This is a genomic window from Pseudomonas sp. GW821-FHT01C01, assembly GCF_059422645.1.
Genome location: NZ_JBWKXF010000001.1, coordinates 173,015 through 230,685, shown reverse-complemented (window position 1 = coordinate 230,685; position 57,671 = coordinate 173,015). Strand labels below are relative to the sequence as shown.

The window sequence follows — 57,671 nt, the reverse complement described above, 5'->3', positions numbered from 1 at the left end:
GTGCCGGATCTGATCAAACCTTTCGGCCTCGAACGCTTTTCGACCTTCCAGCAAGTCAACGAAATGGGCGCTACGGCGGCCAGTCACTGACGGAGAGCGGACTATGAAAATCATCAATTGCCCGCTCAACGGGCCGCGGAATATCAGCGAATTCACTTACGGCGGCGAGTTCAAGCCAATGCCCGATCCCGTTCGTTGCAGCGATGCCGAATGGGCCGACTACGTGTTCAACACCGACAACCTCGCCGGGGTGGTGCGCGAATGGTGGATGCATACGCCGTCCAGCTACTGGTTTCTCGCGGAGCGTCACACCGTCAGCGATGAAATTCTTCGCACCTTCGACCCCAAAGAACTCTTCACCGCCCGCGTCGACTTCAGCGCCGCCAAGGAGATCGCAGGATGAATCGCCTACCCGCCCCGATGGGCCTGCTGATCGACCGTGATCAGCCGCTGGATTTCAGTTTCGACGGTCATCGCTATCAAGGCTTGCAAGGCGACAGCATCGCCAGCGCCTTGTTGGCCAATGGACGCTTCCTGATCTCGCGCTCGTTCAAATACCACCGCCCGCGCGGCCCGCTGACCATGGCCGGGCAAGACGCCAACAGCCTGGTGCAACTGCCCCGGGAACCGAATGTGCTGGCCGATGCATTCGCGCTGTCGGCCGGTTTGCAGGTGACGGCACAGAACGTCAACGGCTCGCTGGACAACGATCGCGATGCCTACCTGGGCAAGTTCTCAAAATTCATGCCGGTGGGCTTTTACTACCGTTCCTTCTATAAGCCCAAGGGCATGTGGAAAGTCTGGGAACCGATCATTCGCAAGAGGGCCGGCCTCGGCGTACTCGACCTGACCTTCCAGCCCGAGTATTACGACAAGGCTTACCTGTTCACCGACGTTGCCGTGATCGGCGCCGGGCCCGCCGGGCTGCATGCGGCACTGACGGCGGCCAATGCCGGGGCGAAGGTGTTGCTCATCGAACAGCAACCGATTCTCGGTGGTTCGTTGACCTATGCCCGTTTCGATATCGAAGGCAAAAGAGCCGAAGCCCTGCGCCACGAACTGCTGTCTGCGGTGGAGCAACACGCCAATATCCGGATCCTGACCGAGGCGACCTGCAACGCCTGGTTCACCGACAACTACCTGCCGGTCATCCAGGGCAAGCGCATGTACAAGGTGCGTGCCCGCCAATGCCTGGTGTGCAGCGGCGCTTTCGACCAACCGGTGGTGTTTCGCAACAACGATTTGCCGGGCGTGATGCTGACCAGCGCGGCGCAACGCTTGATGAAGTTGTATGCGGTCAAGCCAGGCAAACGCGCGGTGGTGCTGACGGGTAATGACGACGGTTACCTCGCCGCGCTCGATCTGCATGATCAGGGCGTGGAAGTCGCCGCGGTGGTGGATCTGCGCTATGGACCTGGCGATGAGTCCCTGCTGCAGGCACTGGCTCAGCGCAAGATCCCTTGCCAACGCAACAGCACCGTGTATGAAGCGCTGCACGAGAAAGGCATGCGTCATATCACCGGCGTCGATGTGCGCAAGATCACCGCCCAGGGTCAGGTCGCAGAAAGCGGACAACGCCTGGATTGCGACTTGCTGTGCATGTCCGCCGGTTACATGCCGGTCTATCAACTGCTCTGCCAGGCAGGCGGCAAGCTGGCCTACGACGATCAGCGTGCCGAGTTCACGCTCAGTGGCCTGCCGCTGAACCTCGCGGTAGCCGGTTCGGTCAATGGGCGTCACCGCCTCGACAATGTCATCGCCGACGGCGTGAATGCCGGGGCGGATGCCGCGCGGGCCCTGGGCCTGAAGGTCGGCGCACAGCGCGCGCCCTTGGGCAGCGAAAATCGGGTCAACTTCAACTGGCCGATCTTCCCCCACCCCAAGGGCAAAGACTTCGTCGATTTCGACGAGGACCTGCAAGTCGCCGACATCGTCAACGCGACACGGATCGGCTATCGCGACGTGCAACTGGTCAAGCGCTACTCCACCGTGGGCATGGGCCCTTCCCAGGGCCGTCACTCAGCGTTGCCGACCGCCCGGCTGGTCGCCTGGGCCACCCAGCGCAATATCAGTGAAACCGGCGTCACCACGGCACGCCCGCCCTTTGTGGCGGAAAAGCTGGCGCATGTTGCCGGCAGGGCTTTCGACCCTTACCGCCAGACACCGATGCACGCCCGGCATGTACAAGCCGGGGCGAAGATGATGCCCGCCGGAATTTGGCAACGGCCAGCCTACTATGGCAATGCCAGGGATCGCGAAGCCTGCATGCAAGCCGAGGCGCTGCACGTACGCAACAAGGTCGGGATCATCGATGTCTCGACCCTGGGCGGTCTCGATGTACGTGGTCCGGACGCCGCCGAATTGCTCAACCGCATGTACACCTTCGCTTTCCTGAAACAGCCGATCGGCCGTTCTCGCTATGCACTTATGACCAACGAGCATGGAGTGGTGATCGATGACGGTGTGTGCGCTCGCTTCGCCGAGAATCATTTCTACGTCACCGCCACCACCAGCGGCGTCGACCGCATTTATCAGCAAATGCTCAAGTGGAACGCACAATGGCGCCTGGACGTGGACGTCGCCAACGTCACCGCAGCTATCTGCGCAGTCAACGTTGCCGGTCCGGACTCACGCCTGGTGCTGGAGAAAGTTTGCACCGATCTGGATCTGAGCGCCGCAGCGTTCCCTTATCTGGGCGTCCGCCAAGGTACGGTTGCCGGCATCAAGGCCAGGTTATTGCGAGTCGGTTTCGTCGGCGAACTGGGTTATGAAATTCACGTACCCGCTCGTCACGGGCTGAAACTTTGGGACGCGCTGATCGAAGCTGGAAAAGCACACGACATACGTCCCTTCGGCGTCGAAACCCAGCGTCTGCTGCGCCTGGAAAAAGGCCATGTGATCATCAGCCAGGATACCGATGGCATGACCCATCCGGCGGAAATCGACATGGGTTGGGCGGTCAGTCGCAACAAGCCATTCTTCGTCGGCCGGCGCTCGGTGGATATCCTCGAAGCCCAGCCACAAAAACGCAAACTCGTGGGTTTCACTTTGCCCAAGGGCAGCCTGCAACCGCTGGAAGGCCATCTGGTGCTCAATGGCCCGGACATCAGTGGCAACGTCACCTCCTGCGAATATTCCGCAAGCCTGGGCAAGATCATCGGCCTGGCCTACGCCGGCATCGACCAAAGCTCGCCGGGACAACGAATTCCGATCCGCGTCGAAGGTGGAATCGTGGTCCAGGCCGACGTCGTGCCGTTACCCTTCCTTGATCCCACTAACTCGCGTCAGGAGCTTTGACCCATGACCAGCCTGAGAGAACAACCCGGCACCGGCCATCCTGCCCTGGCCCTCTTGTCCAGTTGCACGCTAACCGACCTCACCGACCTGCCACGGGTGGGTTTTCGCGGTGCACACAGTGCAGAATATTTGCTGAGCCGCCACTTTTTGCTGCCGGACGCGCCCAACCACGCGGTCGTACAGAATGACGGAAGCCAAGTGGCGCGCCTGTCCCAGACCGAGTACCTGTTGCTCGGTAGCCCCCAGGATCAAGGTGAGCGTGTTGCAGACGAAGAGGCCCGTTGGGAGCTGGATCACAAGGCCAATTACCTGCTGCCGCGCCAGGACAGCCATGCCTGGTTTCAACTCAGCGGCGATCATCTCACGGAGGTCATGGCCAAACTCTGTGGTGTGGATTTGAGCCCACAGGTTTTTGGCCCGGGCACAGTCGCGCAAACCTCGGCCGCGCGTATCAACGTAATCGTGATCAATGCCACTACCGCGCAGAAATCGAGCCTGTACATCCTCTGTGATCGGGCATCGAAGGCTTATTTTCATGAGGCTTTGCTAGATGCAATGCAGGAGTTTTCAGGCCGGTCAATGGATGAGGCAGCCGTTCTCTGAGTCGGTACTCATGATAGGACGTATAGGCTTATGACGTTCGGCGGCGGACTCAATCGCCGCCGCCCGAACGGCCGTTTTTTTTGTATCGATCCCTCACCGTAAACACACCCAGCCTGTCAGGAATGCCCTCACTTCGCCGTAATCACCGACAACTTGGTAATCCCCGCTCGCTCGATCGAGGCCATCGCCCGGGCCACTTCGCCGTAATTCACCCCATTGTCAGCCTGCAGTTGCACACGGACATCGGTGTTTTTGGTCTTGGCGGCCTTGAGGTTGGTTTCCAGCAAATCAGGCTGGATCTCATCCTTGTTGATGAACACTTTGCCCTTGTCGTCGATGCTCACCACCAGCGGATCTTTCTGCTCCACCGGCGCCACCGCTTCGGTCTTGGGCAGGTTGATCGGGATCGCGTTGGTCAGCAGCGGCGCGGTGACGATGAACACCACCAGCAGCACCAACATGACGTCCACCAGGGGCGTGACGTTGATTTCGCTGAGCACTTCATCGCTGTCTTGTGTGGAGAAGGCCATCTCAGGACGCCTCCTTGACTTTCTGCCCGGCGACGGTTACCCCGGACTTGCTCAGCACCGGGTGTAGCAGCACGCGGAACGAATGCTTCTGCGCCAGGCTGTAGAAGTCGTGAGCGAAGTCGTCAAGGTCGGCGACGGTCAGTTTCAGGCGACGCAGGAAGTAGTTGTAAACCAGCACCGCCGGCACCGCGACGGCGATACCGACACCGGTGGCGACCAGGGCCGCGCCGATCGGCCCGGCCACTGTTTCCAGACTCGCCGAGCCCGCCGCACTGATACCTTTCAACGCCGACATGATCCCCCAGACAGTGCCGAAAAGACCGATAAAGGGCGACGTGCTACCAATGCTGGCGAGGATGGCCAGGCCGCTTTCCAGCGAGCGCCGCTCACGCACGATCTGCTGGCGTAAGGCGCGCTCGAGACGGTCCTGGTGGTTGATCGACTGACTGAGATCGGTGTTCTGGTTGTCGCTCACCTGAATCGCTGCGTACCCGGCCAGTGCCACGCGGGCTGCCGCGCCGGGCTGGTCATGGGCGAGTTCGGCGGCCGAATCCAGGCTGGAAGCGGCCCAGAATTGCTTATGGAATTTTCGGTCTTGTGTCTTCAGGCGGGTGAACTGCAAACCCTTGAGCAAGGCCAGGCCCCAGGTCGCGACGGAAAAGAGGATCAACAGCCAGATGACGGCGTGTTCAATGGATTCGAAAGGGGATGCGATCAGGTTCATGGTCAGGCTCTCCAGCAAGGCATTGGATCGGTTGTAGCGATGCGCCTTGTGTCAGGTAGCCCGCAGTGTATTTCAACAGGGTTGAGTCACTTGATTTTGAAATCGATCGGCACGCTGACCCAGCCGTCCTGGGCGACATCGCCCTGCTTGGCCGGAACGAAACTCCAGCGTTTGACCGCTGCCAGTGCCGCGTCATCGAGTTGATCGCGGCCACTGCTTTTCTGGATCTGGATTTCACCCGGTTTGCCACTGGCCAATACATGCACCCGCAGCAACACCGTGCCTTCCCAGCCACGACGCATCGCCAGCGATGGATACTCCGGTGCCGGATTGCGCAAGTAAGCGGCGCTGGCCGACGCGGGTGTCAGCGGTTTCGGTGCAGACGGCGCCACGGGGGCTGGTGCGGCGACCGGTTGTGCTGGCGCGGGCGGTGCAGGTGGCTGCTCCACAGGTTTGGCCACGGGTTTAGGCACAGGTTTGACCACCGGTTTTGGTTTGGGAACCGGTTTGGGTGGTGGTGGCTTCACGGCCAGTTCATCTTCCACCGGCGGTGGCGGTTCGACCACCGGCTGCGGAATCGGCTCGGGCGGCGGTACTACCACCGGTGGCGCCGGTTGCGAAAACTCGATGGTCATCGACGGAATCTCCGGTGGCACCACGGGCAGTTGCGGCGGCGGTGTCTGGTTGACCCAGACAATCACTGCGCCATGTAGCACCAGCGCAAACACACCCAGCAAGACCACTTCGCGGCGACTCAACACACGCTTGGGCGTGCTGTGCAGCCGCGACAGCCCCAGGGGTTCCCGGAAAACCCGGCCAAGGTCGAACAGTTCGCCGCCGGGTAGCGGGTTTCGGAACACCTCTACGGCACTTGTGGCGCTCTGGACATTGCCCATTGATAGACTCCTGTAAATCTTCAGATAGAACACACATCAGGCACCGGCCTACTGCGCTGGCTCCGATTGCGTCAACGTCAAAGGCGCTGAAGAAAACACTGCAGTGTCCGTAAGTTTTTCCACGTTGACGCGATGGGGAAAGATGTTCTTTTCCACGAACAGATCATCGACTTGCTGCAAGGCCTGAACATCTCGCGGTTCAACTGGCAGGAGAGATTCGTCGCCCCAACTGCGCAGGCGCTGCGAGACGTCCAGCGGAATGTCGTTGAACCTGGCGAAGACCCGAGCGTACTCATCAGGGTTCTGCCGTGCCCACTCGAACGCCTTGGCGAAACGCTGCAGCACGTCACTGAGCGCCTTACGCTTGAGCGGATCGGTCAGGGCTTCCTCGGAAGCGGTAATGAAAGTCAGCCCGGTATTGATGCCTTCGCCGCTGATCAGCACGCGCGCGCCCTGCTGCTCGGCAAACGCCTGATAGATACCGAATGTGGCCCAGGCTTCGATCTTGCCGGCGTTGAACGCCGCCAGGGCGTCGGTCGGCAGGACGAACCCAACATTGACGTCTTTCTCGTCAACCCCGGCATTGGCCAGCGCGCGAATCAACAGGTACTGGGAAATGCTGCCTCGGGCCGAAGACACCACAACGTTTCGGCCTTTCAGATCCGCCACGCCATGAATGGCCGAATCGGCGGGTACCAGGATCGCAATCCCCCTCGATTGGCTGCGCCGAACGGCGACAATGCGCAACGGTGTCCCACCGGTGGCGGCCGCAAGCACCGGCGTATCACCGGCCGGGGCCAGATCGACAGCGCCGGCGCGCAAGGCTTCGAACAAGGGCGCCGCGCCCTGGAAGTTCGCCCACTCGACCTTGTAGTCGATGCCCTCCAGCGCACTCGCTGCCTCGACCACGGTGCGCAAGCCTTTGACCTGATCGCCCAGCACCAGCGTCACACCAGACAAGTCAGACTGGACAGAGGATGCCGTTTTGTTGTCGATCGTTTCGCCGCAGCCGCTGAGCAGCAGAGCGGCTCCCGAAAGCAGCACAGCAGCAGATTTCCATACGCGTAGCGACATGGCGGACCCTCCCTGGATCAAAAGACTGGAAGCGGAATCAGCCATGGGCGAAACGCCGGACCGATGTGTTGGGTGCCCGGTGCTCAGCGACGGCAACGGTTTCCACTTCAACGCCCAACAAACCCAGCAGCCGCGTGCGGATAGCCTGAAAACCTTCCTGGCCAGTGTCTCGGGACCGGGGCAGATCGATGATCAATTGGTCGGCGATTTTGCCATTGGCCAGCACGATAACCCGGTCCGCCAGCAGGATGGCTTCATCCACATCGTGGGTGACCAGCAGCACCGCCGGTGTGTGTTTACGCCACAACTCGATGATCAGCCGATGCATGCGAATCCGGGTCAACGCATCGAGTGCGGCGAACGGTTCATCCAGCAACAACAGTTTTGGCTCGCGAACCAGACCACGGGCCAGTGCCACGCGTTGTGCTTCACCGCCGGAGAGCGTGGCAGGATAGGCATCGAGCCGATGAGCCAGCCCCACTTCAGTCAGTGCTTGCACCGCACGGGCCTTGGCGCCCGGAATATGCAGACCGAGAATCACGTTCTTCCAGGCGCGCTTCCAGGGCATTAGACGAGGCTCTTGAAACACTGCCGCCCTCGCCTTGGGCACCAGCAATTGACCACTGTCGATACTGTCGAGCCCGGCCAGGCTGCGCAGCAAAGTGGTCTTGCCCGAGCCGCTGGCCCCTAGCAACGCGACGAATTCGCCGGGGGCAATGTCCAGATCCAGGCCGTCGATGACCCGCTGTTGGCCGAACTGGCGCACCACATTGCGCAGTTGTACCGGCGCTGGCGAATGTGCAGATTTCGTCGCGTTCAAAAGATCGATGCTCGACATATCAATTCCTCACAAAAGTTGGGCGCCAGGCCAGGGCGAAACGTTCCAGCGTGCGGATCAGCCCGTCGATCAACAGACCGAGGACGCTGTAAATCAGCAGGCAAATGACGATCACATCGGTGCGCATGAAGTCCCGTGCATCACTGGCCAGGAAGCCGATGCCGGCAGTAGTGTTGATTTGCTCGACGAACACCAGCGCTAGCCAGGAAATCCCCAAGGAGTAGCGCAGGCCAACAAAGAATGAGGGCAAGGAACCCGGCAGAATCACATGCCAGATCAACTCGCGACGATTGAGCCCCAGCGTGTTGGCGGCCTCGATCAGTTTGGGATCGATATTGCGAATGCCGGCGAACAGATTCAGGTACACCGGAAAGGTCGTGCCAGTTACGATCAGCGCAACCTTGGTGAATTCGCCGATACCGAACCAGAGAATGAACAGCGGCACCAACGCTAGCGAAGGAATGGTGCGCAGCATTTGCAGCGGCGAATCAAGTATCACTTCGCCCCGCTTCGACAGCCCACTGATCAGGGCCGCGATCACACCAATACTGACACCGATACTCAAGCCCACCAGCGCCCGTTGCAGTGACACCAGCAAATGCTTGCCCAGTTCGCCGGACAGAATCATCGCCCAGAGTGTGCCGCCGATCTGCGAGGGCGCCGCGATGACACGCTGCGGGATCAGCCCCGCTTGCGACGCCAGCTCCCACAACAGCAGCAGCGCAATCGGGCTGAGCAAACGCAGCAACACTTCAGGTGTCCGCCAGTTGCGCAGCCAATTGGGGAGCAGCCTCCACGCGCCCTGCAATTCACCTGTGTGGCGAGCAGCCTTATTGACGGAAAACGAGCTGCTGGCGCTCGATGTATCGAATGTCTTTTCAGTCATCAGGCTTCCTTCCTCATAAAGAACATGGCCAGAGGTGCCATGCGTCAGCTTCTTTTTTCATGCTATTCGCATAAAAAACATCAGTGAAATTCTTTTTGGGAATAACCTAATATGATTAGAAATCAGATATTCGGCCAACCTGATAAATTGTTTGCATAATAAATGAGCCCTTTCCTTGCTCGCTGCGGGCTGCAGGGTAGGTATCGTTAAATATGCACATTTTTCATACAGTGCAATTATCATCATTCAGTATTTTAATAATTAACTTAGAACCAAACGGCATTTCACAGCCACACTCGCTACGCCTATTTTTGGCTCTACAGACCGACCCCAATACCAGGTGGAGGCTTGAATCACGCCTATCCAACGACAAGGAACTCCCATGAGTATTGAATTCATCGGCTACATCGGCGGTCACCATTCTTCGGAAATCCACCCTCGTAGCGGCCCCACTCTGCAGCCCGAATACGTGGAAAAAGTCGCACGTGCCCATGACGAGGCCGGGTTCGATCGGGCCTTGGTGGCCTTCCACTCCAACAGCCCGGACAGCACGCTGATTGCCTCGCACGCCGCCAGTGTGACGAAAAATCTCAAGTTCCTGATTGCCCATCGACCAGGCTTTGCCGCCCCGACCCTGGCCGCACGGCAGTTCAACACCCTCGACGTCTTCAACGGCGGGCGCACCGCCGTACACATCATCACCGGCGGCGATGATCGGGAACTGCGCGCCGATGGCAGCTACATCGACAAGGACGAGCGTTATGCGCGTACTGACGAATACCTCGACGTGCTGCGTCAGGAATGGACCAGCGAAAAACCCTTCGACCATGAGGGCAAGTATTACCAGGTCGAAGGCGCGCACTCCGCTGTGAAGTCACCGCAACAGCCGCACATTCCGTTGTACTTCGGCGGTTCTTCGACGGCGGCCATCGAAGTGGCGGGCAAACATGCGGACGTGTATGCGCTGTGGGGCGAAACCTACGAACAAGTGCGCGACGTGGTGAAGCAAGTGCGCGCCGAGGCTGCCAAACATGGTCGTAGCATTCGCTTCAGTTTGTCATTGCGCCCGATTCTGGCGGACACCGAAAACCAGGCTTGGGAACGCGCCGAACGCATCCTGCAACAGGCCACTGCGCTGGCCGAGCAGAACGGTTTTGTGCGCCGCGAACCACTCAACGAAGGTTCGCGTCGCCTGCTTGCCGCTGCCGCCCAGGGCTCGCGCCTAGACAAGCGACTATGGACCGGCATCGCTGGTCTGCTTGGCGCACAGGGGAACTCGACCTCACTGGTCGGCACTGCGGAACAAGTGGCCGAAGCCTTGCTCGACTACTACGACCTGGGCATCACTACGTTCCTCATTCGTGGCTTCGATCCGCTTGAGGACGCCATCGACTATGGCAAGCGCCTGATCCCGCTGACCCGCAAACTGGTGGCAGAGCGTGAACGGCAAAACGCAGAAAAAGTCGCTTGATCGCGATGAGTAACTAATGTGGGAGCGAGCTTGCTCGCGATGACGGCAGTACATTCAGCAGAGATGTTGACTGACACACCGCTATCGCGAGCAAGCTCGCTCCTACAGTTGTTCCGGGTGTCGACAAGAGTTGTGTTCACCCTGGAACTCTGTGGGAAAGGCTCAGTTCTTGTAGTCGCTATCGCTGCGCTCCAGCTGACGGATCAGCGCATCCCAGTGCCGCGCCACGCCCGGCCCGTCACCGCTCTTGAACACCTCGGCCTGTTTCTCGACCTTGGCCACCACTTCGGCTGGCGGGAAGATCAACTCGACGTTACCAGCAGCCTGCGCCGCGATCTGAATGTTGCAGGCCCGCTCCAGTCCGTGCAGCTGTTGAAACGCATGCTCAACGCTGACGCCCGCAGTGAGCAAACCGTGATTGCGCAGGATCAACACACTTTTATCACCGAGATCCGCCACCAGACGCTCGCGCTCGTCCAGATCCAGCGCGACGCCTTCGTAACCGTGATAAGCCACCCGCCCGGAAAAACCGATCGAATGCTGGGAGATCGGCAACAACCCGTCGCGCTGCGCGGACACCGCAATGCCGTCGCGGGTATGGGTATGCAGGACCGCTTGCAGGTCCGGACGCGCCGCGTGAATCGCACTGTGGATCACATAACCGGCAGGATTGATGCCGAGCCCCGTGGGGTCATCGACGATGGTGCCGTCGATGTCGACTTTGACCAGATTGGAAGCTGTGATTTCGTCGAACAACAACCCGAAGGCATTGATCAGGAAATGTTCGTCCGGACCCGGCACCCGTGCGGAAAAATGCGTGTAGATGTGGTCGGTCCACTTGAACAGGGCCGCCAACCGATAGGCCGCAGCCAGTTTTACACGCACTTCCCACTCTTCGGGACTGACCCGTTGGCGAACATTTTTCGAAACGCTGGATAACGGACTGACGCTACTCATGGCAAAACTTCCTGGATGGCCTTAAGGATCTCCAGCAAGCCTATGGGAAGGCAAAAAATAATAAAAAGCACATTTTAATCTAAGCTAATTATTATTTTTTTTTATTATATTCCGGGCCGATCATCACGCTGCACGCTTGATCTTCTGCAGCGATCCGGCGACCAGTTTGCCAAAGGCATCGACTGGCGCTTGCAGATTGCCAAGGAAATGCGGATAGATCAGCCACAGGTCCATCACTGGCTTGAAATCCTTGAGTGGCATCACTGCCAACTGCTCGAAATGAGCGCTGCGCTCCAGCAACGGACGCGGCACCAACCCCAGCCCCATGCCGTCGGCGACCAGGCCCAGTTGCAGTTCGGTGCCGAAGGTTTCCAGATTGACCCGCAAGGCCAGGCCTTGGTCAGAGAGGGTTCGCTGCAGCCCGGCGCGGAAACCGCAGCCATCGGGATTGAGAATCCAGCCACTCTGGTAAACGTCGGCGAGCTTGCACTGACGCTTGGGCAACTGGGACTTGGCACACACCACCACCAGTTCCATCTTGCCAATCGATTCGCCGACAATGTTGTCCGGGAAAATCTTGCCGGCCGGGAACAGTGCCGCCGCTGCGTCCAGCTCACCGCGCTCGATTTTTGCGACCAACTGACTGCCCCAACCCGTGGCCACCTGAGCGCGCAGCTCGGGGTACTCGATTCGCAAATGTTTGAGCGCATCGAGCAGCACCACATCGCCAATGGTTTGCGGAACGCCCAGGCGTAACAACCCGGTGGGTGGTGCGTCGGTGGCCACCAGTTCACGCAGCGCATCCATTTCCCGCAAGATCAAACGGCACTGTTCATACACCCGCGTACCGATCAGCGTGGGCTTTAAGGGCTTGGTATTGCGGTCGAACAACTCCACGCCCAACGCCTGCTCAAAGTTCTGCACGCGCCGCGTGATGGCCGGCTGAGTCAATTGCAGCGACTCGGCGGCATGGCTGATGGACTGGCAACGAATCACTTCGACAAAGGCGTCGATATCATCAATTTTCATTTGGCCCGCACATAGAGAACAGTCAATAAGATGTCTGAAAAGCATAGTTCCATTGTTGAGAGAAGGATAGCCCGCCCCACGCAGGGTGATCGATCAATAACGTCTGGCGCTATGCGATAGGGTTATAAATTACTTTCAGCTATAACCTAATCATTAAACAATCGCATATTGATATAAAACATTATGCTTAAATCAAAGGGTCAACTTTCACAACGAACGATGGAATCGCCATGACCCAGGCCCGACACCCGGAGAGACTCAGAGCATTCATAGGCGCCCTGGCGGAATTGATCGACGGTAACCCTCGCGAGGGCGATCTGTTGCATCGCGGCGGCAAACTACTCGGCCAATTGGTCAGCCATGACGATTGGCTGCCTGAAGATTTTGCCCAACCAGACCCCGAGCGCTATCAGCAATACCTGCTGCATGCCGATTCACGGCAGCGGTTCAGTATCGTCAGTTTTGTCTGGGGGCCGGGGCAAAGCACACCGATCCATGACCATCGGGTCTGGGGGCTGATTGGCATGTTGCGCGGCGCGGAGTATTCGCAAGGTTTCCAGCGCAACAGCGACGGTGCCTTGATCACCGACGGTAGCCGTGTGCAACTGCGGCCGGGCCAGGTTGAAGCGGTGTCGCCAAAAATCGGGGACATTCACCAGGTCAGCAACGCCTTTGATGATCAGGTCTCGATCAGCATCCATGTCTACGGTGCCAACATCGGGGCCGTGCGCCGCGCGGTGTACCAGGCCGACGGCAGCGAGAAGCTGTTCATCTCCGGTTACTCCAACGCCTTTCTCCCCAATATCTGGGATCTGTCCAAAGAGAGCCAAGCCCTATGAGCACTGCACTCACCCGCTCCTACGCCGAAATACGCCAGGCGCTGCTGAACCGTGAAGAACTGGCACTGGTGGATGTGCGCGAAGAAGCGCCCTTCGCCGAATCACACCCGCTGTTCGCGGCCAACATTCCATTGTCAAAGCTTGAGCTTGAGGTGTACTCACGGATTCCAAGGCGCGATACCCGGGTGACCGTCTACGACAATGGTGAAGGCCTGGCGAGTATCGCCGCGCAGCGCTTGCAAGACTTGGGCTACACCCATGTCAGCCTGCTCGAAGGTGGACTGGACGGTTGGCGCCGCGCCGGTGGCGAATTGTTCATCGACGTCAATGTGCCGAGCAAAGCCTTCGGCGAACTGGTGGAGAACCAACGCCACACGCCCTCCCTGGCGGCGGAAGAAGTCCAGGCACTGCTCGACAGTGAGGCCGACGTGGTGGTGCTCGATGCCCGGCGCTTCGATGAATACCAGACCATGAGCATTCCCACCGGCATCAGCGTACCGGGGGCCGAGCTGGTGCTGCGTGCCCGGGAACTGGCACCGGACCCGGCCACGCGCATCATCGTCAACTGCGCCGGTCGTACCCGCAGCATTATCGGCACTCAATCATTGATCAACTCTGGCATCGCCAACCCGGTTTCGGCCTTGCGCAACGGCACCATCGGCTGGACGCTGGCAGGACAGAAACTGCAGCACGGGCAGTCGCGCCAATTCGCGCCGACCAGCGAAGAGCATCGGCAAATTGCCGCCCGCGATGCCCATCGCGTCGCTGACAAAGCCCGGGTAGGCCGCGCCACCCTGGCGGACCTGCAACGCTGGCAACAGGAGCCGACCCGCAGCACCTACCTGTTCGACGTGCGCACTGCGGAAGAATTCGAAGCCGGCCACCTGCCCGCCGCCCGCTCGACACCCGGTGGCCAATTGGTGCAGGAAACCGACCATTTCGCCAGTGTGCGCGGTGCGCGCCTGGTGCTGGTCGATGACGATGGTGTGCGGGCCAACATGTCGGCTTCCTGGCTCGCGCAACTGGGCTGGGAAGTGCATGTGCTCGATGACCTGCAACCTGCGCACTTCAGCGAAAAAGGTACGTGGCAGGCGCCCGTCCCCGCGCAACGGCAGGCGGAGGAAATCAGCGCCGAGACCCTGGCCGAATGGCTTTCACATGGCGACATTGTCTTACTGGATTTCACCAGCAGCGCCAACTACGTCAAACGCCATATCCCCGGCGCATGGTGGGCCTTGCGCGCGCAACTGAGCGAGGCCTTGGCCAAGGTGCCGTCAGCCGAGCGCTATGTTCTGACTTGCGGCAGTAGCCAGTTGGCGCGACTCGCGGTGTCCGAGGTCGAGGCGTTGACCGGCAAAGCGGTGTTTTTGCTCAAGGGCGGCACGGCCGGCTGGATTGCCGCGCAGCTACCCTTGGAAGAAGGTGAAACTCACCTGGCCTCACCGCGCATCGACCGCTATCGCCGCCCTTATGAAGGGACCGATAATGCGCGTGAAGCGATGCAAGCCTATCTGGACTGGGAGTTCGGATTGGTGGACCAACTGGCCCGCGACGGCACCCATGGCTTTTTCGTCATCTGACGCGCCCCTCGCTTCCTGTGCCCTGTGCAAGGCACAGGAAGCCCTCCTGCTCCACACCTCCCCTTCTTTATTCAAGGCTCACCTGAAGGGTCGCGGCCTCATAAAATATACTTTGCGCATATTAAAAATAGAAATGATTACTTTAATTAATAATTAATATATAACCAAAAAGAATTTCACAGACGATTTTTATAGGAATAACGTTAAAGCCAGACCGACCCCTTCTCCAGGCGGAGGTGACCCCACTCAGCAAGATCCGCCTGGAGAACGCCGTCATGAGTTTTACCCTGCCCCTCAAACGATTGTTGATCGCCGGCGCCCTCACCTTCTGTGCAACCACCCACGCCGCAGACCTTCAGCCGCTGCTGGTGGCCAATCAGAAATCTACGATCAAAGTGCTGCTGGAGGTCTCGGGCGAGCTGAAGAACGTGCCCTACGACATCCAGTTCTCCGAGTTTCCGGCCGCCGCCCCCCTCGGTGAAGCATTGAACGCTGGGGCCGTGGACATCGGTGCTTTGGGCGATGCGCCCTACGTGTTCGCTCTCGGTGCCGGTGCGCCGATCAAGGTCGTCAGCATCGTGCATGCCGAAGGTCGTTACACCACGGCCATTCTCGCGCCCAAGGATTCGCCGCTCAACAATGCCAACGACCTCAAGGGCAAAAAAATCGTCACCACCCGCGGTTCCATCGGCCACTTCCTGGCGATCAAAGCCCTGCGCAGTGCCGGCCTGAGCACCCACGACGTGCAGTTCATCTATCTGCTGCCGAGTGAGTCGCGAATCCTGCTGGATAACGGCAGCGCGGATGCCTGGTCGACGTGGGATCCCTACACCACCATTTCCACCACCCAAAGCCAGGCCAAAGTGCTGGTCAGCGGCGAAACCTTGCTGACCAATCATTTGTACTTCGCCGCCACCAGCCAGGCCATCGCCGGCAAACGTCAGCAATTGGACGATTTCGTCGCCAGGGTCGATCGCGCCTACCGCTGGACCAACGCCCATCCCGAGGAATATGCCGCCGCCCAGGCGCGCGTTACCGGCTTGCCGCTGGACGTGCACATCGCTGTGGCCAAGGGCACGCACATGCAACCGGTGCAGATCGACGACCAAGTCATCGGCGGCCTGCAAACCACCGCCGACATCTATCAGGAAGAAAGAATTCTCGGCAAACACATCGATGTTTCCCAAGGCTTCGACAAGAGCTTCAACGCCAAGCGTGCCCAACTCAACCAGGCATCTCGATAACGATGCGACGGATTCAGGAGTAGAACCATGAGCAAACAACGCCAACTGAAACTCGGTGCAATGGTCCATGGCGTCGGTCACGGATGGGGCGAATGGCGTCACCCGCAAGCCCAGCCCGATGCCAGTGTGAATTTCGGTTTCTACAAGCAACAGACTCAACTGGCCGAGGCAGCCAAATTCGATTTCGTATTCATCGCCGACAGCCTGCACATCCACGAGAAGTCCAGCCCGCATTACCTCAACCGCTTCGAGCCGTTGACCATTCTCTCGGCGCTGGCGGCCACCACGCAGCACATCGGACTGGTGGCAACCGTCACGGTCAGCTACACCGAACCGTTCCAGGTTGCCCGCCAGTTCGCCTCACTGGATCACATCAGCGGTGGTCGCGCCGGGTGGAACGTGGTGACGTCCTGGCTCAGCGGCACCGCCGACAACTTCGGCAAGACCGAACACCCGCCCCACGCCGTGCGCTATCGCATCGCCAAAGAACACGTGAATGTGGTCAAGGGCCTGTGGGACTCCTGGGATGACGATGCCTTCGCCTATGACAAACAAAGCGGCGAGTTCTTCACCCCTGGGAAACTGCATGCTCTGGAGCACAAGGGGGAATTTTTCTCGGTCAAGGGCCCGCTCAACATCGCCCGGTCCCGGCAGGGCCAGCCGGTGATTTTCCAGGCTGGCACTTCCGAGGCCGGGCGCAATTTCGCCGCGGAAAATGCCGATGCGATATTCGTCAGCCCCGAGGGTTTCGAGGATGCACTCGCCTACGCTCAGGATCTGAAAAAACGCGCCAGTGGCTTCGGTCGCGATCCGCAGAAACTGTCGATCCTGCCAGGCATCCGCCCGATCGTTGGTCGCGATGAAGCCGAAGTGGAAAGCCGCTATCAACAAGCCGTGGACCTGGTGACGATCGAAGACGCAATCGTCGCCCTCGGCCGGCCCTTCAATGACCATGACTTCAGCCAATACCCACTGGATGCACCGTTCCCTGAGTTGGGCGATCTGGGGTCCAACAGCCAGAAAGGCGGATCCGACCGGATCAAGCAGCTTGCTCGGGATGAAGGCCTGACCTTGCGTGAAGTCGCCCTGCGCTTCTCAAGGCCTCGTCGCGATTTTGTGGGTACGCCTGAGCAGGTCGCCGACGCGATCCAGAAATGGTTCGAACAAGGGGCGGCGGATGGCTTCATCATCAACTCGTTGCTACCGGATGGTCTGCAATATTTCACCGAACTGGTGGTGCCGGCTCTGCAACAGCGCGGTCTGTTTCGTGACGAGTACAGCGGCAGCACCCTGCGCGACAACTTCGGCCTGAAAATTCCGGTCAACCGTCACGCGCAAACCGCTCTCGAGTCTCGGGAAGAACGCGAGGCACTGGCATGAGCGAACTCCTCAACCCGTTGCCGGGGCAAGCCCTCGTACAACTCGCCATCTGAAAAGAGACTGACCATGACGAAAAAAACCACACAAGGACAGTTCAATCGTCGCGGCTTCCTTACGGCCAGTTCGATCGCCCTCGGCGCGTTGGGGTTGTCCTCACTGGGACTGGCCTCCCGTGCGTTCGCCAAAACGAACAGCCTCGCGGACCTGACCCTGGGCGTCGCCACCTATCGCGGCCAGGACTCGTACTTCACCGAAGACGCCGGCACCGCCAATACCCCTTACAAAGTTGAATACGCGGAATTCGCCGGCGGCAACCTGATCGTCGAAGCGTTGGCCTCGGGCAGTCTGGACGTTGGCGGGATGAGTGAAATCCCGCCGATCTTCTCGATCCAGAGTCACCGTCAGCCAAGGCTGATCGCGGTGCTGCAAAGCGACGTGAACAACCAGGTGTTCCTGATTCCCAAGGACTCGAGCATCGAATCGGTCGGGCAGTTGCGCGGCAAGCGGGTCGGCTACGTACGCTCCACTACCTCGCACTACTTCCTGATCAAGGCATTGAAGGAACAGGGCCTGACCATGAAGGACATCACCGCGGTGGCGCTCACGCCTCAGGATGGTTTCAGCGCATTCCAGAGCGGACAACTTGATGCCTGGGTGATTTACGGCGTGTTCATCCAGTTGGCGAAGTTCCGCAGTGGCGCCCGCGTACTGAAAACCGCGCTGGGGTATTTGTCCGGTAACTATCTGATCGCGGCACGTCCCGCCGCGCTGGAAGACCCGCTACGCAAACAGGCCATTCAGGACTACCTGCAGCGACAAGCGCGCACGCTGGAGTGGATCAACAACAACCCCGAGCCTTGGGCCACCAAATCGGCGCAACTGTTGGGTGTCGATAAAACCGTGTTCCTCGACATGTACAACAACCGCAGCCAGGCCTCGAGAATCATCGAAGTGAACGATCAGGCCATCGCCTCGCAACAGGAAGTGGCAGACCTGTTTTTCGACGCGGGTGTGTTGAGCGAACGGCTCGATGTCCGTCCACTTTGGGACCGTCAGTTCAAGCTGCTTGCGTTATGAGCTGGCCCTCACCCTTTTTGATCGAGTGAAATCACCATGAGTCTTTCTTCCCAACACCCGCCCGTGCTGCGCTCGGTCGAAGTAGCCAATTTCGATGCCTTGCTTGAAGGCATCAGCGAACAGCTGAGCGGCACTGCCCATGTTTATGACGAGAGCGGCGCCTTCCCCCATGACAACTTCAAGCTGTTGCATGAGCACGACCTGGTTGCGTTGACCGTGCCCAAAGCCCTGGGCGGTGGCGGCGCGCACTTGGCACAGGCACGCAAAGCCATCAGTGCAATCGCCAAAGGCGAGCCTTCGACGGCATTGATCCTGGTGATGCAGTACCTGCAGCACTCGCGCCTGCAAGACAATCGAAACTGGCCCGAAGCGTTGCGCTTGCGGGTGGCCCGGGACGCCATCGAGCGTGGAGCGCTGATCAACGCCTTACGGGTCGAACCCGACCTTGGCACTCCTGCGCGCGGCGGTCTGCCGGCGACCGTCGCAAGACGCACTTCGGCTGGCTGGCGGATCAGCGGGCGAAAAATCTACTCCACCGGCAGCCATGGCCTGACCTGGTTCAGCGTCTGGGCGCGCAGCAGCGATGAGGATCCGCTGGTCGGTGCCTGGCTGGTGCACAAGAACACCCCGGGCATCAGCATCGTCGAGGACTGGGATCATCTGGGCATGCGCGCCACTTGCAGCCATGAGGTGGTGTTCGACAACGTGCTGGTGCCGCTGGATCATGCGGTCAGCGTCAGCCGCTGGAGCGCGCCGCAACCCGAACTCGATGGCGATGGTTTTCTGTGGATGTCGGTGTTGCTGTCGTCGGTCTACGACGGCGTTGCCCAGGCCGCCCGCGACTGGTTGGTGCAATGGCTGGAAACCCGAGCGCCGTCCAACCTCGGCGCAGCGTTGTCGACCCTGCCGCGCTTTCAGGAAACCGTCGGCCACATCGACACTTTGCTGTTCGCCAACCGCAGTTTGCTCGATGCCGCCGCCGAGGGCCACACGCCGGCCAGCAACGCGGCACAGCTGAAATACCTAGTGACCGGCAATGCAATTCGTGCCGTCGAGCTGGCCATCGAGGCGTCCGGCAATCCGGGCCTGTCACGTAATCATCCTCTGCAACGGCATTACCGCGACGTGCTGTGCAGCCGCGTCCACACCCCGCAAAACGACGCCATCCTGCAAGGCGTCGGTAAAGCCGCATTCGCCCAACGCCAGTCCCCATCCAAGTCCAAGGAGCGCCCATGAGCCAGCTTGTCATCGCCAGCCAACTGGATGACGACTTCAATGAAGTGATCCGCCAGCGCCTCAGACCAACCCATCCCGAGGCCCGCGTCATCGGCGTGCCAGCCGGGGTGCCCAGCGACTTGCCGGCCGAGGTCGGCATTCTGCTGGCGCGGCCAATCAACGTGCGTGGCTATGAGGCCCCAGACACACCGCCACCGGGCTGGCCCTATGGACTGCAATGGATTCAAGTGGTGTCGTCGGGCATCGACTTCTACCCGCAATGGCTGTTCAACGGCCCGCCGGTGAGCACCTCACGGGGCAGCGCCGCCGAAAACATCGCCGAATTCGCCCTGGCTACGATCTTCGCCGCAGCCAAGCACCTGCCGGACATTTGGGTGCATGACTCGCAATGGAATTTCACGGCACTGACGCCGCTCAAGGGCAGCACTCTGGGGATTCTCGGCTTTGGCGCCATTGGCCGCAGCCTGGCGATCAAGGCCCGCGCCCTAGGCATCAATGTGCTTGCGCTGCGGCAGAATCAGGCGCCGTTCGAGGTTGAAGGCGTCGAAGCGGCGCGGGATATTCACGAGCTGTTTGCGCGATCCGATCATCTGGTGCTGGCCGCGCCGTTGACCGACGCAACTCGACACATCGTAGATAGTGCGGTGCTCGCCAGCGCCAAACCTGGCTTGCACTTGATCAACATCGCCCGGGGAGGCCTGCTCGACCATCAAGCGTTGCTGGAAGTGCTGGACACCGGACGCATCGGTCTGGCATCGCTGGACGTCACCGAACCCGAACCGCTACCGGACGGACACCGACTCTATACCCATCCACGCGTGCGCCTCTCGCCCCACACCTCGGCGATTTCCAGCAACAGTCACCATGAAATCGCCGACAGTTTCCTGGCAAACCTCGAACGTTTCCTCAGTGGTCTGCCACTGGAGAACCAAGCCAACGTTCAACGCGGGTATTAATAGCAGCGCCTTTCAGTTAAACCCAATCATTGTGGGAGCGGGCTTGAACTGGCCTAATGATTTTGGACACTTCAATCGGGCGCTATGATGGCGCCCAAATCTGAGGTGTTTGGCTATGCGTAAGTCTTATTCCAGTGAGTTCAAACTCAAGGCCGCCAGCATGGTGCTGGACGAGGGCCAGTCAGTTCCCGATGTTTGTGCCAGTTTGGATATTGGCCCTACGGCCTTGCGCCGTTGGGTCGACCAGGTTCGCAAAGAACGCTTGGGTTCGACCCCGGTGGGGGCCAAGGCAATCACCGCCGATCAGCGGGAGATTCAGCAGCTCAAAGCGTTGCTCAGGCAAAAAGACCTGGACATTGAAATCCTAAAAAAGGCCAGTGCTCTCCTGCTTTTGGACTCCAAAGATCATTCTCGCTGATCAATGAGCTGGACGAGCAGTACGGCGTTAACAATTGCTGTCGGGCGTTTGGAGTCACCCGCAGCAGCTTTTACGCCTGGCGTCAGCGCCAGGGCAAGGTGAATCCTGAACGGGAGAAACTTAAGGCCGTGCTGGTCAAGCATCATAAGGAATCCAGAGCGTCCGCAGGGTCTCGCACCCTGTCCAAGGAACTGCAAGCCAAGGGGCATCGTGTCGGGCGACATATGGCTCGCAGCTTGATGCGCGAAGCCGGTGTTGCCAGTCATCAACGGCGGCGGCACAAGTACAAATCTTCCGGCGTTGAGGCGCTGGTGGCGCCGCATGTGCTCAAGCGCAAGTTTGATGTCACTGCGGTTAACCAAGTGTGGTGCGGCGATGTGACCTACATCAAAGTCGGCACGCGCTGGATGTATTTCGCGGCGGTGCTGGACCTGTTTGCCCGCAGGATCGTGGGCTGGTCGTTTTCGATGATTTCCGATGCCACGCTGACCTGCGAAGCGTTGCGGATGGCGGTCGACCTGCGAGGCCGGCCAAAAGAGGTGCTGTTTCACTCTGACCAGGGCTGCCAATACACCAGTCATAAACTCAGGAAAGAAATGCGCAAACATGGCCTCCTGCAAAGCATGAGTCGCAAAGGTGAGTGCTGGGACAACGCTCCGATGGAGCGTTTCTTTGGCAGCCTCAAGTCAGAGTGGGTACCAGAAGATGGCTACCGCTCGGAACATGAGGCGCGGGTGGATGTGCAGCGTTATGTGATGCGTTACAACAACGTCAGGCTCCATAGCTACAACGACTACCGGTCGCCGGTAGCTATGGAGAAACTGGCGGCATGAAACCGTAACTGGTGTCCAAAATTAGTTGACCAGTTCAGCTTGCTCGCGAAAGCGGTGTGTCAGTCGACATTTATGTTGCCTGGTACACCGCTTTCGCGAGCAAGCCCTCTCCCACATTGGATTGTGAATGGCTACCGGATACAACATCAGAATTACGCATTTACATCAACCATATAATGTTTATTTTTTATAATTAACTTATAACCAATCGGACTTTTACAGTAGTTATTTATATAAATATTGTTACAACCATCACCGACCCCTGACCAGGTGGAGGCCCACGGAACTACCGCTTTTCCGGCCGACACCACTCCACGGTCAACCGCTGCATCCAAACCAGAAACCGGCTCAAGCCACCGCCGCCATGGTCCTCAAACCATGGCCCCGGCAACGCTTTGCCCACAAAAACCGACAACGCCAACGCAGCACTTACACACCCGGGGTTCACCATGCACAACACTTTCCGTTCAAACCGTCTGACGCTGGCCGTGTCGCTGGCGATATTCGGCTTGTCGGCCCACGCCGAAGAAAACACCAAGGATGGTGCCCTGCCTGTTGTGACCGTCACCGCTGAACACCACAGCGAAGACCTGCAAAAAACCCCTCTGGCGATTTCCGCGTTCGACGAAAAAGCCCTCGAAGACAAACAGATCAAAAGCATTCGCGACCTCTCAGGACAGGTGCCAAACCTGACCCTCAGCCGCCAGTCGATCTCCTACAGCGCGCAAACCTACGGGATTCGTGGCATCGGTGAAACCGACCCGATCCAGGAGTCGGCCGTCGCGGTCTACGCCGATGACCTGTACATCCCGCGGGCCATTTCCTCGATGCTCGACTTCAACGACGTCGAACGCGTCGAAGTCCTGCGCGGCCCGCAAGGCACGCTGTATGGGCGCAACAGCAGCGCCGGTGCGATCCGCGTCATTACCCGCGACCCGACCCAGGAAACCCGTGGTTTCTTCGAACTCGGAGCCGGTGACTACAACGCGCAGAACGGCCGCTTGCTGATCAGCGGCCCGCTGGTGGACAACGCGCTGTTTGGCAGCTTCTCGGCGATTCGCCTGACGCGTGACGGCACCGTCTCCAACCCGACACGCGGCACGGATGTGAACAACATCGACATCCAGTCCTACCGCGGCAAGCTGCGCTACAACCCCGACGATTCGCCCTGGGACGTGCTGCTGACTCTGGCCGGCACCTTCGACCGTGGCGATACCACCAGTTACACGCCGTTCGATGTCAACGGTCACTTCGACAAATTCAAGAGTTACAGCAGCCTCAATCCGAAAAACCGTCTCGATCAGGGCAGCTCGGTGCTGCGCGCGATCTACACGATTGATGATCATCTGAACGTCAAATCGGTGACGGCCTATTCCGCATTCAACCAACCTGTGGACTATGACAACTCGGGCCAAGCAGCCCTGATTCAGAACAACCTGATCAACTACAACCAGGACTACGCCACCCAGGAATTGCAGCTCAACGGCGACTACGACGATTTCAGCTTCAGCACCGGCCTGTACCTGTACCGCGAATCTTTTGACGCCGAGCGCGACAACCTGACCTTTTCCATCGCACGCAACCGGGTGATCGGCCAGGGCCAATACAGCACAACCAATACCGAGAGCTACGCCCTCTATGGCCAAGGCAGTTACAACATCACGCCACAGCTAGCGCTGATCGCCGGACTGCGCTTTACCCGCGAGCACAAGAATTTCGATTACACCAATTACGCCATCACCACTACGCGACAGATCACCGGGACCAACTTCACCGCCGACTCCAGCAAGTCGTGGCAGTCCACCAGCCCGAAACTCGGCTTCGAGTACGCCTGGACCCCGCACCTGAACCAGTACGCCTACGTGGCCAAGGGATTCAAGGCCGGCGGCTACGATAACCGCGCGCCGACCAAGGCCGCCGCCGAACAGGCGTTTTCACCGGAAGACGTGATCACCTGGGAAACCGGCTTCAAGGGTGACTTCTTCGACCGTCGCCTGCGCGCCAACCTCGCACTGTTCTATAACGACTACAAAGACCTGCAGACCAATGCCTATGACCCGGCACTCGGTGTCAGCCTGCGGACCAACGTTGGCAAGGCGCACACCTATGGCGTCGAGCTGGAAACGCTGACGGCACTGACCAACGACCTGCAACTGACCGCCAATGTCGGCTACCTGGAAAGCCAGTACGACGACTTCCAAAACGCCGGTGGCGCTGGAGTCGACGCCAATGGCAAGCAGCTGGTGTTTTCACCGCGCTGGAACGCCAGCGTCGGCCTCAACTACACGATCCCGGCTGGATTGCCTGGCACCTGGTTGGCCGGCACTGACGCGCAATTCCAGACCAAGTCCTTCGCCAACGCGCTGAACGACGACATCCAGGAAATCCCCCAGCAGACCTTCTGGAACGCCAACACCCGCTACATCTCCGGTGACGGTCACTGGACCACCACGCTCGCGGTGAAAAACCTGCTCGATCGCGCGTACCCGCAATCGGTCGGTTTCGTACCGTCCAGTGGCGCCCGTTATTACGCGATCAACGATCCGCGAACCCTCTTGTTGTCCGTGCGCTATGACCTTTGACCCCCTTACAGACAAACATGCCAAGGAGCACTTTTATGGCTTTCACTCGCAGGGAACTGATTTCCCGCATTGCCGCCGTCGGTGGCTATTCCGCTGCCGTCAGCGCCCTCGGTGCATTGGGGCTCACGCCTCAGGCCGTAGCTGCGACGTTCACTCCGTTGCAACTGGGCAGTAGTGGCAAGGGCAAACATGTGGTGGTGGTCGGCGCCGGGATCTCCGGGCTGGTCAGCGCCTATGAACTGCGCAAGGCCGGTTTTACCGTGACCATTCTCGAAGCCCGCGAACGGGTGGGCGGTCGCAATTGGACCCTGCGTCGCGGCACCAAAGTTGATTTCGACGACGGCGTCAGCCAGACCGTCGACTTCGATGACGGGCAGTTTTTCAATGCCGGTCCCGCACGCATTCCCAGCCATCACCAGACGATCCTCGGTTACTGCCGTGAGTTGGGTGTGGAGCTCCAGGTGCTGGTCAACAGCAGCCGTAATGCACTGGCCTTGCCGGACCCGAAACAACCCGCCTTCCAGCTGCGCCAGGCCGTCAACGACACCCGTGGCCAACTGTCCGAACTGCTGGCGCGGACCGTCAGCCGCAAAGCTTTGGACCAGGATTTGACCGCCGACGACCGTCAGGCGCTGCTGAATTTCCTCAAGGTCTATGGCGACCTCAACGCCGACTTCCAATACAAAGGCTCGGTGCGCTCGGGGTATACACGAGTGCCCGGTGCCGGCGATCAAACCGGCATTACACGTGCGCCGCTGGAACTGCATACCCTGCTCAACCCCAAGCTCTGGGGCGCATTGGTATTCGATGAAATTCCGGAATTCTCCTCGACCATGTTCCAGCCGGTCGGTGGCATGGACCGAATTCCTTACGCGTTCTACGACAAGCTCAAGGACGCAGTGCGCTTCAATGCCGAAGTCAGCGACATCCAGACTTCCGAGCAAGGTAGCCGCATCACCTACCGCGATCGCAAGACCAGTACCACTCAGACCCTGAACGCCGATTACGCCATCGTCACCGTACCGCTGCCGCTGCTGGCCAAGCTGCCGAGCAACTTCAGCCAGCCGTTCAAGCAAGCGATCCAGAGCGCACAAAGCGATCAGGCGAACAAGGTGGCCTGGCAATCGCCACGGTTCTGGGAGACCGACTTCAACATCTACGGCGGTCTGTCTTACCTCGACCATGAAGTCAAAGGTTTGTGGTACCCGAGCGATCGCCTCAACAGTGCCCAGGGCATTTTAGTGGCTGCCTATAACACCAGCGAATCGGCCCAGGCCTTCAGCAAGAAATCCCTCGCCGAACAGTTCGCCTCGTCCCGGCAAGCCGTGGAACTGCTGCACCCCGGACACAGCGCCAAGCTGCAAAAACCGGTGGCCATCAACTGGGCCAAGGTGCCGTTCAGCAAAGGCCCGTGGATCGTCAACGACGAAGTCGGCGAGAGCGCCTATCAGATCCTCAACGAGCCCCAGGGCCGCACCTATCTGGCCAGCGATGCCCTGGCCCATGGCGGCGTCGGCATCTGGCAGAACAGCGCCGCCGACTCGGCGCGGCGCATCGTTTCGCTGATTGGCCGGCATGCCGAACGCAACCAACCGGGCGTTGCCGCCTGACTCACTTGAGAAAAGGACTGAACGATGAAAGCCATCACTTTGCTAACAGGAATCCTCATGACCGCAACCACCCTTGGCAGCCAGGCCGACGAGATCAAACGCATCGCCCTGCCCAACTCGAACTTTCCGATTTCGCTGGCCGTGTCGGTGCCTGCACAAACCGACCTGTTGTTCGTCAGTGGGTTGCTGGCCGACCTGCACGACCCGAAAGCCGCGAAGGATTCCTTTGCCGCCTACGGCGACACCGCGACCCAAACCACCTCGATTCTCAACAAGCTCAAGGGCGTACTGGAGAGTCAGGGTCTGGGGCTGGGCGATGTGGTGCAACTGCGGGTGTTCCTGGTGGGTGACCCGGCCAAGGGCGGCAAGCTCGATTTCACCGGATTGCAGGAAGGCTACACGCCGTTCTTCGGCAGCGCCGCGCAACCGAACAAGCCGGCACGCACCGCCGTACAGGTGGTGGCCCTGCCGCTGCCCGGCGGCCTGGTCGAAATCGAAGCCGTCGCCGCTCGCAAGAAGTGACACGGAACTCACCCACCATTCAGGAGCTTTACCTTCATGGTCAACTGCCCGGCGCGCCGTACGGCGCCAACCTATCGTCCTTTATTAGTTCCGTTGTCCATCGCTTGCGGCCTCGCCTCGTTTAACCTTGAGGCCGCCGAAAGCAGCTCACCCACTCTCAACACCGTGGTCGTCACTGGCAACCGTGGCACCGAGCAACGCACCGTCACCACCAGCCCGACACCGATCGACGTGGTCACAGGCGATCAACTGCGCGCGGTCGGCAAACCGAGCCTGCTGGAGGCACTGAGTAAATTCATTCCCTCCTTCAACCTGCCAGACCGCGCGGGCTGGGATGCCAGCGGCGTGGTGCGCTCGGCCACCCTGCGCGGCCTGACCGCGTCCCATGTGCTGGTGCTGGTCAACGGCAAGCGCCGGCACACCAGTGCGACGCTGAACATCAACGGCATTAACAGCGGCGCTGCGCCCAGCGATCTCGACCTGATCCCGGTGGCGGCCATCGATCATATCGAAGTGCTGCGTGACGGCGCGGCCGCCCAGTACGGTTCGGATGCCATCTCCGGGGTGATCAACATCATCCTCAAGCAGACCACCGGCGGCAGCTCGGACACGATCCTGGGCCAGAACTACGACGGCAAACGCGGTACCGGCCAGGAGGCGCTCAACTATGGGTTCGAAGTCGGGGACGCCGGCGTGCTCAATGTCTCACTCGATACCCGCTACCAGGAACGTGACAACAAAGCCGGCAGCAACGGTTACAGCTCACATTACTACCCCTTGGCGGACGGTTCACCCGACCCGCGTGAGGCCACGGCCAGCCATCACACTTACAAAGGCTACGGCTTGCCACGCAGCCAGTTGGCGGATGCTGCCTACAACCTCGACCTTCCGCTGAACGATGCGGTCACGTTGTACTCGTTCTCAACCCTGGCCGCGCGGGAAAACAACGACGGCCAGAATTTCCGCCTTCCCAGCGGCCGCAATACCATCACCACCGGTCCCAACGGTTTCCCCGACGGTTACAGCCCTTACTGGCTGATCAACGAAACCGACTTCCAGTCCGCCTTCGGCGCCAGGGGAGACAACATCGGCATCGGCGGTTGGGCCTGGGATTTGAGCAGCACTTATGGACGCAATTATGCCAAGCAACGCACCTACGACAACCAGAACCCCTCTCTGGGGGAAAACACGCCGAACAAATTCACGTCCGGTATCTTTATCGCCGATCAGTGGACCACCAACCTGGACCTGAAAAACAGTTACGAAATCGGCCTGTCCAAGCCACTGGATGTCGCCTTCGGTTTCGAGCATCGACGTGATGGCTACGAGACCCGGGCGGGCTCCGAAGCCTCTTACATTAACGGCGGCTACGTGTTCCCGGCCGGCCATCCGCGCGCCGGACAACGACCGGATCCAGGTGCCCAGGTCACCAACGGCATAACCCCTGACGACGAGCAAAAAGTCAGCCGCAACAACGTCGCCAGCTACATCGACCTGGGCTTCTACCCAGTCGAGCAGTGGTACCTGGGCGTCGCGGCGCGCTACGAGCATTACAACGAAGGCGTGGGCAGTACGCGTAGCGGCAAGATCAGCAGCCGCTACGAGTTCAACCCGGTATTTTCGGTACGCGGCACCATCAGCAACGGTTTTCGTGCGCCGTCGCTGGCCAACGAGGTGTTCACTGCACGCTCGACCGGGTTCGACACCATCAATGGCGTCTACCAGTCTTACAACTACGTGATTCTGCCGGTGGATTCGACAGGAGCCCAGGCGCTCGGGGCCGAGTCGTTGAAGCCCGAGCGCTCGACAAACTTCAGCCTTGGTTTCGCCTTGACGCCCAGCGAAGATCTGAGCCTGACCGTCGACGGCTACGTGATCAACCTGCGTGATCGCCTGGTACTCAGCGAGCGCTTCCAGGGCCCGGGTGTTGCCGCCTTGCTCGACAGTATCGGCGTACCCGCCACCGCCGGCGCGCAGTTCTTCACCAACGGCGCCAGTACTCGCACGTCAGGGGTCGATGTGGTGGGTAATTACCGGCAGAACCTGAACAGCTTCGGCTCGGTGAGATGGACCGCGGCGCTGAACTACAACCACACGCAAATCCTCAGCGTCAACGATACCCCGTCGCAACTCACGGCCCTGAACAGCAGCTATCAACTGCTCGGTCGCCAGGCCCGTGCGCTAATCACCAAAACCTCCCCCAGCAGCAAGGCGATCTTCTCCGCCGACTGGGCGATCCACGACTTCGACGTCAACCTGCGCCTGACCCGTTTCGGCACCTATACCGAGGTCAACAGCTCCGCCGATCCGAGCCTGGATCGCGAGTATTCGGCCAAATGGATCACCGACCTCGATGTCGCGTACGCACTGACCAAACAGCTGACTGTCGCCGTCGGCGCGCAGAACCTGTTCGACAAATACCCCGATCATATCGGTGTACCCAACTCTTCGTTCGGCGACAACTGGGGCAGCTTCTCACCGTTCGGCTTCACGGGTGGGTACTACTACACCCGTTTGCAGTACGCGTTCTGACGGAAGAAAACGCCACTAAGCTAATTCTTATAAAGTATTTATAAAGTATTTTTTATAACCATATGATTCTAAACAGTTGAACCTTTCCTTTCCTGATATCGAGCGTGCCATGTCGAAATCCACCCCATACACTGAAGCAAAACTCCGTCGTCCGGTGCTGGCCGGTCTGGTCGTTGCGCTGGCCGTCACGTTCTCCCTGCCGTCCCATGCGCGGGAAACGCTGCGGATCGGCTACCAGAAGTCATCGACCCTCATCACCTTATTGAAGACTCAAGGCACGCTGGATAAAACTCTCGCGCAACAGAACATCGACGTGAGCTGGCATGAGTTCCCGAGCGGCCTGCCTTTGCTGGAAGCGCTGAATGTCGGCAATGTCGATATCAGCGCCGACGTGGCGGACACTGTGCCGATTTTCGCCCAGGCCGCGCAGGCCAGACTGACCTACTTTGCCCAGGAAGCGCCCTCGCCTTCGGCCCAGGCCATCGTCGTGCACAAGGACTCGTCCCTGCATCAATTGGCAGATTTGAAAGGCAAGAAAGTCGCCGTCACCAAAGCCGCCGGCAGCCACTATTTGCTGATCGCCGCCCTGACAAAAGCCGGCCTGGCGTTTTCGGACATTCAACCGGCCTACCTGTCGCCCGCCGATGGCCGTGCCGCCTTCGAGAACAACAAGGTCGACGCCTGGGTCACCTGGGAACCTTTCCTCACCAGCGCCCAACGGCAACTGCCGACCCGCACGCTGGCTGACGGCGCAGGCCTGGCCAACTACAAACGCTACTATCTGACCAGCACCAGCTACGCGAAGGAGCACCCACAAGTACTCAAGTTGGTCTACGACCAACTGGAGAAAACCGGTAGTTGGGTAAAAACCAATCCCCGTGAAGCGGCTCAGGTGTTGAGCCCGTTGTGGGGCAACCTTGGCCTGGATACGGTCGAGACCGCCAATAGCCATCGCAGCTATCAGGTACAGCCGGTCAAAAGCGATGAATTGGGTGAGCAACAGAAAATCGCCGATGCTTTTTTTGCCGCCGGCTTGTTGCCCAAGGCGGTGGATGCGAAGGATGTCGGGATCTGGCGGCCATGAGGCGTAGATGATAACGATGTCCTGCATTCATGGAGAGCCCGGCCAAATGCCGGGTTTTTTTTGCGATGGATGTCTCTCAAGTGGGCGTAGCGGCCTTGCCAGATCGGACGAAACACTGCTCGATAACCCTTCCCCCCCCCACTGCTGCCCCTCTTGCTCTTGTTCCAGTTTAAAACCAACGTTTTCATACAGTTTACGAGCCACATCAAGACCTTTGAACGTCCACAACCGCGTCGCGCAAAAGTCGTGCTCGTCACAGAACTTTATTGCTTCAGCCAACAATCGTTTGCCTACCCCCTTGCCTCGCGCCAAGTCATCAAGAATGAAAAAGCGGAGAATCACCGCGCCGCCCTCTCTTTCACCGTCTATAGCAATGGAACCGACAATACGCTGGCCATCCAAAGCTACCCAGACCTCATTGCGTCGATTGTGCAAACGCCCCATCAATTGCGCCATGTCTGATGCAACCAGACTTTCGAACATCTGGCCGAAGTTCGAATGCCTTGCATAGTAGTCAGCATGCATTTGTACAATGCGGCCGATTATTCCGGGACGATAGCCCCGAGCAATGACAACTTGCGCCGTAGGTTGCGACGCTGTACCAATCCGATGGGCTTGCAGGGCAATGGCATAATTGGCAATGGCATCACTTACCGCCTGCTGTTGCACATTCGTCAAGTTAGCCAAGGCAGCGCCCACCTGTTCCGTGGCGAACGAATCGATGGCTTGCAAGGTCATCTTGCCCTGCGCCGTGAGTAGCAGTTTCTTGGAGCGCGCGTCGTTCTCGTGAGGAACCTCTTCGATCTCGCCGGCCTCAATGAGCTTGCTCACCATCCGGCTCACGGTGGATTTTTCCAGGCCGAGAAGCTCCACAAGCTCCCCTGCCGTCAGCGAATGCCGGTCCCCAATCTCCACGATCGTATGAACGAATGAGGGCGGATACCCTTCGCGAAAATATCGTCAAAGAACGTGGCGATTTGTGCCCTGCCTCAGAGCGTAGGAACACCGTGAGCCAACAAACAGGCATCTTCGGTGTACAGGTCGATGACCTTGTTGCTATCTCCCGTGGCAACGGCATCAACCAGCAAATTTTCGGCAGCCTGGATCTGGTCTTTCAACGTCATGTGGTTACCCCCGGTTCTGAATTAAGCGGCCATCTTTGAAGTGAATATTCGTCGTTCAGGCGCACACCAACGAACTGCTGAAAGGTGCGCGCGATATCGGCATAGTCGATGCCTTGTGTAATGAAGACGATGCGCGTGCGCCGGTCAGCCGAAGGCCATGTCGGCAGTCGCTGCGGTGAATGAAATACGTGCTGCACACCGTGTACGACCAGCGGTTCTTCAGGACGCTCAGCCAGTTGCACAAGACCTTTCACACGCAGTAGGTTTTCGCCGCGCATGGACGCCATCAGGTCCAGCCAGTGGAAAAAGGCAGCCTCCTCCACCGGTTCATCCAGCACGATGCAATGAGCCCTGATGCGCTCACTATGGCGGTTCACGTCATGATGATGGTGCCCATGATGGTGATGGCCATCACGGCGTTTCTCATTTGACAGCCAAGCGCCGACGTCGGCCGATTTGCACAATGGGTCATACTCTTCGGCCCCCAGCACATCGCCGGGGCTGACATTGCCGTCGACCACATATCGTATAGGGGCGGTGGGATTGAGGGCACGCAAACGCGCACTCAGGGTCTCGATTACATCGACAGCCACCAGGTCGGTCTTGGTCAGCAGAAGACAATCAGCCACCGCAGCCTGTTTCACTGCTTCGGTATGACGATCAAGGGTGCCCGCGCCATTGACGGCATCCACCGTCGTCACAACGCAGTCAAGGCGATAGAGCCGAGTGACGTCAGGGTCGACCATCAGGGTGTGCAGCACTGGCGCTGGATCGGCCAGCCCGGTGGTTTCGATGACAACCCGCGTGAACGCGGCGATTTCCCCCCGCTCACGCCTGGCACTGAGCTCCAGCAGCGTATCTACCAGGTCACCACGTACCGTGCAACACAGGCAACCGCTGTTGAGTACACGAAGATTTTCACTCACCTCTTCGACCAGCAGGTGATCGATCCCGATCTCTCCGAACTCATTGATGATGACCGCCGTGTTCCCCAATTCCGGAAGATGCAGCAGGTGATTCAGCACGGTGGTTTTCCCGCTACCGAGAAAACCGGTCAACAACGTCACAGGTAGGCGTGAATCGACAACGTCCTTCATGGCGTCTGCTCATACACGATACGGCCTTCGAACCAGGTCGCCAGAACGCGAGTCGCGGCCAGCTCGTCGACCGGGATGTTGAACAAATGACGGTCGAGCACGATCAAGTCAGCGGATTTGCCAACCTCGATTGAGCCGGTCTCGTCTGCGATGCCCATCGCTCGCGCCGGGTTGAGCGTGTAAGCGCGCAACACCGTGGCCAGATCAAGCGCCTGTTCGGGCCAAAGCGCCCCAGGAAACTGCCCGCTGGGATCGCGTCGGGTGACCATGCCCTGAATCCCGGTCCAGGGGCTCGGATCCGGTATCACCGGCCAGTCCGATCCACCAGCGATCAGCGCACCCGACTCGTGAAGGTCGCGATTTGGCCAATAGTGCTCTGCCCTCTCCGGCGGCACGGTCGCACGAATCGCTTCAATGATGATGCCCGGAAACCAAAGCATGGGCGACAAATCTGCGGCCACGTTGAGCTCGGCGAAGCGCGGTATATCGTCAGGATGGATAAAACTCGCGTGGGCAATCTGATGCATCACCCCGGGGCCGTTGAAGCTGCGCACGACCTCAATGGCGTCGAGTGCAGCACGTACAGCGCCATCCCCTGTGCAGTGGATTTTCACAGCGATACCCTGCCCCTCGCAGTCGGATAAAGCCCGCGCCAACTGCGGCACACTCAGCAGGGTCGCGCCGCGAAAGCAGCAAGCGTGAAGGGCATCGGGTAGATAGGGTTCCAGCATTGCCGAGGTACGCGTGGTCGGTACACCGTCAAGGAAGATCTTGCCGGCATCGGGGCGGAAATGACGGCTGCGATAGCTATCACGTAGCGCGAACAAGGTTTCGCCCCATTCGCCCGGCGCGAGTGCCGCCTCTACGACGGGCAGCGAACCTACGACCCACGCCGTCAACTGCCCTGAATCGGCAAGCGCCTTGACCGCATCCATCACCGGACGCGACGTGAGTGCTTCCTGCAACCCTGTAATGCCGCAAGCATTGAGTCGACGCAAGGCATGCGCGCCGGCATCAATGTCAAGTTGCGGCGACGATGCGAGCGCCTTGCCCACGGCGGCCTCGACCAGCGATGAGGCCGCCTCCAGCAGCAGGCCCGTCGGCTCGCCAGTGGCAGAATCGCGAACGATCTCACCGTTGAGCGGATTCGGCGTGGTGGCATCGATGCCGGCGAGACGCAAGGCAGCGGAACTGGCCCAGCGATTGTGGTGCGAGTCGTCCCTAAGCATTACCGGCCGGCCGCCAGCAGCCTCATCCAAGGCTTTGCGGGCCTCCAACGTCAACTCGCCGAGCAGGCCGCTGCCCCAGATACCGCCGACTACCCAGCCATCGGGCGGCTGCTTCATAGCTGCCTGACGAACCTGCTCGAGCACCTGTTGAAGCGAGAGGTTGGGAGGAAAACCCGTTTCATATAGCTCTGCGCGTCCGGCAAACAGGAAATGGTTATGCACGTCGATGATACCGGGCATGACCATCCGCCCCTGGAGATCGATGACTCGTGCCCGGGACGACACTGCTGCACGAACAGCGGCCTCGCTTCCCACCGCAATCAGGCGACCGTCACGTATTGCCAGCGCGTCGGCCCATGGGCAATCAGCGTTCATCGTGTAGATGGCGCCATTGAGAAAAATCAGATCCGCATCAGTATTTTGAACAGTCGTCATAGGAGGTTGGCTCGCAGATATCATCATTAGGAAAAAAGGCTCATGGGCCCCAGGACCAGATCGCTTTTTACACGTCAGGCAATCGAAAAGTCCGACGCGCAGAAGCAGCGCATCACAGCCACTTCAAAAGCTTTGAGAAATACGCAAGGCGAAGGCATAACCTTCGGGACGGTTACGCGCATCAAATTCCTTGTAGGCATGCAGCCAGACAGGTGGCAGCCCCGGTTTGAAGTAGCTCAACGCCGGCCCGATGGCCATGACGCGGGCGCGATGGCCGCCCTCCAGACCGGGGGCGTCGTCATCACTGAACTGGCGGTAGTAGTAACCACCGATACCGGCCGTCCAGGGGCCCACATGCTGCCCTACGGCGAACTCGTGCCGATACTCGACACCGTTTTTGTAATCGGTCGCCTGATTGCGAGTATTGATGTCCGCTTGAAAGCTGGACGACACCTCGAAGCCGCTGTCGGTGATGTAAGTTGCATTGACGATTGGCGAAAACGCCCAGTGATTCAGGCCTGGCGAGACCAGGCGATTTTTGTCGTAGTCACCGGTGGGAGCCATGATCTGAAACTGCGCATTGATAAACAGATTCGGCGAAAGGTTCCATTGCAGGATCAAGGGCGACATCAGCAAATCGGCCATGCGAAAGGGATCGGCTTTCAGTTGCAGCGGTCCACCCGGGGTCGGCACCTCAAGCGAAGCATCCATCTTGAAGAACGGCACCACGCCGCCAAAACCATAGTGGGCCCCCAGCACGGTGTTATCCGTCATACGTACGTATGCGAGACCGAGGGTCAACACGTCCAAAGAGAAATTGTTATCCAACAAACGTCCGTGACGATCTTTCTGGGCGTTGGCCGAGTAATAAGCCGTGCGCAGGCCAAGGGTTCCGTTGGGTGTCGCAGGCGGCATCATCCCTGCGCCGAAATCATAAACACCGAACGCAGTGGTCGGTATTCCATTTTCAGTCGCCTCAGCCGTTGCGCAAAGGCCGAGCAGCCCCAGAGCAACCAGCGTATGCCTTCTAACGTTTGATTTATGGTTATGATTCATCGAATGCCCCTCTCACCCAATTGGTGTAGGGGTCATCCTAGGGAGCGAGGACGAGCGAGGGTTATCCGATATCGGCAAAGATTTCAGCGATGAAGCGTCTGCGAAGGCAGCTCCCCGAACATAGCCCGATAATCACCGGAAAACCGACTCAAGTGCCAGAACCCCCAACGTGCAGCGACCTTCTGTACAGAGACCGAAGACGTGCTCTCTCGCAGTTCACGGCGCACCGCATTAAGGCGCAGAGCCCGTAAATAAGCCACCGGGTTGATCCCTAGGGTTTCCTGGAAACAATACTGAAGCTTGCGTCGGCTGGCCCCTATACCGTTGCATAGATCGAGGATCGAGAACGGCTCATCAAGGTGGCTGAGGGCATACTCACGAGCCCGGTCGACCATCCGTTTGCGCGCCGTGGGGTTGAGCGGTGGCGTTTGATCAAGCGCAACAACGTCAAGTAGATGCAACATCACCGCATCGCGGATACCACGGCGAATCGACTCATTTCCCAACAGGACATCCCCACTTTGGCCGCCCTCCTGTAGCTCATCGAATAGTACTTTAAGCTCGCCACCCACTGCTGAGTCGCCGAGCCGGTAACAGGTGGGAAAATCAGTAATCCGAAAACTACTACCCTGACACCCCAGCACATACTCAAGAGCCTGCTCTTCTATAGCCACAATCAGCACATCCATGGTCTGCGGTATACGTATCTCAGGCAGGTTGTCACCGTGTGCCACCAGCACACTTGGCTCACGAATCAGATGCCCGGAACAATAGACATCACCGTGATTGCTCAGAGGCACGCTGAAGGTAATCGTTCCTTCCCTGGCCGCGCCTTTTTTGGTCATGGCCTGATTAGAGCGGTCGCGGACGAGTTGCATCCAGTCAGACCGAAACTCGATCAGCTCTCCCTGGAAGCGACCGGGGCTCAACTGCTCATACCCTATCCGCCAACCACTCAGATTGTGAGCATGTTCATCGATGTCGCTGGTTTGGACTCGATGGAGATAGGATGCCTGTTCCGTCGGGAATCCAGAGATCGTTTGTACCAGGATATTATTATTGTTCATTGGAGAAACCTGTCCGTACTCAAGGCTTACAGGTTGAGGCTTACGCAAGTTCCATTCCGTGTCAGTGACCGCCTGGAAATTGTGCCGAAAATGGATAGCGACCAGCTGCATCGCAGTGTCAGCTTCGGCGCTTGCCGATAGCAATTGAACCTCTGGCCTTAATGGGCAAGCGCTGCTCACGAATGTAAAAATAATGCGATCGAAGCAGCGACTCACTCGACCCTTTCAGGTCGAGCGAGCGGCCAATGAGATCAATGCTGCCCGGACAGATAGCAATCCAGGAGGTGACGATCTTCAGGGGACTTGAGGCCGGCAAACGGCATGTAAGTGCCGTTCACGTAGGCTTGGGGCTTGGTGATGAACTCTTCGAAGGTTTCAGAACTTCCAGGTAATCCCTTTGTTCTTCATCGCCATAGAGTAGTTGAATCCCTCTGCCAAGCGCCACGATGTGTCGGGCGCAGTCTCGGTATTACGGTGGCTGGTTTACAACACGTCTGTGAACCACCGTCAGTCATGAAGGATTAATGTCGGATGCAAATTGACTTGGTTTCAGTGAACGCATCGAGCCAATCGACACCGAAGTCCCGCCCGGTTCCAGACTGTTTGAAACCACCGAAAGGCATGTTCGCGTCAATCAGCGTGTGGCTGTTAACCCATACCGTACCGGCCTCGATACGGGGTGTCAGGTCCATGGCTGCCGACAGACTGCCAGTCCATAAACTGGCCGTGAGCCCGTAGTCGCTATCGTTGGCCCTGGCCAGCGCCTCCTCGGCATCGGCAACCCGCGTCAGGGTTACCACGGGGCCAAATACTTCGTCGCGGGTTAGCGAGAGACTGTCGTCGGGGTTGATCAGCAGCGTCGGTGGAACGTAAAAACCTTCAGAGTCCGGCCCCCTTGCGCCACTGATCAACTCAGCATTGTGAGTGAGCGCCTCTGCCAGGTAGGACTCGATTTTCAGTTGATGCGCTTTAGAGGCAACCGGATTGATTTGCGTGGTCGGGTCCATGCCCGGCCCTACCGAAAGCCCCTTGACCGCGAGCTCGAAATCACCTGCCAGTCGGTCGAACAAAGGAGCCTCTACGTAAATGCGTGAACTCGCAGCACACACCTGACCCTGATTCAGAAAGCTGCCCATCATCAAGCCTTCAACCACCTGCTGAGGGTCGGCGTCCTTGAGGACGATGGCCGGATTCTTGCCGCCCAACTCAAGGGTAATTCGGGTCAGTCGGTCGACGGCGCTGCGGGCAATGCCCTTACCCGTGGCGGTGGAACCGGTAAAACTGATTTTGCTGATCAGCGGGTGGGTGGTCAGGGTTCTGCCGCACTCGCTGCCACTGCCTGTCACCACATTGAACACGCCCGGCGGGACACCGGCTTCGGTGGCCAGTTCGGCCATGCGCATCAACGTCAGCGGAGTGATCTCCGAGGGTTTGAGAACAATCGAGCAACCGGCCGCCAGCGCCGGCATCACCTTCCACATGCCAATCATCAGCGGGAAGTTCCAGGGAACAATCCCGGCGACCACACCGATGGGTTCCTTGCGCGTGTACGCGGTATATCGAGCCCCGGCGGGAACAGGGATCGACAGGTCCAGCGTGCGCCCCGAGATCTTGGTGGCCAGCCCTGCGGAATAGCGCATCCAGTTCAACGTGCAGCCCACTTCAAAGGCCCGCGACACAGCAATCGATTTGCCTTGCTCCAGAGTTTCCAACTGGGCCAGTTCTTCAGCATGTTGTTCGAGCAAATCGGCATAGCGCAGCAAAATGCGCTCGCGCTCTGCGGGTAGACGGCGGGACCATACACCAGAGCGAAAGGCTTTATGGGCCGATATCACTGCACGCTGCACATCGAACTCATTGGCGTCGGCGGTGGAGGCGATCTGAAGGCCGGTTGAAGGGTCGTAGACCGGCAAGGTGCTGGTGGACTGAGCGCTCACCCAACCGCCATCGATATACAAACCGTGGCTTCTCTTCAAGAAAGAGTTGACCCTGTCCAGTGTCACGACCCTGTTTTGATTCATGATCCTTGCCTCGCGCTGATGATTGAAAATAGCTGCACCGCCGCCACTCAACAGTGCTTTGAGTCAGAGCCTAAATCAGCCATTGCGTGTTTGATTTTTCGTCTGTGCCAGACCGGTTTCTATCCCTGCCAATCTGGATTCGGATGGCTGGACCCGCCACCTTTACAACAGCCTTCTCCTTGAACTCAGCCCCGACTATTCTCACCTTTGATGATCACCAGCCGGGAAAGCTGATTTAGGCACAGAGCAAAAAGCTTCTGGCAAGAATCAAAAAGAAGTCACCCACCAGCTGTAGCAAAGTGCATACGTGCCTGTCCTCGGCTCGTCTCAAGGAACTCAGAAATGTTCACGTCCGTAGCGCTGTTAAAAAGAAAACCGCTTGCTCGACTCGCGCTGGCCATCACCTTGGGCACGCTCGGCCTGCCTTGCTGGCTGCCCAATGCAGAAGCCCATGGGGCCGCTGCCGAAATGGTACCTCTGCAATCGACCCTTGAGGAGTTTGGCGCCACGGTCAAATGGGACAACTATGCCAACCTGTTCGTCATCGCCAAGGACGGCGCCTACGTAAAGGTCAAGCCTTACAGCAAGGCGGCAGTGCTCAACGGCAAGCGAATGGAGTTATCCGTACCGGTGGTATTCAAAGGCAAGACTGCGTTCATGTCCAAGGACCTCATCAACCAGGTATTCCAGTCCGGCCTGGACAAGACCTTTGTCGTCGAGACCCGCCCTAACCCGCTCAACCCCCTGAGCGCCGACGAAATCAAGGCGGCGGTGGATATCGTCAAGAATTCCGCCAACTACAAGCCCGGCTTTCGTTTCACCGAAGTTTCTGTCAATGAACCACCCAAGGATCAGGTCTGGAATTTCGTCTACACCGGCCAGAACGTAACCCAGCCTCGCCAGGCCAATATCGTGGTGCTCGATGGCAAGCATGTAATCGAGGGCCTGGTCGATCTCGACAGCAAGACACTCAAGTCCTGGAAACCCGTCGAGGGCGCTCACGGCATGGTCTTGCTGGACGACTTCGCCACTGTGCAGTCGGCCATTGAATCGAGCCCGGAATACGCGCAAGCACTGGCCAAGCGCGGCATCACCGACGTCAAAAAGGTCGTGGCCACCCCGTTGACGGTCGGCTACTTCGACGGCAAAGACGGCCTGGCGCAGGATAAAAGACTGCTGAAAATCGTCAGTTACCTCAATACCGATGACGGCAACTACTGGGCGCACCCGATCGAGGGCCTGGTCGCGATTGTCGACCTGGAGCAAAAGAAACTGATCAAGATCGAAGACGAGGCCGTCATCCCGGTTCCGATGAAGCCAACACCCTATGACGGGCGTGGTCGCAAAGGCACGCAGGTCAAGCCGCTGGAAATCATTGAGCCCGAGGGGAAAAACTACACCATTACCGGCAACAGTATTCATTGGCAGAACTGGGACTTTCACGTTCGCCTCGATTCGCGGGTCGGCCCGATCCTGTCCACGGTCACCTATGACGACAAGGGCAAGAAACGCAAGATTATGTACGAGGGCTCGCTGGGCGGAATGATCGTGCCTTACGGCGATCCCGACGTCGGCTGGTACTTCAAGGCCTACCTGGATTCGGGTGACTACGGCATGGGCACCTTGACCTCGCCGATTGCTCGCGGCAAAGATGCCCCGGAAAACGCCGTGCTGCTGGACGCCACCATTGCCGACTACACGGGCGCACCGACCTCGATTCCGCGCGCTATGGCCGTGTTCGAGCGCTACGCCGGCCCGGAATACAAACACCAGGAAATGGGCCAGCCCAACCTCAGCACCGAGCGCCGCGAACTGGTGGTGCGCTGGATCAGCACCGTCGGCAACTACGACTACATCTTCGACTGGGTCTTCCAACAGAACGGGACCATCGGCATCGATGCCGGCGCCACCGGTATCGAAGCGGTCAAGGGTGTGAAATCGAAAAACATGCATGAGGCTACGGCGAAAGAAGACACACGCTACGGCACCCTTCTGGACCACAACATCGTAGGCACCACCCACCAACACATCTACAACTTCCGTCTGGACATGGATGTGGACGGTGAGAACAACTCAATGGTTGAAGTGAACCCGGTGATTGCTCCGAACGACCGTGACGGGCCGCGGACCAGTACGATGCAGACCGAGCAACAAGTGGTCGGCACTGAACAGCAGGCCGCACAGAAGTTCGACCCGTCGACCGTCCGCCTTATGACCAACTCCAGCAAGGAAAACAAAGTCGGCAACCCGGTTTCCTACCAGCTGATTCCTTATGCCGGCGGTACTCACCCGGTAGCCAAAGGCGCCAACTTCGGCAAAGACGAATGGCTCTATCACCGCCTGAGCTTCATGGACAAGCAACTCTGGGTGACTCGCTACAATCCTGAAGAGAAGTACCCCGAAGGCAAGTACCCTAATCGCTCAGACAAAGACGCTGGGTTAGGGCAGTTCACCAAGGACAACCAGTCGATCGAAAATACCGATGATGTGGTCTGGCTGACCACCGGCACCACCCACATCGCCCGGGCCGAAGAGTGGCCAATCATGCCAACCGAGTGGGTTCATGTGCTGTTGAAACCCTGGAACTTCTTCGATGAAACACCCACGTTGAACTTGAACGCACCGAAATAAACGTGCTCCAAAAGATTGCAGCCTTCGGCAGCCAATGTAGGAGCTGCCGAAGGCTGCGATCTTTTGATTTCAGAGGAGAGCAGGCGCCCTACATTAAGGTATTAAACTCACGCGTGTTGCTTGCGGTATTCCCCAGGAGAAATCCCGAAGCGGGATTTGAACGCCGTGGAGAAGTAGCTCGAGTCGGAGAAGCCCCACGAATAACCCAGTGCCGACAGTTTCTGCTCCGTGCCCGATTGGCGCAGGGATTCAGCGCACAAATCCAGACGGCGATTCTTGATGTATCGCGCGACCACGAGCCCCTTCTTGGCAAACATCCGATAAAGGCCACGCATCGATACGCCGACTTCCCGCGCCAGCAATTCAGGGCAGAGGTCTTCCGAACGGATATGATCGTCAATGTAGTCGAGGGTTTTGCGGAAGATTCGCTCATGCAAATCATTGCAGTCATCGGTATGGCTGATAGCCGGGCGCAGCAGGCTGACAACAGCCTCCAGGGTCGCTTCGCTTTCCTGCTGGCTCAGGTTTTTCTGGCGAGTGGCATCCAGTATCAGGTGGCGAGAAAGCACCGCGATAGGTGAAGTCGCTGCAATCCGATGACCGCACTTGACTTGATTGAAGCGCAGGGTCTGCTCAACCAACGGGTACGGCAGAATCAGCGACAACTGCCGCGAGTTCTCGCTGTAGGTGAAGTCGCTGGGGCGTGAAGCGTCAATCAGCGTGATATCACCGGCTGACAGTGAAACCCGATTGTCGCCCTGGGCCATACCGGCAGTGCCATCGAGCTGGAATACCGCAAAGTATTTCCCCCCTTCACCAGCGGCGACTTCCAGAGGTGTGCGGTACAGCCGAGCCTGGCAGGCATCGACAAAACTGAGCTTCAACGCGCCGCTTTGGTATTCCCGGATCTGGCCGGAAAACTCAGAACCCAAGGTTTGTGCATTGAAGGCGCCGCAGATCTGATTAATCTGATGGATCCACTGATCAAACCCATCACGGCGATGTGCAGTTGTAGAAATCATGTCAGGCCTCACGCAGGCTTATTTTTATTATCTACGCCAATCCACGATAAATCGGGACGCTTCGGATCTCCTGAACAGCGATTACTCCCTGAACGATGGCAGGCTATTTAAGCCCGCCAAAACGCCGATAGAAACTTTCACCGACGTCCGGCAGCGGGCCGTCGGCCGTTTCCAGTGCACTGTTCAGCCACTCTTCGGCCTTGGTGTAGATCAACCGGTAAATATTGCGGCACAGCTGCCGTGCCGCACGCCCTTCCCAGTCCCCGGGCAATAGCTCATCGGGTAACTGCGGGTCGCGCAGCAGCAACTTTCGATATTCATGAATAAGCAGGATTCGCGCCAGGAAGCACTCCGAAGGCTGCAGATTCTCTTGCTCGCGAAGCGCTTGCCAGAGCGGGCGAAACAACTGAATGAACTCACTGTAGTGGGCTGCCAGCTCCTCAATGCTCCAACTCTCGCGCACCTGCATGCGCAGCGCCTTGGACGCCAACACATCCTGGGCGGTGGTTTCAAAAACGATGGTCTCTTCCTGAGCCCCCAAGTCGAGCAAGGTCGCGTTGACGTCAGCACGGTCGCTGCGTGGGCAAGCCAGTACCACCGGCGAAATTGCACCAAAACCTTGCCACTCCAGTTCTTCACGCACTTGTTTGCGCTTTTCCTGCGTCAACTGAGAGAGCATCACCAGGCACCAGGAACCGTCCCACGCCGGCACTGTGGAGCTGTACACACGCTTAAAGGCCTTGTCGAAGCGGCGCCGACCGGCGCCGGTGAGGCTGTAGTAGCTACGGCGACCGACTTTCTCGGCGGTCAGCCAACCTTCCTTGGTCAGGCGAAAGATCGAGGTACGGATCAGCCGTTCGTTGATACCGATGGGCTCGAGCAACTGGATCAGACTGCCGAGCCAGACTGTCCCGCCGTGGGGTTCGATGGCATCGCCGTACAAGGTGATGATCAGGGAGCTGGCGCGGATCGGCGTCTGTTCCTGGAAGCGGGTGATCAGATGGTTTAACGGTGTCAGGGACGACATGGGTGTACCGAGCTGAAAAAAAAGAAAAGGAATATACCGAAATCCTTGTGGGAGCGGGCTTGCTCGCTCCCACATTAGTTCAGCATTTACAGGGCGTTGGCTTTTGGCCGCAAACCGCTGTCGCTGATACGCGGGCGGTCCGGTTCCGGTTCGCTCAGGGGTTCGCAGATTTGCATCTGCTCAAGGCAACGCTTGGCCAGTTGCTGGTACTCGCGGGTGCCCGCCTGCTTCCACGCCACTTCTTCATCGCTGAGAGTGCGTTTGACGCTGGCCGGGGCGCCCATGACCAACGACTGTTCCGTGCATTCGAATCCGGCCTTGACGAAGGCTGCCGCCGAGACGAATGAGCGCGGGCCAATGCGCGCGTTATCCATCACCACGGCATTCATGCCCACCAGTGCATCGGCGCCGATCCGGCAGCCGTGCAGCACGGCGCCATGACCGATATGGCCGTTGCGTTCGACCACGGTGTCGCTGTCCGGGAAACCGTGCATCACGCAGGTGTCCTGCAGATTGGCGCCCTCCTCCAGCACGATCCGGCCAAAGTCCCCGCGCAAACTCGCCAGCGGCCCGACGTAGCAATGGGGGCCGATGATCACGTCGCCGATCAGCACGGCGGACGGATGAACGTAAGCAGTGGGATCGACCACCGGGGTCAAACCATCGAGGCTGTAGCAGGTCATGGGACGTTCCTTTATGCGCAGTGCCGGGCGTTTTCGCAAAGCGATGCCGATATGAGTATATTTTGTATCACATCACTTTTACCAGAATAAAGATAAAAAAACGTATCGCTTAATTCTGCGCTGTCGAGTTCGCTTGTCGAAGCGGCTTAATTCGTCACACAAACCAATAAAACCGGGGTAACAACAGTAAAAATCGCTTCTATAAAACCATCTACCAAAAACACACCACCGACCAATAAGACACATTAATACTGTTTGTATATTGTGTTTGCGTATCGCTTTATAGGTATACTCAGGCAAAACCGGTCCACCTGGCCGATCCAATAATCAGCCGGCATCACAGCCGAGCGTGCACCGTGAGGGCATCCGCCATGCCTCTAACACTTGCTGTCGAGTTCCTCGAGCCGGGCGTCCGTCTGATTACCCTGCAACGCCCGCAAGCACTGAATGCCCTGACCACCGAATTGCTCGGTGAACTGGCGGATGAATTGAGTGCAGCGCAAACCGATCCCGACACCCGCGCCGTGGTCCTGACCGGCAGCCGCAAAGCCTTCGCGGCCGGCGCCGATATCAAGGAAATGGCCGAGCGCAATCTGGTCGGCATCCTCAACGACCCACGCCAGGCGTCATGGCAGACCATCACCCGCTTCAACAAACCGCTGATCGCTGCGGTCAATGGCTTCGCCCTCGGCGGTGGCTGCGAACTGGCGATGCACGCCGACATCATTATTGCTGGCGAAGACGCCCGTTTCGGCCAGCCGGAAATCAATCTCGGGATCATGCCCGGCGCCGGTGGCACCCAACGCCTGCTGCGCGCCGTCGGTAAATCCATGGCCATGCAGATGGTCCTGACCGGCGAGGCGATCGACGCCCGCCAGGCCCAACGTGCCGGCCTGGTCAGTGAAGTGACCCAACCGGAATTCACCGTCGAACGCGCCCTGCAAATCGCCCGCAGCATTGCCGGCAAAGCACCGCTGGCCGTGCGTCTGGCCAAGGAATCATTGCTCAAGGCCATGGACACCGACCTGGCTAGCGGCCTGCGCTTCGAACGCCACGCCTTCACCGTGCTGGCCGGCACCCGCGACCGCGATGAAGGCATCCGGGCCTTTCAGGAAAAGCGCACGCCGACCTTCATCGGGCAATAACCCAGTCAGCCCCTAATAAAAAAGCAGCGAACGACCTCTCAGAGAGCGCCATGACCATGAACTTCGAACACATCCTGTTTTCCATCGAGGCCGGCGTCGCCCTGCTCAGCCTCAATCGGCCAGACCAACTGAACAGCTTCAACGCGCAGATGCACGGCGAAGTGAAGGAAGCGCTGAAACAGGTCCGCCAGAATCCGGACGTGCGCGTCTTGCTGCTGACCGGTGAGGGTCGCGGCTTCTGCGCCGGGCAAGACCTCAGCGACCGCAATGTTGCACCGGGCAGCGCCGTGCCGGATCTGGGTGAGTCCATCGAGAAGCTCTACAACCCGCTGATCCGCCAACTGCGCGACCTGCCGCTGCCGGTAATCTGCGCGGTCAATGGCGTAGCGGCCGGGGCCGGGGCCAATATCCCGCTGGCCTGCGACCTGGTGCTGGCGGCGCGTTCGGCGAGTTTCATCCAAGCCTTCTGCAAAATCGGCCTGATCCCCGATTCCGGTGGCACCTGGACCTTGCCGCGCCTGGTCGGTATGGCCCGCGCCAAGGCCCTGGCCTTGCTCGGTAATCGCTTGAGTGCCGAGCAAGCCGAGCAATGGGGGCTGATCTACCGCTGCGTGGACGACGCTGAACTGCGCAATGAAGCCCTGACGCTGGCTCGTCATCTGGCCGCGCAACCGACTTACGGCCTGGCGCTGATCAAACGCAGCCTCAACGCCAGCCTGAGCAATACGTTCGACGAGCAGCTTGAGCTGGAAAAAGACCTGCAACGCCTGGCCGGGCGCAGCGAGGATTACCGTGAAGGCGTTAGCGCTTTCATGGAAAAACGCAGCCCAAGTTTCAAGGGGCGCTGAGCCATGACTGCACTGAACACTCATGCACGCATCGCGGTGATCGGCGCCGGTGCCATGGGCGCCGGCATTGCGCAGGTCGCCGCACAGGCAGGCCATCCGGTGCTGTTGCTGGACAATCGCCCCGGCGCTGCTGCGCAGGCGATCGATGGCATTGACCGACAACTGGGCAAACGCGTCGAAAACGGCAAGCTCTCGGCCGAAGCACGCACTGCAACCATCGCCCGCCTACAAGCGGTGGAAGCCATCGAAGCGCTGACCGATTGCGCGCTGATCATCGAAGCCATCGTCGAGAACCTCGAGGTCAAACGCGCCCTCTTCCGCCAGTTGGAAGGCATCTGCGGCGAGCACTGCATTCTCGCCAGCAACACCTCGTCGCTGTCCATTACCAGCATCGCTGCGCAACTGGATCATCCGCAACGCTTGCTCGGTCTGCATTTTTTCAACCCGGCGCCGGTCATGGCGCTAGTGGAAATCGTCTCGGGCCTGGCCAGCGATCCGGCGCTGGCCGAGTGTCTATATGACACCGCCAAAGCCTGGGGCAAAAAACCGGTGCACACCCGCTCCACGCCGGGCTTCATCGTCAACCGCGTGGCCCGGCCGTTTTACGCCGAGAGCCTGCGCCTGTTGCAGGAAGGCGCCGCCGATTGCCCGACCCTCGATGCGTTGATGCGCGATGCCGGTGGTTTTGCCTTGGGCGCGTTCGAGCTGACCGATCTGATCGGCCATGACGTCAATTACGCTGTGACCTGTTCGGTGTTCGACGCCTATTACGGTGACACTCGATTCCTACCGTCGTTGATCCAGAAAGAGCTGGTCGACGCCGGGCGGCTGGGACGCAAAAGTGGTCAGGGCTTCTATCGCTATGCCGACGGCGCCGAGCGTGCGCAGCCCTCATCAATCAGCAGCGAACAGTCCGTGGAAACCTGCGTTGTGGAAGGTGATCTGGGCATCGCCCAAAACCTGATTCCCCGCTTGCGCGAACATGGCGTCGAAATAATCCAGCGCGATGGCCAAGGCTTGCTGCGGGTCGGCGACGCCGTGCTGGCGTTGAGCGACGGGCGTACAGCCAGTCAACGGGCCAATGAGGACGGTCTGCGCAATCTGATCCTGCTGGACCTGGCGCTCGACTATGGCAAGGCCGGTCGGATCGCCTTCAGCTGCTCGGCAGGCATCGATCCGTCCGCGTTCGAACAAGGCGTAGCGTTGCTGCAACGGGCCGGATTCAAAGTCAGCCTGCTCAGCGACAGCCCGGCCCTCGCCGTTTTACGCACCGTCGCCATGCTCGCCAACGAAGCCGCCGAGGCCCTGCTGCAAGGCGTTGCCTCGGCCGCCGACATCGATCTGGCGATGCGCGCCGGGGTCAATTACCCCCAAGGTCCGCTGGCCTGGGCCGATGCCATCGGGCTGTCGCAGATCCTTACCGTGCTGGAAAACCTGCAAGCCAGTTACGGCGAAGAACGTTATCGGCCGTCGCTGCTGTTGCGCCGTCGGGTCGCTGAGGGAAGGACATTCCATGACAAACCATGAAGCAATGAATCTGGCCAGCACCTGTGCGCAAACGATGTTCAAGCGCGACGCCGCCAGCCAGGCCATGGGCATGCGCCTGCTCTCGGCGGCGCCCGGCTGTGCCCGCGTGGGCATGAACGTGCGCGCCGAAATGATTCAGGGCCACGGCACTTGCCACGGCGGCTACCTGTTTGCGCTGGCCGACTCGGCGTTTGCCTTTGCCTGCAACAGCTACAACGAAGCCACGGTGGCCATCGGTTGCAGCATCGACTACATCGCCCCGGCGCGCCTGGGCGACACCTTGACGGCCGATTGCACCGAGCAAAGCCGTTCCGGTCGCACTGGCAACTACGACGTACGCATTGAAAACCAACAGGGCCAGTTGATCGCCCTGTTCCATGGCAAATCCTACAAAGTGCGCGGCGCTGTGCTGACGCAGGAGAACCCGAATGAATGACGCCTTGATCATCGATGCGGTGCGGACCCCGATCGGCCGCTACGCCGGAGCCTTGAGTAGCGTGCGTGCCGACGACCTCGGCGCGGTGCCGCTGCGCGAACTGTTGCGTCGCCACCCGCAGGTCGACTGGAATGCCGTGGACGACGTGATCTACGGCTGCGCCAACCAGGCCGGTGAAGACAACCGCAACGTTGCACGCATGTCGGCACTGCTGGCCGGGTTGCCGGTCAGCGTGCCCGGCACCACCCTCAACCGTTTGTGCGGTTCCGGGATGGATGCGATCGGCACGGCGGCGCGGGCGATTCGCTGCGGCGAGGCCGGGTTGATGCTGGTGGGTGGCGTCGAATCGATGTCCCGCGCACCGCTGGTAATGGGCAAGGCCGAACAGGCGTTTTCCCGTGACGCGCAGCTCTACGACACCACGATCGGCTGGCGTTTCGTCAATCCGCTGATGAAAAAAGCCTACGGCGTCGACTCCATGCCGGAGACCGCCGAGAGCGTCGCCGAGCAGTTCAATATCTCCCGCGCCGACCAGGATTCCTTTGCCCTGCGCAGCCAGCAGCGCGCCGCCGCAGCCCAGGCTAGCGGACGTCTGGCCAAGGAAATCGTCGCGGTCGAAATTCCCCAGCGCAAAGGTCCGGCCAAAGTCGTCGAGCACGACGAACACCCGCGCGGCGACACCACGCTAGAGCAGTTGCAGAAACTCGGCACGCCATTCCGCGAAGGCGGCAGCATCACCGCCGGCAACGCGTCCGGGGTCAATGACGGCGCTTGCGCGCTATTGCTCGCCAGCCCGGAAGCCGCCAAACGCCATGGCCTGAAGGCGCGCGGCCGGGTCGTGGCGATGGCTACCGCAGGGGTTGAACCACGGATCATGGGCATCGGCCCGGTGCCGGCGACGCGCAAGGTGCTGGAACTGGCCAACCTGAGCCTGGCCGACATGGACGTGATCGAACTCAACGAAGCCTTTGCCGCGCAAGGTCTGGCGGTATTGCGCGAGCTCGGCCTGAGTGACACCGACGCGCGGGTCAACCCGAACGGCGGCGCGATTGCCCTCGGCCATCCGCTGGGGATGAGCGGCGCACGACTGGTGACCACCGCGCTGCATGAACTGGAAGAACGTCAGGGTCGCTACGCCTTGTGCACCATGTGCATCGGCGTCGGCCAGGGCATCGCGCTGATCATCGAGCGCCTCTGCGACTAAAGAACCGCGATTCCCGAGGAGCCGAGAGGTATCCTTGGGGCATGCACTCAAAGCCCTTGTGCAAAAGGGCTGAAACACAAAAATAATTCGAGTGAAGTTATGAACATGCCGATTGCCAAAGCCGTGCTTGATCCCGTGCTGGACCCGCTGGAAACCGCCAGCATCGACGAACTCCGTCAGCACCAGCTGGAACGCCTGCGCTGGAGCCTGAACCACGCCTACAACAATGTGCCGCTGTACCGTCAACGCTTCGATGCGCTAGGCGTGCACCCCGATGACATCAAGTGCCTGGAAGACCTGGCGAAGTTTCCCTTCACCACCAAATCCGACCTGCGCGACAACTACCCTTACGGCATGTTTGCCGTGCCGATGCATGACGTGGTGCGCCTGCACGCGTCCAGCGGTACCACCGGCAAACCGACCGTCGTCGGCTACACGCAGAACGACATCGATACCTGGGCCAACGTGGTCGCGCGCTCGATCCGCGCGGCGGGCGGGCGGCGTGGCGACAAAGTGCATATTTCCTATGGCTACGGCCTGTTCACCGGTGGTCTCGGTGCGCATTACGGTGCCGAACGCCTGGGTTGCACGGTGATTCCGATGTCTGGCGGCCAGACCGAAAAACAAGTGCAACTGATCCGGGATTTCCAGCCGGACATCATCATGGTCACGCCGTCGTACATGCTCAACATCGCCGATGAAATCGAGCGTCAGGGCATTGATCCGCACAAGTTGGCCCTGCGGTTGGGCATCTTCGGCGCCGAGCCGTGGACCGCCGAACTGCGCAGCGCCATCGAGAACCGTTTGGGCATTACTGCGCTGGACATCTATGGCCTCTCGGAAATCATGGGGCCGGGTGTCGCCATGGAATGCGCGGAAACCAAGGACGGGCCGACGATTTGGGAGGACCACTTCTATCCGGAAATCATTGACCCGGTCACCGGTGAAGTGTTGCCGGACGGGCAGATGGGTGAACTGGTGTTCACCTCACTGAGCAAAGAAGCGTTGCCGATGATCCGCTATCGCACCCGTGACCTGACGCGTTTGCTGCCGGGGACTGCGCGGCCGATGCGGCGGATCGACAAGATCACCGGGCGCAGCGATGACATGCTGATCATTCGTGGGGTCAATGTGTTCCCGACGCAGATTGAGGAGCAGGTGCTGAAAATCAAACAGCTTTCAGAGTGTTATGAGATTCATCTGTATCGCAATGGGAATCTGGACAGTGTGGATGTGCATGTGGAGCTCAAGGCTGAGCATCAGCACCTGGGCGATGATCAGCAGAAGGCGATTTGTGCGGAGTTGAGTCGACATATCAAGACGTATATCGGGATCAGTTCGCGGATTGTTTTGCAGCCAGTGCATTCGATCAAGCGGTCTGAGGGGAAGGCTTGTCACGTGATGGATAAGCGCCCGAAAGCATGACTGCTGCACCCTTTATGGCCCCGCTTTTGCGGGGTTTTTTTTGGGTTTCTTTTAAGTTATCCCGGTTCCGCCATACGACACCGAATTGTAGGAGCTGGCTTGCCAGCGAAAGCGGTGGGGCAGTCGACATATTTATCGCCTGAACGGGCCTTTTCGCTGGCAAGCCAGCTCCTACAGGGAAATGCGTCAGCGGCCGTTACCGCAGCAACGGATAAACCCCCAATTCAACCACTCACCCCAAAGCGATACAAAAACACATACGACACGTTATTATATGTTTGATATTAATTTCTGTATCGCTTATAAAGTTCTCCATGCCCTCGACAAGATTCAAGGCGGGAGACCCCAAATGTACGCACAGCTCGTAGAAACCGGCGTAAAGCGCATCAAAGACCTCTCGGAAATGTCCGACCAGGAACGCGCCTTCCAGGAAAAAATCGATTCAGAAATCAAGATCGAAGCTAAAAACTGGATGCCTGATGCCTATCGCCAAACCCTGATCCGCCAGATCTCCCAGCACGCCCACTCGGAAATCGTCGGCATGCTGCCCGAAGGCAATTGGGTCACCCGCGCACCGTCGCTCAAACGCAAGCTGCAACTGATGGCCAAGATCCAGGACGAAGCCGGCCACGGCCTGTACCTGTACAGCGCCATGGAAACCCTCGGCGCCGACCGCGACGAAGAAATCGCCAAGCTGCACAGCGGCAAGGCCAAGTACTCGAGCATTTTCAATTACCCGACGTTGAACTGGGCCGACATGGGCGCGGTGGGCTGGCTGGTGGATGGTGCTGCCATCGTCAATCAGGTGGTGTTGCAGCGCACCTCTTACGGCCCCTACTCCCGGGCCATGGTGCGGATCTGCAAGGAAGAAAGTTTCCACCAGCGCCAGGGCTACGAAATCCTCCTGACCATGATGCGCCACGGCAATCAGGCTCAAAAAGACATGGTCCAGGACGCGATCAACCGCCTGTGGTGGCCGTCGCTGATGATGTTCGGTCCGAGCGACGAACACTCGCCGAACAGCGCCCAATCCATGGCGTGGAAAATCAAGCGCCAGAGCAACGACGAACTGCGCCAGCGCTTCATCGACCAAACCATCCCGCAACTGGAATTGCTAGGCTGCACTTGCCCCGATCCGGACCTGAAGTGGAACGCCGAACGCAGTCATTACGACTTCGGTGAAATCCAGTGGAGTGAATTCTACGAAGTCCTCAAGGGCAACGGTCCGTGCAACCAGGAACGTGTGGCCACCCGCCGCAAAGCCATTGAAGACGGTGCCTGGGTCCGCGAAGCCGCGGTCGCCCACGCTCGCAAAAAACAGAACAAGAACGCCGCCTGATCGGCCACCTGATGTGGAGTCACTGCAATGTCTGAATGGACCCTTTTTGAAGTCTTCGTGCGCAGCAAGCACGGCCTCAACCACAAACATGTCGGCAGCGTGCATGCCGCCGACACCACCATGGCCATCGAGAACGCGCGCGAGTTGTACACCCGCCGTAGCGAAGGCGTGAGCCTGTGGGTGGTGCCTTCGGCGCTGATCACCGCCTCCTCCCCGGATGAAAAAGACCAGCTGTTCGACCCGGCGGACGACAAGGTCTATCGCCACGCCAGTTTCTACGAGCTGCCGGCCGAAGTCGGGCACATGTGAGGTCGACCATGAACAATAAGACTGATCTGATCGAATACCTGCTGCACCTCGGCGACAGCGCCCTGATCCAGGGCCAGCGCCTGTGCCAATGGTGCGGCAAGGCCCCGGCGCTGGAGGAAGAACTGGCGCTGATGAACGTCGGCCTCGACCTTGTTGGTCAGGCACGCAATTGGCTGGACTACGCCGCCGAACTGCTGGACGACGGTCGCGACGCCGATCACCTGGCGTTCCGCCGCGATGAGCGCGCCTATCGCAATCTGCTGCTGGTGGAACAACCCAACGGCGATTACGCCGTGACCATCCTCAAGCAATTTCTGTACGACGCCTGGCACCTGCAAGTGCTCAGCGGACTGAGCCAGTCCAGCGACGAGCGCATTGCCGGGATTGCCGCCAAAGCGCTGAAGGAAGTCACCTATCACCTACGCCGCTCCGGCGAGTGGGTTGAGCGTTTGGGTGACGGCACCGAGGAAAGCCACAAGCGCATGCTCGCGGCCATTCCTGAGGTGTGGCGTTTCACCGTCGAACTGACCAGCGCCGATGACAGCGAACAACGCCTGTGCGAGGCCGGCATCACCCCGGACACCGCGCAAGTAGCCGCAGCGTGGCAAGCCAAGGTCAGCGAAATCTTCGCCAGCGCCACCCTGCCCGTGCCCGCCGCGCCGAGCTATTTCTACCTGAATGCACGCAAGGGCCTGCACACCGAACACCTCGGCATTCTGCTGGCCGAGATGCAGTTCCTGCCCCGAGCGTACCCCGATGCGACCTGGTGAGCTGATCGCCAGCGACCAGGGCGCACGGCCGGCACAGCCGACCGACCTGGCCGCCGCGTGGGCGACCTTAGCGCAAGTCATGGACCCGGAAGTGCCGGTGGTCAGCGTGGTCGACCTCGGCATCGTTCGCTATCTCGACTGGCAGGCCGGGCATCTGCACGTGGTGGTCACACCGACCTACTCCGGCTGCCCCGCCACCGAAGTGATCGAAAGCGATATTCGCGACGCGCTGGAACTCGCCGGGTTCAAGGCGCCCCAACTGCAGCGCAAATTGACCCCGGCCTGGACCACCGACTGGATCACCGACATTGGCCGCGAACGCCTGCGCGCCTATGGCATCGCACCGCCCGACGGCAGCACCAGCAAACGCAGCCTGCTTGGCGAAAGCCCGGTGATCGCTTGCCCGCAATGCGGCAGCACGCACACCGAAGTGCTCAGCGAGTTCGGCTCCACCGCCTGCAAGGCGTTGTACCGCTGCTGCGATTGCCGGGAACCGTTCGATTATTTCAAGTGCATCTGAGCGGCGATCGACCGTCCCAGCTGGAGAATAAAAATGAGTAAATTTCACAGCCTGACCATCAAGGACGTGCGCACCGAGACCCGTGATGCGGTGTCCATCGCCTTCGAGATTCCGCAGCACCTGCAAGACAGTTTTCACTTCACCCAGGGCCAGCACCTGGTGATGCGCACGCAGATGGACGGCGAAGAAGTGCGCCGTTCGTATTCGATTTGCACCGGGGTCAATGACGGTGAACTGCGCATCGCCATCAAGCGCGTGGCCGGCGGACGTTTTTCCGCGTTTGCCAACGAACAGCTGAAGGCCGGGCACAGCCTGGAAGTGATGCCGCCGGCCGGGCACTTTCATGTCGAACTCGATCCGACTCGCCATGGCAACTACCTGGCCGTTGCGGCGGGCAGTGGCATCACACCGATCCTCTCGATCATCAAGACCACCCTGCAAACCGAACCGCACAGCCGCGTCACGCTGCTGTATGGCAACCGCTCAAGCTCCGGCGCGTTGTTCCGCGAACAACTCGAAGACCTGAAAAACCGCTACTTGCAGCGCTTGAACCTGATCTTCGTGTTCAGCCGCGAGCAGCAGGATGTCGACTTGTACAACGGCCGGATCAACGCCGAGAAGTGCGAGCAACTGTTCAGCCACTGGCTCGACGTCAAAGCCCTCGATGCCGCCTTCATCTGCGGCCCGCAGGAGATGACCGAAACCGTGCGCGACAGCCTGAAAGCCAAAGGCATGCCGGCTGAGCGTATCCACTTCGAACTGTTTGCCGCTGCCGGCAGCCAGCAAAAACGCGAAGCCCGCGAGGCCCGCGAGGCCGCTCGCCAGGTTGATGCGGCGGTCAGCCAGATCACCGTGATCAGCGACGGTCGCGCCCTGGCCTTCGATCTGCCGCGCAACACACAGAGCATCCTCGATGCCGGCAACGCCCAAGGCGCCGAACTGCCCTATTCGTGCAAGGCCGGGGTGTGCTCGACCTGCAAATGCAAGGTCATCGAAGGCGAAGTGGAAATGGACAGCAACCACGCCCTGGAAGATTACGAAGTCGCCGCCGGCTATGTGCTGTCGTGCCAGGCATTCCCGATCAGCGACAAGGTCGTACTGGATTTCGACCAACTCTGATTTCAGCCCCACCCGAAACCTGTAGGAGCGAGGCTTGCCCGCGAAGAGGCCATCAGATTCACCCTCGATGTCGCCTGATATTCCGCTTTCGCGGGCAAGCCTCGCTCCTACAGAGGCCGGGGCATTACCCACAACCTGCTTCACCCCACAACAAAAACAACAAAACGAGAGCGCGCCATGCCCCCCAAAGACGTAGAACTCATCCGCCAGCACCCCGACTTCATCCAGTTGGTACGCCGCAAACAAAACCTGTACTGGTCGCTGTCGCTGATCATGCTGGTGATCTATTTCGGCTTCGTCCTGCTGGTGGCGTTCTCCCCCAGCACCCTCGGCCAATCCCTGAGCGGCGGCGTAACCAGCGTGGGCATGCTGGTCGGGGTGGTGATCGTGGTGTTGGCGTTCGCGCTGACGGGTTTCTACGTCTATCGCGCCAACAACGTGATCGATCCGCTCAACGAAAAGCTGAAACAGGAGTGCGCACGATGAGCCGGCTTCTTGGGTTTTTCCTGCTGCCTCTGGCCTTTGTCGCTGACTTTGCGGCAGCCGCCGACGGCGCGTCCCGCCCGCTGAACTGGAACGCGATCGGCATGTTCCTGGTGTTCGTCCTGTTCACCCTCGGCGTCACGCGTTGGGCTGCGTTGCGCACCCGCTCCGCCAGTGATTTCTACACCGCGGGCGGTGGCATGACCGGTTTCCAGAACGGCCTGGCAATCGCCGGCGACATGATCTCCGCAGCCTCCTTCCTCGGCATCTCGGCGATGATGTTCCTCAACGGTTACGACGGTTTGCTCTACGCACTGGGCGTGTTGGCGGGCTGGCCGATCATTCTGTTCCTGATCGCCGAACGCTTGCGCAACCTTGGTAAATACACCTTCGCCGATGTGGTTTCCTATCGCCTGGAACAAACCCCGGTGCGCCTGACCTCGGCCTTCGGCACCCTGACCGTAGCCCTGATGTACTTGGTGGCACAGATGGTCGGCGCCGGTAAGCTGATCGAGTTGCTGTTCGGCATCGATTACCTCTACGCGGTGATGCTGGTCGGCGTGCTGATGGTGTTTTACGTAACCTTCGGCGGCATGCTCGCCACCACGTGGGTGCAGATCATCAAAGCGGTGATGCTGCTGTTCGGCACCACGTTCATGGCCTTCATGGTGCTCAAGCATTTCGGTTTCAGCACCGAAGCGATGTTCGCCGGCGCCACCGCCGTGCACGCCAAAGGCAACGCGATCATGGCGCCGGGCGGTTTGCTGTCCAACCCGATCGATGCGATCTCTTTGGGGCTGGGCATGATGTTCGGCACGGCTGGCCTGCCGCACATCCTGATGCGTTTCTTCACTGTCAGCGATGCCAAGGAAGCGCGTAAAAGCGTGTTCTACGCCACCGGTTTCATCGGCTATTTCTACTTGCTGCTGATCATCGTCGGCTTCGGCGCCATCGTCATGGTCGGCACCGATCCAACGTTCCGCGATGCCAGCGGCGCGATCATCGGCGGCGGCAACATGATCGCCGTGCACCTGGCGCAAGCCGTCGGCGGCAACCTGTTCCTCGGCTTTATCTCGGCGGTGGCCTTCGCCACCATTCTGGCGGTGGTCGCCGGGTTGGCGTTGTCCGGCGCGTCGGCGGTGTCCCACGATTTGTATGCCTGCGTGATGCGCAAGGGCCAGGCCAGCGAGCAGCAGGAAATTCGCGTCTCGCGGATCGCCACGCTGTGCATCGGCGTGCTGGCAATCATCCTTGGCTTGCTGTTCGAATCGCAGAACATCGCGTTCCTCTCCGGCCTGGTGCTGGCCATTGCCGCGTCGGTGAATTTCCCGGTGCTGTTCCTCTCGATGTACTGGAAAGGCCTGACTACTCGCGGCGCGGTCACCGGCAGCCTGGCAGGGCTGACCTCGGCGATTGTCCTGCTGGTACTGAGCCCGGCGGTGTGGGTCAACGTACTGCATCACGACAAAGCCCTGTTCCCCTACTCCAACCCGGCGCTGTTCTCCATGAGCTTGGCGTTCTTAAGCGCCTGGGTATTTTCCGTCACCGACACCTCGCCCCGTGCCTCCCTTGAGCGTGGCCGTTATCTGGCGCAGTTCATCCGTTCGATGACCGGCATCGGAGCCTCCGGCGCCAGCAAGCACTAAACAACGATCGATCCGATGTCAGGGAATAAAAATAATGAAGCCCGCACGTACCGCACCTTACGAATCACTGTTTTCGTTAGCCGCCGCATTGAGTCTGCCGATGGTCGCGCCCTGCGCCATGGCCGACTTCATCGACGACAGCAAGGCCCGTATTGAAATGCGCAACCACTACATCAACCGCGATTTCCGTCAGGACAACGCGCCGCAATCCAAGGCCGAGGAATGGGCGCAGGGCTTCACCGCGCGCATCGAGTCCGGGTTCACCGACGGCACCTTCGGCTTTGGTCTCGACGCGCTTGGAGAGCTTGGATTGAAACTCGATTCCAGCGCGGATCGCCGTGGCACCGGGCTGTTGCCGTTTGGCCCGAACAGCCATGAGCCGGCCGACGAGTTCAGCCAATTGGGGCTGACCGGCAAGCTGCGGGTGTCCAAAAGCGTGTTGAAACTCGGCACCCTGCAACCTTTGCTGCCGGTGGCGACCTACAACGACACCCGCCTGCTGGGTTCGACTTTTGAGGGCGGATTACTGACCAGCCAGGAAATCAGTGGCCTGACGGTCAACGCCGGGCGCCTGACCAAAGCCAACCTGCGGGACTCCTCCAGCAACGATGACATCGGCTACGGCGCCGCCAGCAGCGACCACTTCGACTTCGCTGGCGGCAGTTACGCCTTCAGCCCGCAACTGAACCTGAGCTACTACTACGGCAAGCTCGATCAAATCTATCGTCAGCAGTTCGTCGGGCTGGTGCACACCCAACCGCTGGGCAACGGTTTCAACCTGCGCAGCGACATTCGCTATTTCGACAGTCGGGGCGATGGCGCCGAGCGTGCCGGGCGCATCGACAACCGCAACTTCAACAGCATGTTCACAGTGTCCCACGGTGCCCACAAGGTCAGTGCTACCTATCAGCAGTTGTCCGGCGACAGCGCCTTTCCGTTCCTCAACGGCGGCGATCCGTACGTGGTCAACCTGGTGACCTTCAACACCTACACCCGTGCCGACGAGGACTCCTGGCAGCTGCGTTACGACTATGACTTCGCGGCGCAAGGCATCCCCGGCCTGACCTTCATGACCCGGTACACCGACGGCAACCACGTCAAGGCCGGCAGCGTCGACAACGGCCGCGAGCGGGAACGCGACACCGACATCAGTTACGTGATCCAGAGCGGCGTGTTCAAGGACGTCAGCCTGCGCTGGCGCAACGTGACCTTCCGTTCCGGCAATGGCTTGACCACCGACCTCGACGAGAACCGGCTGATTGTCGGTTACACCCTGGCACTTTGGTAATCCCTGAATGGCGCGGTCACGG

51 protein-coding genes and 1 pseudogene (1 of these 52 cut by a window edge) are annotated in these 57,671 nt (G+C 59.4%); 34 read left to right on the top strand and 18 right to left on the bottom strand.

Going from position 1 to position 57,671, the window contains the following annotated elements; all coding sequences use genetic code 11:
• The 4 genes in view from AC07XF_RS00905 to AC07XF_RS00890 are tightly spaced (at most 13 nt apart) and all read left to right on the top strand, a layout consistent with a single transcriptional unit that may run on beyond the window.
• On the top strand, positions 1 to 90 hold the 3' portion of the coding sequence (locus AC07XF_RS00905) for an FAD-dependent oxidoreductase (RefSeq protein WP_008003692.1). Its footprint begins 1,152 nt before the window's first position; 90 of the gene's 1,242 nt are visible here — the last part of the coding sequence; its start codon lies beyond the left edge, outside the window; its stop codon occupies positions 88 to 90.
• A 13-nt stretch (positions 91 to 103) separates the two neighbouring features.
• Entirely contained in the window at positions 104 to 403 is a 300-nt protein-coding gene (locus AC07XF_RS00900; RefSeq protein WP_008003691.1) for a sarcosine oxidase subunit delta, read from the top strand.
• The gene (locus AC07XF_RS00895) at positions 400 to 3,297 is read left to right on the top strand and encodes a 2Fe-2S iron-sulfur cluster-binding protein (RefSeq protein ID WP_495025021.1); all 2,898 of its coding nucleotides are present in this window, start codon (positions 400 to 402) and stop codon (positions 3,295 to 3,297) included. Before AC07XF_RS00900 ends, AC07XF_RS00895 begins: the two co-directional genes overlap by 4 nt.
• A 3-nt stretch (positions 3,298 to 3,300) precedes the next feature.
• A complete protein-coding gene (locus tag AC07XF_RS00890) occupies positions 3,301 to 3,900 on the top strand; it encodes a sarcosine oxidase subunit gamma (protein WP_495025020.1) in 600 nt (199 codons plus the stop codon).
• Positions 3,901 to 4,028: 128 nt separating this feature from the next.
• Here AC07XF_RS00890 and AC07XF_RS00885 read toward each other — a convergent pair whose 3' ends face one another.
• The 6 genes from AC07XF_RS00885 to AC07XF_RS00860 all read right to left on the bottom strand — a co-directional run bounded on the left by AC07XF_RS00885 (position 4,029) and on the right by AC07XF_RS00860 (position 8,848).
• Complete coding sequence (locus tag AC07XF_RS00885) at positions 4,029 to 4,430, bottom strand: ExbD/TolR family protein (RefSeq protein WP_495025019.1); 402 nt, start codon at positions 4,428 to 4,430, stop codon at positions 4,029 to 4,031.
• Between the two features lies 1 nt (position 4,431).
• On the bottom strand, positions 4,432 to 5,154 hold the full coding sequence (locus tag AC07XF_RS00880) for a MotA/TolQ/ExbB proton channel family protein (protein WP_495025018.1): 723 nt from the start codon (positions 5,152 to 5,154) through the stop codon (positions 4,432 to 4,434).
• 86 nt (positions 5,155 to 5,240) lie between these two features.
• Positions 5,241 to 6,050: an energy transducer TonB gene (locus tag AC07XF_RS00875; protein WP_495025017.1), complete on the bottom strand. Its 810-nt coding sequence runs from the start codon at positions 6,048 to 6,050 to the stop codon at positions 5,241 to 5,243.
• 48 nt (positions 6,051 to 6,098) lie between these two features.
• Positions 6,099 to 7,124, bottom strand: coding sequence for an ABC transporter substrate-binding protein (locus tag AC07XF_RS00870; protein WP_495025016.1), 1,026 nt, complete (start codon positions 7,122 to 7,124; stop codon positions 6,099 to 6,101).
• 37 nt (positions 7,125 to 7,161) lie between these two features.
• A complete protein-coding gene (locus AC07XF_RS00865; protein WP_495025015.1) occupies positions 7,162 to 7,962 on the bottom strand; it encodes an ABC transporter ATP-binding protein in 801 nt (266 codons plus the stop codon).
• 1 nt (position 7,963) lies between these two features.
• Positions 7,964 to 8,848, bottom strand: coding sequence for an ABC transporter permease (locus AC07XF_RS00860; protein ID WP_495025014.1), 885 nt, complete (start codon positions 8,846 to 8,848; stop codon positions 7,964 to 7,966).
• A gap of 382 nt (positions 8,849 to 9,230) precedes the next feature.
• Here AC07XF_RS00860 and AC07XF_RS00855 point away from each other — a divergent pair, with 382 nt between their 5' ends.
• A complete protein-coding gene (locus tag AC07XF_RS00855; RefSeq protein WP_495025013.1) occupies positions 9,231 to 10,319 on the top strand; it encodes an LLM class flavin-dependent oxidoreductase in 1,089 nt (362 codons plus the stop codon).
• Between the two features lie 162 nt (positions 10,320 to 10,481).
• On the opposite strand, the gene AC07XF_RS00850 is transcribed toward AC07XF_RS00855, so the two are convergent.
• Together AC07XF_RS00850 and AC07XF_RS00845 are read right to left on the bottom strand one after the other, a co-directional pair.
• Positions 10,482 to 11,276, bottom strand: a complete 795-nt coding sequence (locus tag AC07XF_RS00850; RefSeq protein WP_495025012.1) for a class II aldolase/adducin family protein — start codon at positions 11,274 to 11,276, stop codon at positions 10,482 to 10,484.
• 123 nt (positions 11,277 to 11,399) lie between these two features.
• Positions 11,400 to 12,305, bottom strand: coding sequence for a LysR family transcriptional regulator (locus AC07XF_RS00845; RefSeq protein ID WP_495025011.1), 906 nt, complete (start codon positions 12,303 to 12,305; stop codon positions 11,400 to 11,402).
• Positions 12,306 to 12,535: 230 nt separating this feature from the next.
• Here AC07XF_RS00845 and AC07XF_RS00840 point away from each other — a divergent pair, with 230 nt between their 5' ends.
• The 14 genes from AC07XF_RS00840 (at position 12,536) to AC07XF_RS00775 (ending at position 30,198) form a co-directional block, all read left to right on the top strand.
• A complete protein-coding gene (locus tag AC07XF_RS00840; protein ID WP_495025010.1) occupies positions 12,536 to 13,144 on the top strand; it encodes a cysteine dioxygenase family protein in 609 nt (202 codons plus the stop codon).
• Positions 13,141 to 14,724 carry a rhodanese-related sulfurtransferase gene (locus AC07XF_RS00835; protein WP_495025009.1) on the top strand — a complete coding sequence of 528 codons (1,584 nt, stop codon included), beginning with the start codon at positions 13,141 to 13,143 and terminating at the stop codon, positions 14,722 to 14,724. Before AC07XF_RS00840 ends, AC07XF_RS00835 begins: the two co-directional genes overlap by 4 nt.
• Positions 14,725 to 14,999: 275 nt before the next feature.
• Complete coding sequence (locus AC07XF_RS00830; protein WP_495025008.1) at positions 15,000 to 15,968, top strand: ABC transporter substrate-binding protein; 969 nt, start codon at positions 15,000 to 15,002, stop codon at positions 15,966 to 15,968.
• 27 nt (positions 15,969 to 15,995) lie between these two features.
• The gene (locus AC07XF_RS00825) at positions 15,996 to 17,348 is read left to right on the top strand and encodes an LLM class flavin-dependent oxidoreductase (protein ID WP_495025007.1); all 1,353 of its coding nucleotides are present in this window, start codon (positions 15,996 to 15,998) and stop codon (positions 17,346 to 17,348) included.
• Positions 17,349 to 17,414: 66 nt separating this feature from the next.
• Entirely contained in the window at positions 17,415 to 18,425 is a 1,011-nt protein-coding gene (locus AC07XF_RS00820) for an ABC transporter substrate-binding protein (protein WP_495025006.1), read from the top strand.
• A gap of 36 nt (positions 18,426 to 18,461) precedes the next feature.
• Complete coding sequence (locus AC07XF_RS00815; protein ID WP_495025005.1) at positions 18,462 to 19,661, top strand: acyl-CoA dehydrogenase family protein; 1,200 nt, start codon at positions 18,462 to 18,464, stop codon at positions 19,659 to 19,661.
• Positions 19,658 to 20,617, top strand: coding sequence for a D-isomer specific 2-hydroxyacid dehydrogenase family protein (locus AC07XF_RS00810; protein ID WP_495025004.1), 960 nt, complete (start codon positions 19,658 to 19,660; stop codon positions 20,615 to 20,617). The genes AC07XF_RS00815 and AC07XF_RS00810 overlap by 4 nt, the downstream gene beginning before the upstream one ends.
• Before the next feature lie 115 nt (positions 20,618 to 20,732).
• Positions 20,733 to 21,035, top strand: coding sequence for a transposase (locus tag AC07XF_RS00805; RefSeq protein ID WP_256326664.1), 303 nt, complete (start codon positions 20,733 to 20,735; stop codon positions 21,033 to 21,035).
• Positions 21,032 to 21,868 (top strand): IS3 family transposase, encoded by an 837-nt coding sequence (locus AC07XF_RS00800; RefSeq protein ID WP_495025085.1) that lies wholly within the window; start codon positions 21,032 to 21,034, stop codon positions 21,866 to 21,868. Before AC07XF_RS00805 ends, AC07XF_RS00800 begins: the two co-directional genes overlap by 4 nt.
• 449 nt (positions 21,869 to 22,317) lie before the next feature.
• Positions 22,318 to 24,450, top strand: coding sequence for a TonB-dependent receptor (locus AC07XF_RS00795; RefSeq protein ID WP_495025003.1), 2,133 nt, complete (start codon positions 22,318 to 22,320; stop codon positions 24,448 to 24,450).
• A 35-nt stretch (positions 24,451 to 24,485) separates the two neighbouring features.
• Positions 24,486 to 26,060 carry a flavin monoamine oxidase family protein gene (locus tag AC07XF_RS00790; RefSeq protein WP_495025002.1) on the top strand — a complete coding sequence of 525 codons (1,575 nt, stop codon included), beginning with the start codon at positions 24,486 to 24,488 and terminating at the stop codon, positions 26,058 to 26,060.
• A gap of 24 nt (positions 26,061 to 26,084) precedes the next feature.
• Positions 26,085 to 26,582, top strand: a complete 498-nt coding sequence (locus AC07XF_RS00785; RefSeq protein WP_495025001.1) for a RidA family protein — start codon at positions 26,085 to 26,087, stop codon at positions 26,580 to 26,582.
• A 36-nt stretch (positions 26,583 to 26,618) separates the two neighbouring features.
• Positions 26,619 to 29,114, top strand: a complete 2,496-nt coding sequence (locus AC07XF_RS00780; protein ID WP_495025000.1) for a TonB-dependent receptor plug domain-containing protein — start codon at positions 26,619 to 26,621, stop codon at positions 29,112 to 29,114.
• 109 nt (positions 29,115 to 29,223) lie between these two features.
• On the top strand, positions 29,224 to 30,198 hold the full coding sequence (locus tag AC07XF_RS00775) for an aliphatic sulfonate ABC transporter substrate-binding protein (protein WP_495024999.1): 975 nt from the start codon (positions 29,224 to 29,226) through the stop codon (positions 30,196 to 30,198).
• Positions 30,199 to 30,274: 76 nt separating this feature from the next.
• On the opposite strand, the pseudogene AC07XF_RS00770 reads toward AC07XF_RS00775, so the two are convergent.
• From AC07XF_RS00770 to AC07XF_RS00740, 7 genes and pseudogenes are all read right to left on the bottom strand, one after another.
• Positions 30,275 to 31,140, bottom strand: a pseudogene (locus tag AC07XF_RS00770) (bifunctional helix-turn-helix transcriptional regulator/GNAT family N-acetyltransferase); the annotation flags it as partial.
• A gap of 47 nt (positions 31,141 to 31,187) precedes the next feature.
• Positions 31,188 to 31,322, bottom strand: coding sequence for a hypothetical protein (locus AC07XF_RS00765; protein WP_495024998.1), 135 nt, complete (start codon positions 31,320 to 31,322; stop codon positions 31,188 to 31,190).
• Positions 31,319 to 32,419, bottom strand: a complete 1,101-nt coding sequence (locus AC07XF_RS00760; RefSeq protein ID WP_495024997.1) for a CobW family GTP-binding protein — start codon at positions 32,417 to 32,419, stop codon at positions 31,319 to 31,321. The genes AC07XF_RS00765 and AC07XF_RS00760 overlap by 4 nt, the downstream gene beginning before the upstream one ends.
• Positions 32,416 to 34,083 carry an amidohydrolase gene (locus AC07XF_RS00755; protein WP_495024996.1) on the bottom strand — a complete coding sequence of 556 codons (1,668 nt, stop codon included), beginning with the start codon at positions 34,081 to 34,083 and terminating at the stop codon, positions 32,416 to 32,418. The genes AC07XF_RS00760 and AC07XF_RS00755 overlap by 4 nt, the downstream gene beginning before the upstream one ends.
• A 123-nt stretch (positions 34,084 to 34,206) precedes the next feature.
• Positions 34,207 to 35,139, bottom strand: coding sequence for a SphA family protein (locus AC07XF_RS00750; RefSeq protein ID WP_495024995.1), 933 nt, complete (start codon positions 35,137 to 35,139; stop codon positions 34,207 to 34,209).
• Positions 35,140 to 35,222: 83 nt separating this feature from the next.
• Positions 35,223 to 36,206: a helix-turn-helix domain-containing protein gene (locus tag AC07XF_RS00745; protein ID WP_495024994.1), complete on the bottom strand. Its 984-nt coding sequence runs from the start codon at positions 36,204 to 36,206 to the stop codon at positions 35,223 to 35,225.
• Positions 36,207 to 36,727: 521 nt separating this feature from the next.
• Positions 36,728 to 38,227 carry an aldehyde dehydrogenase family protein gene (locus tag AC07XF_RS00740; RefSeq protein WP_495024993.1) on the bottom strand — a complete coding sequence of 500 codons (1,500 nt, stop codon included), beginning with the start codon at positions 38,225 to 38,227 and terminating at the stop codon, positions 36,728 to 36,730.
• A gap of 342 nt (positions 38,228 to 38,569) precedes the next feature.
• On the opposite strand from AC07XF_RS00740, the gene tynA reads away from it, so the two are divergent.
• Entirely contained in the window at positions 38,570 to 40,858 is a 2,289-nt protein-coding gene (gene tynA, locus AC07XF_RS00735; RefSeq protein ID WP_495024992.1) for a primary-amine oxidase, read from the top strand.
• Positions 40,859 to 40,965: 107 nt separating this feature from the next.
• Here the strand turns inward: tynA and feaR are convergent, their stop codons facing one another.
• The 3 genes from feaR to paaY all read right to left on the bottom strand — a co-directional run bounded on the left by feaR (position 40,966) and on the right by paaY (position 43,590).
• Complete coding sequence (gene feaR / locus AC07XF_RS00730) at positions 40,966 to 41,880, bottom strand: transcriptional regulator FeaR (protein ID WP_495024991.1); 915 nt, start codon at positions 41,878 to 41,880, stop codon at positions 40,966 to 40,968.
• A gap of 103 nt (positions 41,881 to 41,983) precedes the next feature.
• Complete coding sequence (gene paaX, locus AC07XF_RS00725) at positions 41,984 to 42,907, bottom strand: phenylacetic acid degradation operon negative regulatory protein PaaX (protein ID WP_495024990.1); 924 nt, start codon at positions 42,905 to 42,907, stop codon at positions 41,984 to 41,986.
• Between the two features lie 86 nt (positions 42,908 to 42,993).
• Entirely contained in the window at positions 42,994 to 43,590 is a 597-nt protein-coding gene (gene paaY / locus AC07XF_RS00720) for a phenylacetic acid degradation protein PaaY (RefSeq protein WP_495024989.1), read from the bottom strand.
• 371 nt (positions 43,591 to 43,961) lie between these two features.
• On the opposite strand from paaY, the gene paaF reads away from it, so the two are divergent.
• The 14 genes from paaF to AC07XF_RS00650 all read left to right on the top strand — a co-directional run bounded on the left by paaF (position 43,962) and on the right by AC07XF_RS00650 (position 57,649).
• Entirely contained in the window at positions 43,962 to 44,735 is a 774-nt protein-coding gene (gene paaF, locus AC07XF_RS00715) for a 2,3-dehydroadipyl-CoA hydratase PaaF (RefSeq protein ID WP_495024988.1), read from the top strand.
• 56 nt (positions 44,736 to 44,791) lie between these two features.
• Positions 44,792 to 45,583, top strand: a complete 792-nt coding sequence (gene paaG / locus AC07XF_RS00710; protein ID WP_495025084.1) for a 2-(1,2-epoxy-1,2-dihydrophenyl)acetyl-CoA isomerase PaaG — start codon at positions 44,792 to 44,794, stop codon at positions 45,581 to 45,583.
• A 3-nt stretch (positions 45,584 to 45,586) separates the two neighbouring features.
• Positions 45,587 to 47,110: a 3-hydroxyacyl-CoA dehydrogenase PaaH gene (paaH, locus tag AC07XF_RS00705; RefSeq protein WP_495024987.1), complete on the top strand. Its 1,524-nt coding sequence runs from the start codon at positions 45,587 to 45,589 to the stop codon at positions 47,108 to 47,110.
• Positions 47,097 to 47,546, top strand: a complete 450-nt coding sequence (paaI, locus tag AC07XF_RS00700) for a hydroxyphenylacetyl-CoA thioesterase PaaI (RefSeq protein ID WP_401358694.1) — start codon at positions 47,097 to 47,099, stop codon at positions 47,544 to 47,546. Before paaH ends, paaI begins: the two co-directional genes overlap by 14 nt.
• Positions 47,539 to 48,750 (top strand): 3-oxoadipyl-CoA thiolase, encoded by a 1,212-nt coding sequence (gene pcaF, locus AC07XF_RS00695; RefSeq protein ID WP_495024986.1) that lies wholly within the window; start codon positions 47,539 to 47,541, stop codon positions 48,748 to 48,750. Before paaI ends, pcaF begins: the two co-directional genes overlap by 8 nt.
• 99 nt (positions 48,751 to 48,849) lie before the next feature.
• A complete protein-coding gene (paaK, locus tag AC07XF_RS00690; RefSeq protein WP_495024985.1) occupies positions 48,850 to 50,175 on the top strand; it encodes a phenylacetate--CoA ligase PaaK in 1,326 nt (441 codons plus the stop codon).
• A 349-nt stretch (positions 50,176 to 50,524) separates the two neighbouring features.
• On the top strand, positions 50,525 to 51,514 hold the full coding sequence (gene paaA, locus AC07XF_RS00685; RefSeq protein ID WP_495024984.1) for a 1,2-phenylacetyl-CoA epoxidase subunit PaaA: 990 nt from the start codon (positions 50,525 to 50,527) through the stop codon (positions 51,512 to 51,514).
• Between the two features lie 27 nt (positions 51,515 to 51,541).
• The gene (gene paaB, locus AC07XF_RS00680) at positions 51,542 to 51,823 is read left to right on the top strand and encodes a 1,2-phenylacetyl-CoA epoxidase subunit PaaB (protein WP_495024983.1); all 282 of its coding nucleotides are present in this window, start codon (positions 51,542 to 51,544) and stop codon (positions 51,821 to 51,823) included.
• Positions 51,824 to 51,831: 8 nt separating this feature from the next.
• Entirely contained in the window at positions 51,832 to 52,593 is a 762-nt protein-coding gene (gene paaC / locus AC07XF_RS00675; protein WP_495024982.1) for a 1,2-phenylacetyl-CoA epoxidase subunit PaaC, read from the top strand.
• Positions 52,580 to 53,113: a 1,2-phenylacetyl-CoA epoxidase subunit PaaD gene (gene paaD / locus AC07XF_RS00670; RefSeq protein ID WP_495024981.1), complete on the top strand. Its 534-nt coding sequence runs from the start codon at positions 52,580 to 52,582 to the stop codon at positions 53,111 to 53,113. Before paaC ends, paaD begins: the two co-directional genes overlap by 14 nt.
• 33 nt (positions 53,114 to 53,146) lie before the next feature.
• Positions 53,147 to 54,232 (top strand): 1,2-phenylacetyl-CoA epoxidase subunit PaaE, encoded by a 1,086-nt coding sequence (paaE, locus tag AC07XF_RS00665; protein ID WP_495024980.1) that lies wholly within the window; start codon positions 53,147 to 53,149, stop codon positions 54,230 to 54,232.
• Positions 54,233 to 54,409: 177 nt separating this feature from the next.
• Entirely contained in the window at positions 54,410 to 54,718 is a 309-nt protein-coding gene (locus AC07XF_RS00660) for a DUF485 domain-containing protein (protein ID WP_495024979.1), read from the top strand.
• Positions 54,715 to 56,361, top strand: coding sequence for a cation acetate symporter (locus tag AC07XF_RS00655; RefSeq protein WP_495024978.1), 1,647 nt, complete (start codon positions 54,715 to 54,717; stop codon positions 56,359 to 56,361). The genes AC07XF_RS00660 and AC07XF_RS00655 overlap by 4 nt, the downstream gene beginning before the upstream one ends.
• A 34-nt stretch (positions 56,362 to 56,395) precedes the next feature.
• On the top strand, positions 56,396 to 57,649 hold the full coding sequence (locus AC07XF_RS00650; protein ID WP_495024977.1) for an OprD family porin: 1,254 nt from the start codon (positions 56,396 to 56,398) through the stop codon (positions 57,647 to 57,649).
• The last annotated feature ends 22 nt before the right edge of the window (positions 57,650 to 57,671 follow it).

Coding starts and splice junctions, on each gene's coding strand:
- AC07XF_RS00900 (WP_008003691.1), top strand. CDS start 104: ATGAAAATCATCAATTGCCCGCTCAACGGGCCGCGGAATATCAGCGAA.
- AC07XF_RS00895 (WP_495025021.1), top strand. CDS start 400: ATGAATCGCCTACCCGCCCCGATGGGCCTGCTGATCGACCGTGATCAG.
- AC07XF_RS00890 (WP_495025020.1), top strand. CDS start 3,301: ATGACCAGCCTGAGAGAACAACCCGGCACCGGCCATCCTGCCCTGGCC.
- AC07XF_RS00885 (WP_495025019.1), bottom strand. CDS start 4,430: ATGGCCTTCTCCACACAAGACAGCGATGAAGTGCTCAGCGAAATCAAC.
- AC07XF_RS00880 (WP_495025018.1), bottom strand. CDS start 5,154: ATGAACCTGATCGCATCCCCTTTCGAATCCATTGAACACGCCGTCATC.
- AC07XF_RS00875 (WP_495025017.1), bottom strand. CDS start 6,050: ATGGGCAATGTCCAGAGCGCCACAAGTGCCGTAGAGGTGTTCCGAAAC.
- AC07XF_RS00870 (WP_495025016.1), bottom strand. CDS start 7,124: ATGTCGCTACGCGTATGGAAATCTGCTGCTGTGCTGCTTTCGGGAGCC.
- AC07XF_RS00865 (WP_495025015.1), bottom strand. CDS start 7,962: ATGTCGAGCATCGATCTTTTGAACGCGACGAAATCTGCACATTCGCCA.
- AC07XF_RS00860 (WP_495025014.1), bottom strand. CDS start 8,848: ATGACTGAAAAGACATTCGATACATCGAGCGCCAGCAGCTCGTTTTCC.
- AC07XF_RS00855 (WP_495025013.1), top strand. CDS start 9,231: ATGAGTATTGAATTCATCGGCTACATCGGCGGTCACCATTCTTCGGAA.
- AC07XF_RS00850 (WP_495025012.1), bottom strand. CDS start 11,276: ATGAGTAGCGTCAGTCCGTTATCCAGCGTTTCGAAAAATGTTCGCCAA.
- AC07XF_RS00845 (WP_495025011.1), bottom strand. CDS start 12,305: ATGAAAATTGATGATATCGACGCCTTTGTCGAAGTGATTCGTTGCCAG.
- AC07XF_RS00840 (WP_495025010.1), top strand. CDS start 12,536: ATGACCCAGGCCCGACACCCGGAGAGACTCAGAGCATTCATAGGCGCC.
- AC07XF_RS00835 (WP_495025009.1), top strand. CDS start 13,141: ATGAGCACTGCACTCACCCGCTCCTACGCCGAAATACGCCAGGCGCTG.
- AC07XF_RS00830 (WP_495025008.1), top strand. CDS start 15,000: ATGAGTTTTACCCTGCCCCTCAAACGATTGTTGATCGCCGGCGCCCTC.
- AC07XF_RS00825 (WP_495025007.1), top strand. CDS start 15,996: ATGAGCAAACAACGCCAACTGAAACTCGGTGCAATGGTCCATGGCGTC.
- AC07XF_RS00820 (WP_495025006.1), top strand. CDS start 17,415: ATGACGAAAAAAACCACACAAGGACAGTTCAATCGTCGCGGCTTCCTT.
- AC07XF_RS00815 (WP_495025005.1), top strand. CDS start 18,462: ATGAGTCTTTCTTCCCAACACCCGCCCGTGCTGCGCTCGGTCGAAGTA.
- AC07XF_RS00810 (WP_495025004.1), top strand. CDS start 19,658: ATGAGCCAGCTTGTCATCGCCAGCCAACTGGATGACGACTTCAATGAA.
- AC07XF_RS00805 (WP_256326664.1), top strand. CDS start 20,733: ATGCGTAAGTCTTATTCCAGTGAGTTCAAACTCAAGGCCGCCAGCATG.
- AC07XF_RS00795 (WP_495025003.1), top strand. CDS start 22,318: ATGCACAACACTTTCCGTTCAAACCGTCTGACGCTGGCCGTGTCGCTG.
- AC07XF_RS00790 (WP_495025002.1), top strand. CDS start 24,486: ATGGCTTTCACTCGCAGGGAACTGATTTCCCGCATTGCCGCCGTCGGT.
- AC07XF_RS00785 (WP_495025001.1), top strand. CDS start 26,085: ATGAAAGCCATCACTTTGCTAACAGGAATCCTCATGACCGCAACCACC.
- AC07XF_RS00780 (WP_495025000.1), top strand. CDS start 26,619: ATGGTCAACTGCCCGGCGCGCCGTACGGCGCCAACCTATCGTCCTTTA.
- AC07XF_RS00775 (WP_495024999.1), top strand. CDS start 29,224: ATGTCGAAATCCACCCCATACACTGAAGCAAAACTCCGTCGTCCGGTG.
- AC07XF_RS00765 (WP_495024998.1), bottom strand. CDS start 31,322: ATGACGTTGAAAGACCAGATCCAGGCTGCCGAAAATTTGCTGGTTGAT.
- AC07XF_RS00760 (WP_495024997.1), bottom strand. CDS start 32,419: ATGAAGGACGTTGTCGATTCACGCCTACCTGTGACGTTGTTGACCGGT.
- AC07XF_RS00755 (WP_495024996.1), bottom strand. CDS start 34,083: ATGACGACTGTTCAAAATACTGATGCGGATCTGATTTTTCTCAATGGC.
- AC07XF_RS00750 (WP_495024995.1), bottom strand. CDS start 35,139: ATGAATCATAACCATAAATCAAACGTTAGAAGGCATACGCTGGTTGCT.
- AC07XF_RS00745 (WP_495024994.1), bottom strand. CDS start 36,206: ATGAACAATAATAATATCCTGGTACAAACGATCTCTGGATTCCCGACG.
- AC07XF_RS00740 (WP_495024993.1), bottom strand. CDS start 38,227: ATGAATCAAAACAGGGTCGTGACACTGGACAGGGTCAACTCTTTCTTG.
- tynA (WP_495024992.1), top strand. CDS start 38,570: ATGTTCACGTCCGTAGCGCTGTTAAAAAGAAAACCGCTTGCTCGACTC.
- feaR (WP_495024991.1), bottom strand. CDS start 41,880: ATGATTTCTACAACTGCACATCGCCGTGATGGGTTTGATCAGTGGATC.
- paaX (WP_495024990.1), bottom strand. CDS start 42,907: ATGTCGTCCCTGACACCGTTAAACCATCTGATCACCCGCTTCCAGGAA.
- paaY (WP_495024989.1), bottom strand. CDS start 43,590: ATGACCTGCTACAGCCTCGATGGTTTGACCCCGGTGGTCGATCCCACT.
- paaF (WP_495024988.1), top strand. CDS start 43,962: ATGCCTCTAACACTTGCTGTCGAGTTCCTCGAGCCGGGCGTCCGTCTG.
- paaG (WP_495025084.1), top strand. CDS start 44,792: ATGAACTTCGAACACATCCTGTTTTCCATCGAGGCCGGCGTCGCCCTG.
- paaH (WP_495024987.1), top strand. CDS start 45,587: ATGACTGCACTGAACACTCATGCACGCATCGCGGTGATCGGCGCCGGT.
- paaI (WP_401358694.1), top strand. CDS start 47,097: ATGACAAACCATGAAGCAATGAATCTGGCCAGCACCTGTGCGCAAACG.
- pcaF (WP_495024986.1), top strand. CDS start 47,539: ATGAATGACGCCTTGATCATCGATGCGGTGCGGACCCCGATCGGCCGC.
- paaK (WP_495024985.1), top strand. CDS start 48,850: ATGAACATGCCGATTGCCAAAGCCGTGCTTGATCCCGTGCTGGACCCG.
- paaA (WP_495024984.1), top strand. CDS start 50,525: ATGTACGCACAGCTCGTAGAAACCGGCGTAAAGCGCATCAAAGACCTC.
- paaB (WP_495024983.1), top strand. CDS start 51,542: ATGTCTGAATGGACCCTTTTTGAAGTCTTCGTGCGCAGCAAGCACGGC.
- paaC (WP_495024982.1), top strand. CDS start 51,832: ATGAACAATAAGACTGATCTGATCGAATACCTGCTGCACCTCGGCGAC.
- paaD (WP_495024981.1), top strand. CDS start 52,580: ATGCGACCTGGTGAGCTGATCGCCAGCGACCAGGGCGCACGGCCGGCA.
- paaE (WP_495024980.1), top strand. CDS start 53,147: ATGAGTAAATTTCACAGCCTGACCATCAAGGACGTGCGCACCGAGACC.
- AC07XF_RS00660 (WP_495024979.1), top strand. CDS start 54,410: ATGCCCCCCAAAGACGTAGAACTCATCCGCCAGCACCCCGACTTCATC.
- AC07XF_RS00655 (WP_495024978.1), top strand. CDS start 54,715: ATGAGCCGGCTTCTTGGGTTTTTCCTGCTGCCTCTGGCCTTTGTCGCT.
- AC07XF_RS00650 (WP_495024977.1), top strand. CDS start 56,396: ATGAAGCCCGCACGTACCGCACCTTACGAATCACTGTTTTCGTTAGCC.